Below are 57,372 nucleotides of genomic sequence, written 5' to 3' on the forward strand. Positions count from 1 at the left end.
TAGCCCTGGGTGAACTCCTCCAGCGCGTCGAGGTCCTCCACCAGCCAGGACCTGGCCCGCCGGGTGTCGCGTCCCGGCCGGTCACCGATCCGCCACCCGCTGGGCTCCACGCGCGCGTACAGCTCGACGAGGAGTCCGGCGGTGCGGCCGATCATGTCGGCGCCCGGGCCGCGGGCGGGCAGTTCGGCGAGGTGCGGGAAGTCCTCGAAGGACCCGGTGACGGTCTTGGCGGCCTCCCTGGCGTCGCCGCCGGGCAGGGAGCCGACGCCGGTGGCGGGCCCGAAGCGGAACTCAGTGTCGTTGCTCACCCCGGCAGCCTACGTAACCCGGCCCGGCCGGTCCCCCGGCCGGGTCCCCGGGGCGGCGGTCAGGCGCCCGGGCGGACCGTCAGGTCGTTGACCTCGGCGTCCCGGGGCAGGTCGAGCGCCATGAGGATCGTCGTGGCGACCGACTCCGGGTCGATCCACGCGGACGCGTCGTAGGGCTTGCCCTCCTGCTGGTGGACCTTGGCCTGCATCGGGCTGGCCGTGCGTCCGGGGTAGACGGAGGTGACCCGGACGCCGTGGCCGTGCTCCTCCTGGCGCAGGGAGTCCGCGAGGGCCTTCAGGCCGTGCTTGGAGGCCGCGTACGCCGCCCAGTCGGCGCTCGCGCGCAGGCCCGCCCCGGAGTTCACGAACAGCACGTGGCCGCGGCTCGCCCGCAGCTGGGGCAGGAAGTGGCGGGTGAGTTCGGCGGGCGCGATCAGGTTGACGTTGAGCTGGTGGCGCCAGGACTTCGGGGTGAGCTCGCCGACCGGGCCGAGGTCGACCACGCCCGCGACGTGCAGCAGCGAGTCGACCCGGTCGGGCAGCGTCTGGTGGGAGAACGCCCAGCTCAGCCGTTCGGGCTCGGCGAGGTCGCCGACCAGGGTGCGCGCGCCGGGGAACTGCGCGGCCAGCTCCTTGGCCCGTCCCGCGTCGCGCGCGTGCAGCACGAGCTCGTCCCCGCGCGCGTGCAGGCGGCGGGCGACGGCCGCGCCGATGCCGGAGCCGGCCCCGGTGATCACATGTGTAGCCATGCCCGCCATGCTCGCACCCTCCCGGACTCAGGCGATGCCCTGGCTCTCCTCCAGGTAGGCCAGCGCCCCCACCGGCTCCTCCGCGAAGAACACCAGCTCGGTCAGGGGCCGGGGCAGGAAGCCCTCCGCGTCCATGCGCCGGAACTGCTCCTTGAGCCCGTCGTAGAACCCGGCGGTGTTCAGCAGCACGACCGGCTTGTCGGTGTGCCCGTGCTTCTTCAGCTCCAGGATCTCGGTGGCCTCGTCGAGGGTGCCCGTGCCGCCCACCATGATCACCACGGCGTCCGCCTTCTCCAGCAGCAGCCGCTTGCGCTCGGCGAGATCCTTGGCGACCACCATGTCGTCGACGCCCGGACGGACCCGCGCGGACAGGAACTCCACCGAGACCCCGCACAGGCGTCCGCCCGCCTCCTGCACGCCGTCCGCGACCACCTTCATCAGCCCGACGTCGGACCCGCCCCAGACCAGCGTGTGGCCGCCCCGGCCGAGGAGTTCGGCGAACTCGCGCGCGGGACGGGTGTAGCGGTCGTCGAGGTCGGCGGCGGAGAGGAAGACACAGATACGCATGGCGTCCACGGTACGCGGGAAGATTCGCGGCCCCGCGGGCGCTGTCCGTACATGGCCACTGGACACACGATCACCATCGAGCAGGGCGACCTCCGCGTGCGCGTGGTGCGCGACGGACAGGTGCTGGCGGAGAGCGACCGGCCGCTGGTGCTGCGCGAGACGGGCTGTCCCGTCCGCTACTACCTCCCCGCCGAGGACGTCCGCACGGATCTGCTGACGCCGTCCGACACGCACACGTACTGCCCGTTCAAGGGCACCGCGTCGTACTGGTCGCTGCCGGACGCGCGCGACGGCGCGGACGGCACGGACGGCACGGACCGCGTGTGGGCGTACCCCGACCCCAAGCCGGACGTCGCCGCGATCAAGGACCACCTGTGCTTCTACGACACCGAGGTGGTCGCGGACGTGTCGTAGCGCGATGAGATCCGTGCCCTGCGGCAGTCTGCACGGGCATGGACGACAACCTCCTTTCCCGCGACGGGACCCGTATCGCCTACGAACGCGCCGGCCGGGGTCCCGCGGTGATCCTGGTCAGCGGCGCGCTGTCCACCGGGGGCACCCTCGCTCCGCTGGCCGCCCGGCTCGCGGAGCGCTTCGAGACGGTGGTCTACGACCGCCGGGGCCGCGGCGACAGCGGCGACACCGAGCCCTACGACGTGCTGCGCGAGGTCGAGGACCTGGCGGGGCTCGTGGAGACGGTGGGCGGTGAGGCGTCGCTGTTCGGCGTGTCCTCGGGGGGCGCGCTGGTGCTGCGGGCCCTGGCCGAAGGGCTGCCGGTGCGCCGCGCGGTGGTCTACGAGGTGCCCTACGGGGACTTCTCCCCCGCCGGCGCCGAGCAGCGGGCCGCGTACACCCGGGACCTCACCGCGGCGCTGGAGCAGGGCCGGCGCGGGGACGCGGTGGAGCTGTTCCTGCGGCTGACCGGCATGGCGGACGACATGATCCGCGGTGCCCGCCAGGCGCCCATGTGGGCGGCCCTGGAGTCGGTCGCCCCGAGCCTCGCCCACGACGACGCCGTCATGGACGGCGGGCTGGTGCCGCGCGAGCTGCTGGCGTCGGTCGGGGTGCCGGTGCTGGCCCTGGCGGGCGGCGCGAGTCCCGACTGGCTGCAGCGCGCCGCACACGCGGTGGCCGAGGCGCTGCCGCAGGGCTCCAGCCGGGTCCTGGAAGGCCAGACCCACGTGGTGGACCCGGACGCGGTGGCACCGGTGCTGACGGAGTTCCTGGCGTCCTAGAGGCCAGCGGTGGGGCTCAGGCGGCGCCCGCGGTCGCGCGCACCGTCGACGCGATCGTCGCCGAGCCCACCACGCGCGTGCCGTCGTACAGGACGATCGCCTGGCCGGGGGCCACGCCGCGGACCGGCTCGGTGAAGGTCACCCGCAGCTCGCCGTCGACGGGTTCGGCCCGCACCTCGGTCTCGCCGCCGTGGGCCCGGAGCTGGGCGGTGTAGACGGCGGGGCCGGTGGGGGCGGCGCCGCACCAGCGGGGCCTGATCGCGGTGAGCGCCGAGACGTCCAGGGCCTCGGCGGGGCCGACCGTGACGGTGTTGTCCACCGGGGAGATGTCCAGGACGTAGCGGGGCTTGCCGTCCGGGGCGGGGGTGCCGATCCTGAGCCCCTTGCGCTGGCCGATGGTGAAGCCGTACGCGCCCTCGTGCGTGCCGAGCCGGGTGCCGGACTCGTCGACGATGTCGCCCTCGGCGCGGCCGAGGCGCCGGGCGAGGAAGCCCTGGGTGTCGCCGTCGGCGATGAAGCAGATGTCGTGCGAGTCGGGCTTCTTGGCGACGGCGAGGCCGCGCCGCTCTGCCTCCGCCCGGATCTCGTCCTTGGTGGTGACCGTGTCGCCGAGCGGGAACAGCGCGTGCGCGAGCTGGCGCTCGTCGAGCACGCCGAGGACGTACGACTGGTCCTTGGCCAGGTCGGAGGCGCGGTGCAGCTCGCGGGAGCCGTCCTCGTGCACGACGACCTTGGCGTAGTGACCGGTGCAGACCGCGTCGAAGCCCAGGGCGAGCGCCTTGTCCAGCAGCGCCGCGAACTTGATCTTCTCGTTGCAGCGCAGGCAGGGGTTGGGGGTGCGGCCGGCCTCGTACTCGGCGACGAAGTCCTCGACCACGTCCTCGCGGAAGCGGTCGGCGAGGTCCCAGACGTAGAACGGGATGCCGATGACGTCGGCGGCGCGGCGGGCGTCGCGGGAGTCCTCGATGGTGCAACAGCCCCGCGCGCCCGTGCGGAACGACTGGGGGTTCGCGGAGAGCGCGAGGTGGACGCCGGTCACGTCGTGCCCGGCTTCGGCGGCGCGGGCGGCGGCGACGGCGGAGTCGACCCCGCCGGACATGGCGGCGAGGACGCGGAGGGGACGCTGCGAGGTCTCAGTCATAACCCTTCCAGGGTACGGGGCGGCGGGAACCGGGGTGCCCGGGTGCGCGTTCCTCTTCCACAGGGGGCGCGCCAGGCGGCACGGGACGGGACGGGCATGGGGGCGACGGAGAAGGGCACGACGACGGGCACGCAGAGGGACACGGGGACGGGCGCCGGGAGGTCCGGGGCCGGGAAGGACGCCGACCGGCGGATCGGGCGGCGGGCCCTGCTGATCGGCGGCGCGGCGGCCGTCGTGGGTTCGGCGGTGCTGGCCCGTGACGAACTGGGGCGGCTGTGGTGGCGGCTGCCGGGCGTGGAGAAGCCGCGTGTCGAGGGCGCGGTCGACTTCCGGGGCGCGCGCTGGGTGGCGGCCTCGCCGGCCAACTTCCGCTGGGCCGACCGGCCCGACGACTACGCGATCGACCGGGTGGTCGTCCACGTCACGCAGGGCAGCTTCGCCAGCGCGGTGAAGGTGTTCCAGGACCCGGGCCACCGGGCGGCGGCGCACTACATAGTCGGCCGGGACGGCCGCGTGACCCAGATGATCCGCGAGCTGGACGTGGCGTTCCACGCGGGGAACCGCGAGTACAACGAGCGGAGCGTCGGCATAGAGCACGAGGGCTTCGTGGACCGGGCGTCGTCCTTCACGGACGCGATGTACGCCTCCTCGGCCCGGCTGACGGCGGGGATCTGCGCGCGCTACGGCATCCCCGTGGACCGGGCGCACATCATCGGCCACGTCGAGGTGCCCGGCGCGGACCACACGGACCCCGGCCCGCACTGGGCCTGGGACCGCTACCTCCGCCTGGTGCGCGCGGCGCGCGGAGCCGGTACGCCCGTGTGAGCGCGCCGGGGCCGGATCCAAAGGGAGCGTGGGCCCCGTGCCCGGTGCCTACGTGAGCCCCGCCGCACGCGCCCGTTCCACCGCGGGGCCGATGGCCTTGGCGAGGGCCTCGACGTCGGCCTCGGTGGAGGTGTGGCCGAGGGAGAAGCGCAGGGTGCCGCGGGCCAGGTCGGGGTCGGTGCCGGTGGCCAGCAGCACGTGGCTGGGCTGGGCCACGCCCGCGGTGCAGGCCGACCCGGTGGAGCACTCGATGCCCTGGGCGTCCAGCAGGAGCAGCAGGGAGTCGCCCTCGCAGCCGGGGAAGGAGAAGTGGGCGTTGGCCGGGAGCCGGCCCTCCGGGGCGGGGTCACCGCCGAGGACCGCGTCGGGCACGGCCGTACGGACGACGTCGACGAGCTGGTCGCGCAGGGCGCCGATCTCCCGGGCGAACCAGTCGCGCTGCTCGGCCGCGAGCCGGCCGGCGACGGCGAACGAGGCGATGGCCGGGACGTCCAGGGTGCCGGAGCGGACGTGGCGCTCCTGGCCGCCGCCGTGCAGGACGGGCACGGGGGTGTACTCGCGGCCCAGCAGCAGGGCGCCGATGCCGTACGGCCCGCCGATCTTGTGGCCGGAGACGGTCATCGCGGCGAGGCCGGAGGCGGCGAAGTCGACGGGGACCTGACCGACGGCCTGCACCGCGTCGGCGTGCAACGGGACACCGAACTCCCGTGCCACTTCGGCCAGTTCGGCGACCGGCAGGACCGTGCCGATCTCGTTGTTGGCCCACATGACGGTGGCCAGGGCCACGTCGTCGGGGTTGCGGGCGATCGCCTCGCGCAGGACCTCGGGGTGGACGCGGCCGTGGTGGTCGACGGGGAGGTACTCGACAGTGGCGCCCTCGTGCTCGCCGAGCCAGTGGACGGCGTCCAGGACGGCGTGGTGCTCGACGGGGCTGGCCAGGACCCGGGTGCGGGCCGGGTCGGCGTCGCGGCGGGCCCAGTACAGGCCCTTCACGGCGAGGTTGTCGGCCTCGGTGCCGCCGGAGGTGAAGACGACCTCGCTCGGGCGGGCGCCGAGCGCGTCCGCGAGGACTTCGCGGGACTCCTCGACCGTGCGGCGCGCCCGGCGCCCGGATGCGTGCAGGGAGGACGCGTTGCCGGTGACGCTCAGCGCGGCGGTCAGCGCCTCCGCCGCCTCCGGGAGCATCGGGGTCGTCGCGGCGTGGTCGAGGTATGCCATGGTGACGCCGATTGTACGGCGCCCGTCGAACGAGCCCCGGGGCGCGGTCGGTCCGTGGACACGCGGGGCCCTCGCCGGTGACCGGGCCGCTCGCGGGACGGCCTCAGAAGCTCCAGGAGACCGTCGAGTCGACGTGCATGAAGGCGACGAGGACGACCAGGTCGAGGACGCCGAGGGCGAGGCCCAGGTAGGCGCGGCCCTTGCGCTGCGTGCCGCGGATCAGGGCCACGGAGGCCAGGATGATCGCGGTCGGCCCGAGGAAGACGTTGAGGACCAGGAAGCCGACGAGGCCGAGGATGAACGACGCCACGGCCATGCCGTCGGTGTCGCGCAGGCCGGTGCGACGGGTGGCGGGTGCGGTGAGGTGCATGACTGATCAGCTCCTTCAGCGGTGGCCGGCACTGCGGCGGCCGTGGCGCTCACGGACGGCGAAGATGACGAGCCAGCCCGCGATGACGGCGGCGGCGACGAGGGTGAAGCCGAACGGCGCGTGGGCCACGGTGCCCAGGACCACGCCGAGCAGCAGGAGTGCGGCGACGAGGAACAGCATGGGATCCAATCCCCCCTTCGAGACGGGGTCGGTGCCGTCTCCGTGACATTTCGGTGAACAGTTGTAGGTACAGTTGTTCACTGAGTTCCCAGTCTAGCGCGATCCACAACTTTCCAATTACAGAGAACAGTTGTTAACTGGATGACATGAGTCACACCGTGGGCATCCGGCAGGTCCAGAAGCAGAAGACCCGGCAGGCGCTCCTGGACGCGGCCCTGGCCCTGCTGGAGGAGCAGAGCCTGAGCAGCCTCGGCCTGCGCGAGGTCACCCGGGCCGTCGGGGTCGCCCCGACCGCCTTCTACCGGCACTTCCGCTCCACCGCCGACCTGGGCGTGGCCCTGGTCGAGGAAGCCCTCGGGAGCCTGCACCGGATGGTGCGGTCGACGGTGACCGCGGCCGACTCGAGCGACGAACGCATCCACCGCGCTGTGGAGTTGATCGCCCGTCACGTGGACGCGTACCCCGCTCACGTCCGCTTCATCGCCCGCGAGCGACATGGCGGGGTCCAGTCGGTGCGGGAGGCGATACGCGGCCAACTGGGCCGGTTCGCCGAGGAGGTGCGCGACGAGCTGGCGCAGGACCCCGAGGCGCGCGGCTGGAGCGAGGACGACCTGCTCATGCTCTCCCACCTCTACGTCGACCAGATGCTCGCCACCTCCTCGCTCTTCCTGGAGGCACTGGACGGCCCCGAGAGCGAGCGCGAGCGGATCACCCGGCTCGCCACCCGGCAGATGCGGCTGATCAGCATCGGCCGCCGGCACTGGCTCGATTGAGCCGGTGGTGGGGGTGAGTTCCGGCCGCGTCGCGCCCGTCGGCTCCAGTTCCGGCTCCGACTCCGGCTCCGGTTCCGGTTCCGGTTCCGGCCCGGGTTCTATCCGGACGCGCGGTCGGCGGTCCCGTACATCCGCGTGACGGAGGCGGCCGCCGCACGCAGTTCCTCGCGCGCCTCGGGCGGGTCGAGGACCTCCACCTGGTCGGAGAACGCGAGGAGCTGGCGGACGGCCACGAGGAGGGGGAAGGCCAGCCGGACGGTCACCCACGCGCTCCCGCCGTCGTCCTCGGCGGGCGGCCCGGTCAGGTGCGCGGCGTTCATCCGCAGGAACATGTCGAGCCGGGGACGCCGTACCCGCACGGTCACGGCGTAGGCGTCGGGCCGGTCCTCGACCTGGCGGCGCAGCACCTCCCAGGCGTCGGCGAGTTCGACGCCCGGCCGCCGGCGCACCGGGTCGTCCAGGACCGCCGCCGAGCGCACCCGGTCCGCGCGGAAGAGCTGCGGGGCGCCGCGCCGGTCGGCGACCAGGTACCAGACGCCCGCCTTGGAGACGAGGCCGTACGGGTCGACGGTGTAGGTGCGCGTTTCGCGGGCGCCGCTGTGGCGGTAGCGCAGGCGCAGTCGGCGGTCGGCGAAGACCGCGTCCTGGAGGGTGTCCAGGTCGGCGGCGGGCTGCGGGCCGCCCTTCCAGCGGGTGGCGTCGACCAGGATCCGCCGGCTGGTGACCTCGGCGGCCGGGCGGTACGGCGCGGGCAGCGCGGCCATGACCTTGCGCAGGGCGGAGCCCAGGGCCGCGTCCAGGCCGAGGGCGGCGTGCGCGCCCTGGGCCGCCAGGATGAACAGGGCCCGCGACTCGTCGGCGGTCAGTCCGGTGACGTCCGTGCGGAAGCCGGGGAGCAGGTGGATGCCGCCGTGCCGGCCGCGCTCGGCGTAGACCGGCACGCCCGACGCCGACAGGGCCTAGACGTCGCGGTAGACGGTGCGCACCGACACCTCCAGCCGTTCGGCGAGTTCGGGTGCGGGCACGCGGCCGCGGGTCTGCAGGAGCAGCAGGATCGCCAGCAGGCGGTCGGACTTCACGCGCCCAGCATCGCGCCGCCCGGAAGTCCGTCGCAAATCCTGACGGAAACTGTCAGGTTATGCGGTGAGCATCGCCTGCGTACCGAGTCACCGAACGGCAGGAGAGACCCCCATGACCACCCAGCTCACCGCAGACCGCCGGCCCGCCTGTGCCGTCGACCCGCGCCCCGTCTACGCCCGCGCCACCGAGCAGGCGGCCGCCGTGATCGCGGCGGTGCGGCCCGAGCAGCTCACCGGGCCCACGCCGTGCGCGGAGTTCGACGTACGGACGCTGCTCTCCCACGTCCTGGGCGGCACCCTGCGGATCGCGGTCGTCGGCGAGGGCGGCGACGGGCTCGCCGTCCACCCGTTCGTGGACGGGGTCGCCGACGACGCCTGGCCGCGGGCCTACGCCGAGGTCCGGGCGCGCGTGCTCGCGGCGTGGGAGCCCGACGAGCGGCTGACCGCCCTGGTGCGGGTGCCGTGGGGCGAGGTGCCCGGGCACGCGGGGCTCTCCGGATACGTGATGGAACTCGTCGCCCACACCTGGGACCTGAACGAGGCGCTGGGCCGGCCGGTCGAACTGGCCGACGACCTGGCCGGGTTCGCGCTGGCGGCCGCGCACCGGGCGCTGCCCGACCCGGAGCGCGACGCGGACACGCCGTTCGCCGCGGCCCAGGAGGTGGCCGAGGGCGCGGACGCCTACGCGCGGCTGGCGGCCTGGCTCGGGCGGGCGCCGCTGGCGCCGGCCACCGACGCCTGAGCGGCGCCCGCCGCGACCGCGGCCCCGCTCAGCCCCGCAGGACCCGGGCGAGCTGGCGGGACTGCGCGACCAGGCGGTCCCGGCTGTCCCAGACCTCGGCGTCCTCCTCCAGGAAGCCGCCCGCGAGGTTGCGCGTGGTGATCGCCACGCGCACGGGGCCGGGGGCCGGCCGGGCGCGGACGTGGACGGTCAGCTCGACGGTCGGCACCCAGCCGGAGACGCCGAGGTCGAAGGCGGTGGGCGGCAGCGCGTCCACGGCGAGGAGCAGCGAGAAGGGGTCGTGGTCGCGGCCGTCGGCCAGGCCGAACCAGGCGCGCATCTCGCCCTTGCCGGACGGCTGCCCGAGCGCCCAGCCGACCGTCGCCGGGTCCAGCTTCAGCATCAGCCGGTCGGCGATGGGCTGCTGGTCGCCCTGCGGGACGGGGTTGTCCTCGGGGCCGAAGCACTGGCTCGGCGGCGGGATCGCGGGCGGCTCCGCCGAGGTGCGGACGTCGTCGGGCAGGGCGTCGAGGTCGCCGTAGGAGGCCAGGACGCGGATCCGCTCGACCTCCCGGCCCTCCTCGTCGTACTGCAGGAGGGACGCCTGGCCGGTGGAGAGGGTGCGGCCGGTGCGCACGGTCTCGGTGCGCACGACGGCCGGGCCCGGCCGGGAGGCGCTGAGGTAGTGCGCGGTGAGGGTGAAGGGGTCGCCGTGCGGCAGGGTGTCCGCGAGGGCCCGGCCGAGCACGGCGAGCAGGTAGCCGCCGTTGACCGCGCCGAAGATGGTCCAGCCGTCAGAGAGGTCGATGCCGTAGAGGCCGGGTTCGCGCTCGGTGACCGCGGTGTCGCGGTCGAACTCGCTGTCGCCGACGGCGGCGGGAGCGGTGACTGCTTCTGACATGGGTGAACCGTACAACAGGATAATACTAAGCGGTAGCTTTTCTCGTGGGCCGCGGCGTCCCGGCGGCGGAGGACACCTGCCACCGGGTGAAGGTCCGGCAATATCTCGGTAAGTGTCCGTACTCGTCCGTAAACCCGTGAACGCCGCGTGCCCTCTCTTAGGACATGAGCCTCACCGGGACTCCGTTCCTCTACACCCTGATCGTGCTGTCCGTCGTCGCGGTCGCGCTGCCGCTGGCGCTGTGGTCGCGGCTGCGCGGCCCGCAAGTGCTGCGCGCCGCCGCCCGCGTGCTGATGCTGCTGTTCGCCCAGGGCACCGCGATCGCCCTGGTCTTCGTGCTGGTCAACAACGCCAACAACCTGTACGACACCTGGGACGACCTGCTCGGCACCGGCAGCCACGTGCGGCAGGCCGCCGACCTGGGCCGGGACGGCACCGGCGGCGTCGAGCTGAGCAACCTCCCGCGGGTCCGGCAGGAGTTCACGGCCGCCCAGGGCGCCGGCATGCACGCGGCCGGCGGGGTGCGGGTCACCCAGCTCGACGGCCGGGTCTCCGGGGTGAACGCCGAGGTCTACGTCTGGCTGCCCCCGCAGTACGACCGGCCCGCCTACCGCACCCACCGCTTCCCCGTGGTGGAGCTGCTCCCGGGCTACCCCGGCTCCGCGAAGTCGTGGTTCGGCTCGCTGAAGGTGCACGAGCAGCTCCTGCCGCTGATGCGCGAGGGCAAAGTCGCCCCCTTCATCCTGGTCGCCCCGCGCACCACGCTGCTGCCCGGCGTGGACACCGGATGCGCCAACATCCCGGGCACGGTCAACGCCGACTCCTGGCTGAGCCTGGACGTGCCGCGGATGGTCATGGACAACTTCAGGGCCCAGTCCGCGCCCCAGGGCTGGGCGGTCGCCGGCTACTCGGCCGGCGCCCACTGCGCCGCCAAGCTGGCGGTCGCCCACCCCGACCGCTACCGGGCCGCGGTGACCATGTCCGGCTACAACGACCCGATCGCCGAGCGCACCTCCCTGGCCGCGCAGAGCCGCTCGCTGCGCGCGCAGAACAACCCGTACGTACTGCTGCGCCGGGCCGCCACCCCGCCGCCCGTCGCGCTGTACGTCTCCGGCCAGCCGGGCGACGGCTACGAGGCCGGCGAGGCACTCCGCAAGGAGGCCAAGGCGCCGACCAGCGTGCACGTGGTCTACATCCCGAAGAGCGCGGGCGGTCACACCATGGCGCTGTGGCGGCCGCAGGTGGTGCCCGCCTTCACCTGGCTCACCGTCCAGCTCGGTCAGGGACACCCGGTGCGGGAGCCGAAGGGGGCGGCTGCTCCTCACGCACCGTCGAGCGGCGGTGCCAGGCACGCGGCGCTCGCCAGTGGTAGCGCATCGCGAGAAGGCGCAGCACGAAGGCGGTGACCGCGGCGAGTCCGCTGGCGAGCGGGGTCAGCACGCCGTAGCGCAGGCAGAGCGCCACCATGGTCGCGCCGACGATGGCCGGCACGGCGTACAGGTCGCGGTCCCAGCGCAGCAGCGAGGGCACCTCGTTGGCCAGGACGTCGCGCAGGACGCCCCCGCCGACGGCCGTGGCGAGGCCCAGCGCGGCCGAGGCGGTCAGACCCAGGCCGTGGTCGTACGCCTTCGTCGTCCCCGCGACGCAGAACAGGCCGAGGCCGGCCGCGTCGAAGACGTTCACCCCGGCCTGGATGCGCTCCACCTCCGGGTGCAGGAAGAACACCAGAAGGGCGGCGAGCAGCGGGGTGAGGAAGTAGCCCAGGTCGGTGAAGGCGGCCGGGGGCACGGCGCCGATCACCAGGTCCCGGAACAGCCCGCCGCCCAGCGCGGTGACCTCGGCGAGGACGGCGATGCCGAAGACGTCGAAATTCTTGCGGACCGCGAGCAGCGCACCCGAGATGGCGAACACGAAGATGCCGACCAGGTCGAGGGTGTGCTGGACGGACGGGCTGAAGAGTTGGTGGACCACCCTTCCATTCTCACCCAACCCGAAGCCCCCGCCTTACATTGCAAGGCGGGGGCTGGGTACTGCTGGGTTTTCGCTGCCTACTTCTCCTGGGCGGGAGCCTCCGGCGCGGCGGGGGCCTCCGCCTCGACCGCGGGGTCCGGCTCGGCGGCGGGCGCGGGCGCGGCGGCGGGGTCCGCCTTCGCGACCGGCTCGGCGTCGACGGCCGGCTCCGCCGTGGTGTCGGCGGCCGGCGCGGCCTCCGTCGCCACGGACGGCTTGTGCGGGGCGACCTCGGCCGCCACCGCGGCCGACGTCTCCGCCGACTCCGCCAGCACCTCGTCGGGCACCAGCTCGCTCGCCTCCTTCGCGGCGGTCAGCAGCACCGTGTCCTGCGGCTGCTGGTCCTCGAAGTTCTCCGGGTGGTGGCAGGCGACGCGCTGACCGGGGCGCAGCTCCAGCAGCGGCGGCTCGGTCGTGCGGCAGATCTCCGTGGCCTTCCAGCACCGGGTGTGGAAGCGGCAGCCGCTCGGCGGGGCGATCGGCGAGGGCACGTCGCCCTTGAGCAGGACGCGCTCGCTCTTCTCCGCCTTGCGCCGCGGGTCCGGGATCGGCACCGCGGACATCAGCGCCTTGGTGTACGGGTGCATCGGCGTCTTGTAGAGCAGGTCGCGGTCGGCCAGCTCCACGATCTTGCCGAGGTACATCACCGCGATGCGGTCCGAGACGTGCCGGACGACCGACAGGTCGTGGGCGATGATCACGTACGTCAGGCCCAGTTCCTGCTGGAGGTCGTCCAGCAGGTTGACGACCTGCGCCTGGATCGACACGTCGAGCGCGGAGACCGGCTCGTCGGCCACGACCAGCTTCGGGTTCAGCGCGAGCGCGCGGGCGATGCCGATGCGCTGGCGCTGACCGCCGGAGAACTCGTGCGGGTAGCGGTTGTAGTGCTCGGGGTTGAGGCCGACCACCGACAGCAGCCGCTGCACTTCCTTCTTGACGCCGCCCTCGGGCTCGACGCCCTGGAGCTTGAAGGGAGCGCCGACGATCGTGCCGATCGTGTGGCGCGGGTTCAGCGACGAGTACGGGTCCTGGAAGATCATCTGCACGTCGCGGCGCAGCGGACGCATGCCCGCCACCCCGAGGTGCGTGATGTCCTTGCCCTCGAACTCGATCTTCCCGGCGGTCGGTTCGAGCAGCCGGGTGATCAGCCGGCCCATCGTGGACTTGCCGCAGCCCGACTCGCCCACGACGCCCAGGGTCTCGCCCGCGCGCACCTCGAAGTCGATGCCGTCGACCGCGTGGACCGCGCCGACCTGCCGCTGGAGCAGGCCCTTCTTGATCGGGAAGTGCTTCTGCAGGCCGGTGACCTTCAGCAGCACGTCGCCGTCGGCGCGGCCGCCGTCCGTGCTCTGCGCGGGAATCGTCGCCGCTTCGTCGTCGCGTTTCACGTCACTCACAGCTTCGGCGCAATCTCTTCGGTCCAGATACGCTCCCGCTGCTCCGTGCTCAGGTGGCAGGCGGCCCAGTGCCGGCTGCCGACCTCGGCCAGCTCGGGGCGGACCGTGCGGGTGACGTCGTCCTTCGGAATGTCCGCGTACGGGCAGCGCGGGTTGAAGGCGCAGCCGGACGGGACGTTGATGAGGGAGGGCGGGGAGCCCTTGACCGGGATCAGGCGTTCCTGCTGCTCGCGGTCGAGCCGCGGCATCGAGCCGAGCAGGCCCCAGGTGTAGGGGTGGCGGGGCTCGTAGAACACCTTGTCCGCCGGTCCGCGCTCCACGCAGCGGCCGCCGTACATCACCAGGATGTCGTCGGCCAGTTCGGCGACGACGCCCAGGTCGTGGGTGATGACGATGACCGCGGAGCCGAACTCCTTCTGCAGGTCCCGGATCAGGTCGAGGATCTGCGCCTGGACGGTCACGTCCAGGGCGGTCGTCGGCTCGTCCGCGATCAGCAGCTCGGGGTTGTTGACCAGCGACATCGCGATCATCGCGCGCTGGCGCATGCCGCCGGAGAACTCGTGCGGGTAGTTGTCCACCCGCTTGTCCGGCTGCGGGATGCCCACCCGGTCGAGCATCTCGACCGCGCGCCGGCGCGCGGTCTTCTTGTCGACGTCGTGGTGGATCCGGTACGCCTCCACGATCTGCTGGCCGATCGTGTAGTACGGGTGCAGCGCCGACAGCGGGTCCTGGAAGATCATCGCCATCTCCCGGCCGCGCAGCTTGCGCACGTGGTCGGGGTCGGCGGTGAGCAGCTCGGTGCCGTTCAGCCAGATCTCGCCGGAGATCTGGGCCTTGCGCTTGCCGTACTGGCCGGCGGTGTGCAGGCCCATGATGCCGAGCGAGGTCACCGACTTGCCGGACCCGGACTCGCCCACGATGCCGAGGGTCTTGCCCTTCTCCAGCTGGAAGCTCAGCCCGTCGACGGACTTGACCAGTCCGTCGTCGGTCGGGAAGTGCACCTTCAGGTCGCGCACTTCCAGGAAGGCGGAGGGGGCGGCGCCGCTGACGGGCTCCCCCAGGGCCGCTCCGGTCTTGCTCAGGTCGGTCATGTGAGCCTCACTCGGGGGTCGATCACGGCGTAAAGGATGTCCACCACGAGGTTGGCGAAGAGCACCGCGAGGGAGGTGATCAGGGTGACGCCCACGATGACGGGCAGGTCCTGGTTCCTGATCGCGAGGAGCACCTCCCGGCCGAGACCGGGGAGGTTGAAGGTCGACTCGGTCAGGATCGCGCCGCCGATGAGGGCGCCGAGGTCCATGCCGAGCATGGTGAGGATGGGGGTCATCGTGGAGCGCATGGCGTGCTTGCGGATGACCACCGGCTCACGCAGGCCCTTGGCGCGCGCGGTCCGGATGTAGTCCTCGCCGAGGATCTCCATCATGGTGGCCCGGGTGATCCGGGCGTACATGGCGGCGTAGAGGAACGCCAGGGTGACCCAGGGGAGGATCATCCCGGTGAACCACTTGCCCGGGTTGTCCGTGAACGGCACGTAGGTCCCGGAGAACCAGTGGAGGCCGAACACGAAGATCGCCAGGCTGAGCATGCCCGTGAAGTAGATGGGCAGGGAGACACCCGCGAGGGCGACGACCATGGCGCCGCGGTCCCACAGGCTGCCGCGCTTGAGGGCGGAGAGCACACCCGCCGAGACACCGAGGATCAGCCACAGGACGGCCGCACCGAGCGCGAGACCCAGGGTCACCGGGAAGCGGTCGGTGAGCACCGGCCAGATGGCCTGCTCGCTGCGGAAGGAGTAGCCGAAGCAGGGAGCCGCACAGTGGATGGTGTCCCCGCCGCCGGCGTAGGTCCGGCCGACGAAGATGCCCTTGAAGAACTCCCAGACCTGGACGTAGATCGGATCGCCCAGACCCAGCTTCTGCCGCACCCCTTCGACGGCCGCGGGGTCGGCTTGCTTGCCCACGAAGCTCGAGGCGATGTCGACGCCCGCCCACTTCGGGACGAGGAAGAAGATGCAGAAGACCACCGTGATGATGACCACCAGCATCACTGCGGCGGCGAACAACCGCCTGATGAGGTAAGTGAGCACAGCTCTCGGCCCGCCGCGGGACCGCGGGCCACCGGAGGTCGTCCGGTGGCCCGCAGTTCACGCTGCGCCGGCCTTCACCTGCCTTTCGTGCCGTTCGGCGGGTGTGCCGGTTGTCAGGAGGCGGACTTCAGACCGAGGTTCACGAAGTCGTACATGCCGCTGTAGTTGTCGGTCGTGTACACGTTCGCCAGTCGGTCCGAGCGCCAGTTGATGAACTTCTCGAAGACGAAGGGCAGGTAGTAGCCGCCCTCCATGACCTTGTGGTTGATCTGCGTGGCGATCTTCTCCTTGCCCGCGTCGTCCAGGGTGGTGACGTACTGGGAGAAGAGGCCGTCGATCGCCTTGTCGTTGATCAGCGCGTAGTTGTTGTTGCCGCTCTGCAGGATGTACTTGCTGTCCCACAGCGGCAGACCGAAGCCCTGGACGGTCGGGAAGTCCGGACCCCAGCCCATGATGATGATGCCGTAGCCCTTCTTCTTCACGTTCGAAGGGCTGCCGATGATGCCGGCGGTCTGGGAGCCGTCGTACTGGTCGATCTGGGCGTTGATGCCGACCTTCTTCAGCGACGCCTGGAGCGACTGGGCCGTGGCGACCTCGACCGGCTTGTTGTTGCGGACCGCGATCGTGGTGCTGAAGCCGTTGGGCTGGCCGCAGGCCTTGAGCTCTTCCTTGGCCTTGGCGACGTTGCCGCTCTTGTTGGCGCCGGCGAGCTCGTACGGGTCGTACTTCTGGCCCTCGGCGCCCGGGACGGACGGCGGGAGCATGTTGGTGCCGATGTCACCACCGGCCACGGGGCCACCGCGGGCGGTCTGCAGCGAGACGTGGTCGGCGCCGTAGATCACGGCCTTGCGGCAGTGCTCGTTGTCGAACGGCTTCACGCTCTGCGGGAAGACGGCGTAACGGATGTAGCCGGAGACCGGGTTGTCCAGGTTGGCCTTGTGCTGCTTGAGGGCGGTGGTGCGGCCCTGCGGCGACATGCCGGTCTGGTTGATGTCCAGGTCCAGGTCACCGTTGAGCAGGCGCTGGTCCAGCTCGTTGGCGTTCGAGAAGAACGTGACGGTGATCTTGTCCGGGTAGGCCTTGCGGACCGGGTCCGAGGCCTGCTTCCAGCTGGTGTTGCGGGTCAGCGTCAGGCTCTTGCCCGGGCTGTACGACTCGAACTTGTACGGGCCGGAGGAGAACGGCTTCAGGCCGTACTTCGACTTGGTGTCCTTGTCCTGGCGGACCGGGGAGGCCGAGACCAGGGCCAGGATCTCCTCGAAGTCCGAGTTGGCCTGCGGCAGGTGGAAGACGATGGTCTTGTCGTCCGGGGTGTCGATCGCCTTCAGGCCGAGCTTGTCCGCGGAGGTGTCCTTGTACGGGCCCTTGTACTCACCCTTGGGGTCGAGCACCTCCTTGAGGTACGTCGGACCGCCGGACAGCACGTCCTGGGCCCACACGCGCTCGATGCCGTACTTGACGTCCTTCGACGTGATCGGCTTGCCGTCCTCCCACGTCACACCGTCGCGCAGGGTGTACGTGTAGGTCTTGCCGCCGTCGGTGACCTTGGCGAGGCCGGTGGCGAGGTCCGGAGTGAGCTGGGCGCCGCCCTTGCCCGGCTCCGTCTTGCCCGTGACGAGCTGACGGCTGTAGTAGCGGGCGAAGTTCCACATGAAGCCGTAGTAACCACGCGTGGTGTCCCACGAGTCGGCGTCCTGGGCGCCACCGAACTTCAGGGTCCCGCCCTTCTTGACCGCGGAGGCCTGGGCAACCTTGTTGTTCGCGGCGTCGAAGCCGGCGGCGCCGTTCTTCGAACCGCCGTTGTCGTCGCCACCGCCGCCGCACGCCGCCGTGGTCAGCAGCGCAGCGACCGCGGCCGCAGCGGCCAAGGCCTGCTTACGCCGCCCTGAGGTGCGTTGGGTAGTCACGATCTCGGATCCTCCGGATTTGATGAGAGACCCCGTGTCAGGTGCCACGGGACGTTGCAGGTCCGCCGGCTCAGCGGGAGCCCTTCGGGTCCAGCGCGTCCCGGACGCCGTCGCCGAAGAGGTTGAAGGCCAGAACAGTGATGAAGATCGCCACGCCGGGGACCACCATGTACATGGGGTCCGAGTCGTAGTAGTCCAGCGCGCTGGAGAGCATCTGGCCCCAGGACGCGGTGGGCGGCTTGACGCCCACGCCCAGGAAGCTCAGCGCCGCCTCGGTGAGGATGTTGGTCGGGATCATCATCGTCGTGTACACGATGATCGGGGCGACGAGGTTGGGCAGCAGTTCCTTGAACAGGATGTAGAGGCGGCCGGCGCCGAGCGACCGGGCGGCCTCGACGTACTCGCGCTCACGCATCGAGAGCGTCTGGCCGCGCACCACGCGGCCGATGTACGGCCAGCCGAAGAAGCCGATGACCAGGATCATCACGAAGACACGCACGCCCGTGCCGGTCAGGCCCAGCATCTCGTTCGGCATCACCGACACCAGGGCGATGATGAAGAGGAGCTGCGGGAAGGCCAGCAGACCGTCCATCACGCGGCTGATCAGGGAGTCGACCCAGCCGCCGAAGAAGCCGGCCAGGATGCCGAGGATCGTGCCGAGGACGACGGCGACGAGGGCGGACAGGAAGCCCACGAGCAGGGAGATCCGGGCGCCGTAGAGGATGCGGGCGAAGATGTCGCGGCCGTTGACCGGCTCCACACCGAGCAGGTGGTCACCGCTGACACCGCCCAGCGAACCGGTGGGCGTGCCGAACAGCGGGTCGATGAGGTCCTCGTGGTACGCGTTCGGGTCCTGGCCCAGCAGGCTCGTGATCACCGGGGCGAGCAGGGCCAGCGCGATGAGCAGGAGCACCACGGCACCGCCCGTCAGGGCCAGCTTGTCCCGCTTCAGGCGCTCCCAGGCGATCCGGCCCAAGGAGCGTCCCTGTACGGCCTTCGCGTCGGCGCTGGCGACCGCCGCTTCCTCGGCCGCGCTCGGGGCCGCTTCCGCGGTCGGCTCGTGCAATGGTGCCGTCATCTGGCAGGGACCCCTCTCAACCGGCGGTGGCCGGCCCGCACTTGCCGCTGTAGCGGCGTGATCAGTCCGTCGTACACAGGGGCGAACACCCCTGGAGCGGGAGTCTTCAACGCTTTGGCGATCTGTAGCCAGACTTGGCGGTGAAAGGATGCGTAAACGTGATACGCGCTGATGTATTCCGTTATCCGGACGGTGGGTAACGCCACCCGGACGCGTGCAAATTCGGACACTTGCCACGCAAACGGAAGCAACCGCCCCACTCTACGCGCGCAGACCCTCAATGGCTGGATGAAGGTCGGACAGGGGTAAGGTCATCCGGTGGCCGTCCGGTCAGTACCGTGCGGGCGGGGGGTAGCCGTAGCCCGCGGCGGGCGACTGGGCGGGCGCCGCGGGGACCGCCGGGGCGTGCGCCTCACGGTCGTAGAACGGCCGCGCCTGGGCCCGCATCCACAGCACGACCGGGTCGTGGTCGTCGGTCATCGTCACCGTGGAGACCGGAAGCCCGTCGGGCACGGCGCCGACGGAGCGCTGCATCATCGCGCGCACCGCGTCCACGGACGCCGGGGAGGCGTCGTACACGTCCAGGCCGATGGCGAGATACGGCGCACCGAGGGCCGGCTGCACCCACGCGCGGCGCAGGGTGCGTACGGCGGGGGTGCGGTGCGCGTGCTGCGCGAGCAGGGCGTAGAACTGCGGGATCTCCACGGCCGGTTCCGACAGCCGCAGCGGGCCCGCCGGCTGGCGCTCCAGCCCGGTGGCGATGCGCCGCAGGTCGAGCCAGGGGATGCCGACGCCGCCGCCCGGGGCGTGCGGATTGAGCCAGAGCCCGAGGTGGTCCGGGTACAGGGCGCGGGCCGCCTCCAGACCGTCGATCACCTCGTAGGACCGGTTCCAGCCGCTCGCCGACAGCTCCTGGGCCGAGGTCACGCACGGGGCGTACCCGTGGCCGTCGACCTCCATCGCGCCGTACTGCGCGTCCGGGGAGCCCGCCTGGCCGTGCCAGAGCAGCATCCAGACCTGGCCGGTGGAAGGGGTGGCGAGGGCGCGGAGCAGCGCCTCGTAGGCGTCGTAACGCCCGGGCGTGACCTGGCGCAGCATGTGCTCGACCTGGCCGGTCGCGGCCGTGCCGCTCGCGCTCACCTTTTACCGCCCCTTCGCTGAGGACTCGTATAGGGGAACAGCTTAAGTGGCGGCGCCCGCCACGGCCGCCTCCCGAGGGGCGACTTGTGCGGCACCGGGGGCCGCGGCGTCCCGCCCTCCCGGTCAGGCCCCGGCCGTGTAGAAGGGGCGCACCTGGCTCTTCATCCAGTCGCCCACCGGGTCCTGGGCGACGTCCAGCAGGATCAGGTTGACCGGCCACGGCACCGGGACGCGGCCCAGCGCGCGGCCGAGGGCGTCCTGGGGGACGGCGCGCAGGTCCCCCTCCCACTGGGCGAGTTCGACGCCGACGAACAGGACCGGGTCGGCGGTCTCGATGGCGGCGAGGCACCGGCGGGCCGTCAGCACGACGCCGCTCGCGCCGAACTCGGCCGACGCCGCGGACAGGAAGTCCACCGGGTCGTCCTGCCAGTCCGGTTCGAACAGCCGCACCCGCCCGCCGCTCGCCGGCCCGTCCAGCGGCGTGCGGCCCGCCCGGCACAGCTCGGCCACCGCCGGCGGGGGCAGCGGGACGCCCACCACGCCGTCCGGGTTGACCGCGATGCCCACCTGCGGGGGCAGGCCCCGCGCGAACTCCACGGCCGGGGCGATGGCGTACGGCATGTGCGCGCCGGCGACCTGGCGGAACTGCTCCTCGGAGCTGAACACCGGCACGTACGCCTGGCCGTCCAGCTCCAGCGTGGGCAGGTCCAGCGGGCCGCTGTGCGGGCCGCCGCCGTTGGGCAGCGGTACCCAGACGAAGCTGCGGCCCAGTACTTCCACGATGCGCCCGCCCGCGCCGGGCACGCCGAGCGAGGCGGAGAGCACCTCCTCCAGTTCGTTGCCGGGCCAGCCGCCGTGGGGCTGCGGGTGGGGCCGGGCCGGGAAGGGTGCGGGCACGTCCGCCGGGAAGTCCATCGTCTGCCTACCGCCTGCTGGGTCCGCTGTGCTGTGGCTGAAAAGGCTAGCGGGTGGCCGTCCCAGGGCCGGGACGCCCCGGACGGCGGGGGGACCCGGGACCCTCAGCCGGTGAAGCCGATCCGGGTCAGGGCGTCCGCCGCGGCGCGGTCCAGCAGGACCGCCGACGCGCAGCCGTCGGGCAGGGTGCCCCGCTCCACCGCGCGCAGCAGGCGGGCGGCCGCCCGGCGGTGGCGCGAGAAGGCGTAGCGCGAGACGCCCCGGCCGCGCTCGCGCTGGCCCTCCAGCGCCGTGCCGGGCGGGACGTCGAGGAGCAGCAGGTGGAGCGTGCCGCCCCGGCGGCGGGCGGCCCGGCCCAGCCAGGCGCGCACCCAGCTCTGCGTCCCGCAGTCGTGCACCACGAGGCCCTCGCCGGAGCGCAGGGCGCGCCGCAGCCCGGCGTAGTGGGCGAGGCGGACCAGCGGGCGGTAGGCGGCGTACGGCAGGACGCCGGCGAGGCGCGCGTCCCAGCGGTCGCGGGTGTCCTGGGAGTCGACGCCCCGGCCGGCGGCCGCGCGCCGCATCAGCGTGGACTTGCCGCTGCCGGGCAGCCCGGTGATCACGACCACGTCGCGCGGCCCGAACAGCAGGGCGCGCGGTCCGCGGCCGGCCCGGTCGCGCAGGTCGCGCACCACCGCGACGCGCTCACCGGCCCGGGTCGTGCGGGACGGGGCGGTGCCCTGCGCGGGCAGCGCGACCGCCGGGGTGCTCGCGTACGCCGTGGTCCTGTCCACCGTCATCGTCCTCCCCTGGGGCCGGGTGTCGGTCCCCTCCCCGTCGAGCGTAAAGAGAAGGTAATGCCCGGTGGCTCACGGCGGTATGCGCGTACCGCCACAAGCCGGTTACAGATCCGGCCTGCCGCCCGCCGCCCCGGCGTGCAATGATGAGCCCGCCAACTGCATACCGGCCGTTTGAATCCGCGCGGGAGAGTCCCCGGGTCCCCTCTGGACCGCCCGGGGCGCCGAAGGAGCAAGTCCCTCCCTTGAATCTCTCAGGCCCCGTTACCGCGCGGGCGAGGCACATCTGAAAAGCGGGCCGCCCCGACCGGCGGCCCCACCCAAGGTGCAAGCCGTGACCACTCCCTGCGGGGATCACGGCGAACCTCTCAGGTTCCGATGACAGATGGGGAGGACCGTTCCTCGCCCCCGTCCCGTATGCCCTGGGAGACGACCGACCGATGAGCAGTACCGAACCGCGCCGTACCGCGCTGGACGCCGTGCACCGCGCCCTCGGCGCGACGATGACCGACTTCGCCGGCTGGGACATGCCCCTGCGCTACGGCTCCGAGCGCGAGGAACACCTCGCCGTGCGGACCCGGGCTGGCCTGTTCGATCTGTCCCACATGGGCGAGATCGCGGTGACCGGCCCGCAGGCCGCGGCGCTGCTGGACTTCGCCCTGGTCGGCAACATCGCCTCCGTGGGCGTCGGCCGCGCCCGCTACACCATGATCTGCCAGGCCGACGGCGGCATCCTGGACGACCTGATCGTCTACCGGCTCGCCGAGACCGAGTACCTGGTCGTCGCCAACGCCTCCAACGCCCAGGTCGTGCTGGACGCGCTGACCGAGCGGGCGGCCGGCTTCGACGCCGAGGTGCGCGACGACCGCGACGCCTACGCGCTGCTCGCCGTCCAGGGCCCGCAGTCGCCCGGGATCCTCGCCGCGCTCACCGACGCCGACCTCGACGGCCTGAAGTACTACGCCGGCCTGCCCGGCACCGTCGCCGGCGTGCCCGCCCTGATCGCCCGCACCGGCTACACCGGCGAGGACGGCTTCGAGCTGTTCGTGAAGCCCGAGCACGCCGAGGAGCTGTGGCAGGCGCTCACCAAGGCGGGCGAGGGCGCCGGGCTGGTCCCGTGCGGCCTGTCCTGCCGGGACACCCTGCGCCTGGAGGCGGGCATGCCGCTGTACGGGCACGAGCTGACCGCGGAGCTGACCCCCTTCGACGCCGGGCTCGGCCGGGTGGTGAAGTTCGACAAGGAGGGCGACTTCGTGGGCCGCGAGGCGCTCACCGAGGCCGCCGCGCGCGCCGAGTCCAGCCCGCCGCGCGTCCTGGTCGGCCTGGTCGCCGAGGGCCGCCGCGTGCCGCGCGCCGGGTTCCCGGTGGTCGCGGACGGCGCGGTGATCGGCGAGGTCACCTCGGGCGCGCCCTCGCCCACGCTGGGCAAGCCGATCGCCATGGCCTACGTCGACGCGGCGCACGCCGCGCCGGGCACGGCGGGTGTCGGCGTCGACATCCGCGGCAGCCACGAACCGTACGAGGTCGTGGCGCTGCCGTTCTACAAGCGCCGGAAGTAGACACTGGGCGCGCGGCGCCCGCACCCCGGGGCCGTCCGTCCCGGTGCCGTCGGCGCCCGCGTCCCGGTGCCCGTGCCCCGGCGTCCGCACGTGACCTCGGACACATGTCCGCAGGTCACACGTGCCGTCGGCAGTCCCCTCTTCACCAGCACTCCCCCGCGTACAGGAGAATTCAGGCCATGAGCAACCCCCAGCAGCTTCGCTACAGCAAGGAGCACGAGTGGCTGTCGGCCGCCGAGGACGGCGTGTCGACGGTCGGTATCACCGAGCACGCGGCCAACGCGCTCGGCGATGTGGTCTTCGTCCAGCTCCCCGAGGTCGGCGACACCGTGACCGCGGGCGAGTCCTGCGGCGAACTGGAGTCCACCAAGTCGGTCAGCGAGCTGTACGCGCCCGTCTCCGGTGAGATCGCCGCGGTCAACCAGGACGTCGTGGACGACCCGTCGCTGGTCAACTCCGCTCCCTTCGAGGGCGGCTGGCTGTTCAAGGTACGTGTCACGGACGAGCCGGCCGACCTGCTCTCCGCCGACGAGTACACCGCCTACACCGCCGGCTGAGGATCCCGCATGTCTGTTCTGAACACGCCCCTGCACGAGCTCGACCCGGAGATCGCCGCCGCGGTCGACGCCGAGCTGCGCCGCCAGCAGGCCACGCTGGAGATGATCGCCTCGGAGAACTTCGCGCCGCTCGCGGTGATGGAGGCCCAGGGCTCGGTGCTCACCAACAAGTACGCCGAGGGCTACCCCGGCCGCCGCTACTACGGCGGCTGCGAGCACGTCGACGTGGCCGAGCAGATCGCCATCGACCGGGTCAAGGACCTGTTCGGCGCCGCCTACGCCAACGTCCAGCCCCACTCCGGCGCCTCCGCCAACCAGGCGGCCCTGTTCGCGCTGGCCCAGCCCGGGGACACCATCCTCGGCCTGGACCTCGCCCACGGCGGCCACCTCACCCACGGGATGCGGCTGAACTTCTCCGGCAAGCAGTTCGACGTGGTCGCCTACCACGTGGACGACGCCGGCCTGGTCGACATGGCCGAGGTCGAGCGGCTCGCCAAGGAGCACCGCCCGAAGGTGATCATCGCCGGCTGGTCGGCGTACCCCCGCGAGCTGGACTTCGCGGAGTTCCGCCGGATCGCCGACGAGGTCGACGCGTACCTGTGGGTGGACATGGCCCACTTCGCCGGCCTGGTCGCGGCGGGGCTGCACGCCAACCCCGTGCCGTACGCCGACGTGGTCACCTCCACCACCCACAAGACGCTCGGCGGCCCGCGCGGCGGGATCATCCTGGCCCGCGGCACGGACTTCGCCAAGAAGCTGAACTCCTCGGTCTTCCCCGGCTTCCAGGGCGGTCCGCTGGAGCACGTGATCGCGGCGAAGGCCGTCTCGTTCAAGGTGGCGGCCTCCGAGGAGTTCAAGGAGCGCCAGCGCCGCACGGTGGAGGGCGCCCGGATCCTCGCCGAGCGGCTGACCGCGGCGGACGCCCGGGAGGCCGGGGTGAACGTCCTGTCCGGCGGCACCGACGTGCACCTGCTCCTGGTCGACCTGCGGGAGTCGGAGCTCGACGGGCAGCAGGCCGAGGACCGCCTCCACGAGGTCGGCATCACGGTCAACCGCAACGCCGTCCCGAACGACCCGCGGCCCCCGATGGTCACCTCGGGCCTGCGCATCGGCACGCCCGCCCTCGCCACCCGCGGCTTCACCGCCGAGGACTTCGCCGAGGTCGCCGACGTCATCGCCGAGGCGCTCAAGCCGTCCTACGACGCCGAGGCCCTCAAGGCCCGGGTCGTCGCGCTGGCCGAGAAGCACCCGCTGTACCCCGCTCTGGGCCAGTAGTTCCCGTTTCCGCCGGGCGCCCCGCACACTCGTGAGAGGGCGGGGCACCCGGCAGGCATCTCGCACCACCCCCCGCATTGAGGAGTCACCCGTGGCCATCTCGGTCTTCGACCTGTTCTCGATCGGCATCGGCCCGTCCAGCTCCCACACGGTCGGCCCGATGCGCGCCGCGCGCATGTTCGCGCGCCGTCTGCGCAACGAGGCGCTGCTGCCCTCCGTCGCGTCCGTGCGCTGCGAGCTGTACGGCTCGCTGGGCGCGACCGGCCACGGCCACGGCACCCCGAAGGCGGTGCTGCTGGGCCTGGAGGGGGACTCCCCGCGCACGGTGGACGTGGAGACGGCCGACGAGCGGGTCGCCGCGATCCGGGAGAGCGGACGGCTGCGGCTGCTCGGCGAGCACGAGATCGCCTTCGCCTTCGACGACGACCTGGTCCTGCACCGCCGCAAGGCGCTGCCCTACCACGCCAACGGCATGACCGTGTGGGCGTACGGCGCCGACGGCACGGAGCTGCTGAGCAAGACGTACTACTCGGTGGGCGGCGGGTTCGTCGTCGACGAGGACGCGGTCGGCGAGGACCGGATCAAGCTGGACGACACGGTGCTGAAGTACCCCTTCCGCACCGGTGACGAGCTGCTGCGGCTGACGAAGGAGACCGGCCTGTCGATCTCCTCGCTGATGCTGGAGAACGAGCGCGCCTGGCGCACCGAGGACGAGATCCGCGCCGGTCTGCTGGAGATCTGGCGGGTCATGCGCGAGTGCGTGGCGCGCGGGATGAGCCGTGAGGGCATCCTGCCGGGCGGCCTGAAGGTCCGCCGCCGGGCCGCCGTGACCGCGCGGCAGCTGCGCGCCGAGGGCGAGCCGCTGGCCCACGCCATGGAGTGGATCACGCTCTACGCGATGGCGGTGAACGAGGAGAACGCGGCGGGCGGCCGCGTGGTGACCGCCCCGACCAACGGCGCGGCGGGCATCATCCCGGCGGTCCTGCACTACTACCTGAACTTCGTGCCCGGCGCCGACGAGGACGGCGTGGTCCGCTTCCTGCTCGCCGCGGGCGCGATCGGCATGCTGTTCAAGGAGAACGCGTCCATCTCCGGCGCCGAGGTCGGCTGCCAGGGCGAGGTCGGCTCGGCCTGCTCGATGGCGGCGGGCGCGCTCGCGGAGGTGCTGGGCGGCACCCCGGAGCAGGTGGAGAACGCGGCCGAGATCGGCATGGAGCACAACCTCGGCCTGACCTGCGACCCGGTCGGCGGCCTCGTCCAGATCCCCTGCATCGAGCGCAACGGCATGGCCGCGGTCAAGGCGGTCACGGCGGCCCGCATGGCGATGCGCGGCGACGGCTCGCACAAGGTGTCCCTGGACAAGGTCATCAAGACGATGAAGGACACGGGCGCGGACATGAGCGTCAAGTACAAGGAGACGGCCCGGGGCGGGCTGGCGGTGAACATCATCGAGTGCTGAGCCCGGCCCCCGGGCGTGGCGCGTGTCAGGGTGGGGCATCAACAACTCCCGTTGCCCCACTCACCCTTGAGGAGCTCTCCGCATGCTCCGTGGCATAGACGTCAGCGCGTACCAGTCCCCCTCCTACGACACCGACGGCCTCTCCTTCGTCTTCGTCAAGGCGACCGAGGGGCGCAGCTACACCAATCCCCGGCTCGCCGCGCAGGCCAAGCGGGGCCGCGACGCCGGGCTGGTGGTCGGGTTCTACCACTTCCTGTGGCCGGGGAACCTCACCGCGCAGGCGGAGTACTTCCTGTCCAAGGCCCCCGACCGGCCCGGCGACATCCTCGCGGTCGACTGGGAGACCACCGGCGAGGGCACCCACGCCTCCAACGCGGAGAAGGACCGCTTCCTGCGCCGGCTGAAGGAGCTGCGGCCGGACAACCGGGTGGTGCTCTACTGCAACCGCAGCTTCTGGCTGAACGTCGACACCACGTCGTACGCCGGTGACGGCCTCTGGATCGCCGACTACGTGACCGCGGGCAAGCCCCGGATCAAGGCCGCCTGGCGCTTCCACCAGTACACGGACGACCCGCGGGACAAGGACGTCGCGAACTTCGCGAGCAAGGCGGCGCTGCTGTCCTGGGCCAAGAGCGCTTGACCCGGCGCGCGGGGCCTGCGCACGGGTGCGGCCCGCCGGACACGGCGCGGGTGTCCGGCGGGCCGCTCGCACCCGGGGGCGGCTCAGCCGCGGAAGGCCGCCGGGCGCTCCGGGCTCGCCTCGGCCAGGGCCTTGCGGACCTCGGCCACGCCCGCGCGCAGGCCGTACACCGGGGTGTCGGGCTGCTGGCGCCAGGAGTCGTCGAGGCCGCCGGCGTCGACGGTGTCGAAGCCGAGCTCGTCGATCAGCGCCCGGACCTTCGCCTTGGCGGCCTCGTCGTCGCCGGCCACGGGCAGGGCCACGCGGTCGGGGGCCCCGGCCGGGCGGTGGCGGTCCAGGATGTCCTGCGCGTAGGTGCCGTTAAACGCCTTGATCACCGGGTGGCCGAGGTGCTGCTCGGTCCAGCGGCTCTCGGTGAGGCCCTCGTCCTCGATGCCGGCGATCCGGCCGTCGCGCTGCTGCGGGTAGTAGTTGCCGGTGTCGATGACGGCGACGTCCTCGGCCGCCGCGTCGAACAGCCCCTTGGGCAGGTCCGGCACCGCCTTCAGCGGGACCGTGACCACCACGACCTCCGCCCCGCGGGCCGCCTCCTCGACCCGGACGGGCGTCGCGCCGGTCTCCTCGGCCAGCTCCGTGAGCGTGTGCGGGCCACGGGAGTTGGCCACGGACACGTCGTGGCCGAGGGCGGTGAGCCGCCGGGTGAGGTTGCCGCCGATGTTGCCCGCACCGATGATGCCGATCTTCATGCCGGACCCTTCCAGGTTGCTTGCACGTGCATCTTCCTGGTGGGGCTCAACCCAGGGGGTGCGCGGGGTATTCCGCGGGCGTGGCGAACGGGTGAGGGCGGTCAGCCCCCTACCCGCGAGCCCCGCCGAACGGGTCCTCCAGCTCGGCCCGCAGGATCCGCGCCGCCTCCTCCGCATCCCCCCGCGCGACCGCCCGCAGCAGGGCCGCGTGGGCGTCGTGGCCCGTCGCGGGGTCCTCGGTGCGCAGGGCGGTCAGGGCCAGCAGGTCGGTCAGGCCCTCGCGCAGGACGGGGGTGAACTCGCCGAACAGGTCCGCCAGGACGGGGTTGTGCGCGGCGGCGACCACGGCCGCGTGGAAGGCGATGTCGGCGTCGACGAAGGCCGTGTCGTCCGCGCCGGCCGCGGCCAGCCGGCCGGCCAGCGCGCGTTCCATCGCCGTGATGTCGTCCGGGGTGCGGCGCTGCGCGGCGAGCCGGGCCGCGTGGACCTCGACGGCCATGCGGACCTCGTAGACGTCGCTGACGGCGGCCCGGCGCAGGCGCGCGGGCCAGTCCTCGGCCGGCTCGGTCGCGGTGACGAAGACGCCCGCGCCCTGCCGGGGCCGCACCAGCCCGGCGCCGGCCAGCGCGCGCAGCGCCTCGCGGACCGTGGAGCGGCCGACGCCGAGTTCCCTGGCGAGGGTGGTCTCGCCGGGCAGCCGGGTACCGACGGGCCACGCGCCGCTCGTGATCTGCTCGCGCAGGCGGGCGGCGGCCTGTTCGACCAGGGGGCTGGGACGGACGGGGCCCAGGGGCACGGCGCCACCACCCTTCGGGGAGGAGGGGGTCCGCCCTTCGGACCCCACTTGTCTGAGGAGCTGAGGTGTGCGTAGCGTACCGTCCATGACGCTCCGCGGTCTCCTTCTCGGCTGCCGCGGCGGGGCCTGACGCGACCGGCACCCCGCCGCGGGTCGCCGTGCTGCCGGTCACCGTCCGGCCCAGACGAAGGCAGCGACCGCAGATGACCACCCCGACCGGCCCCGCGACCTGCGCGGCGCCCGAGGCCCCGACGCCACCCCAGCCCGCCTGGAACCCCCAGCGCACCGGCGGCATGCCCCACCACCGCTACCGACCGTACGACGAGCGCGTCCACGTGCCCGTCACCGAGCGGGCCTGGACCTCCGCCCGGATCCGCTGGGCCCCGCTGTGGGTCCCCGTGGACCTGCGGGACGGCAACCAGGCGCTGGCCGAGCCGATGGACACCGGCCGCAAGCGCCGCTTCTTCGACCTGCTGGTCGCCACCGGGTTCAAGGAGATCGAGGTCGGCTACCCGTCCGCGAGCCGCGCCGACTTCGACTTCGTGCGGCACCTGGTGACCGACGGCGCCGTGCCGGACGACGTGACGCCGGTGGTGTTCACCCCGGCGCGCGAGGACCTCATCGACCGGACCTTCGAGGCGGTCGCCGGGCTCCCGCGGGCCGTGGTGCACCTGTACATCGCGACCTCGCCGGTGTGGCGGGACGTGGTCCTCGGCCGCGGCCGGGAGCAGGTGCGGCGGACGGTGCGCTCGGCCGCCGAGCGGATGGCGCGGCGGGCCGGGGACGACGCACGGGTCCGGTTCCAGTTCTCGCCGGAGACCTTCAACCTCACCGAGCCGGACTTCGTCCTCGAACTGTGCGACGGGCTGACCGCGTTGTGGGACGCGAGCCCGGACCGCCCGGTCACCCACAACCTCCCGGCGACCGTCGAGATCGCCACCCCGAACGTCTACGCCGACCAGATCGAGTACGTGCACCGCCACCTGGCCCGCCGGGACGCGGTCGTGCTGTCGGTGCACCCGCACAACGACCGCGGCACCGGCGTCGCCTGCGCCGAACTCGCCCTGCTGGCCGGGGCGCAGCGGGTGGAGGGCTGCCTGTTCGGCAACGGCGAGCGCACCGGGAACGTCGACCTGGTGACCCTCGCCCTCAACCTGTACACCCAGGGCGTCGACCCGCAGCTCGACCTGGCGGACATCGACCGGGTCCGGGCGACCGTGGAGCACTGCAACCGGCTCCCGGTGCACCCGCGCCACCCGTACGCCGGCGACCTCGTCCACACGGCGTTCTCCGGCACCCACCAGGACGCGATCAGCAAGGGCCTCGCCCACCACGCCCGCCGGGCCGCCGAGTCGGGGGTGCCGGCGGGCGAGGCGCCCTGGGAGGTGCCCTACCTGCCGATCGACCCGGCCGACCTCGGCCGGTCCTACGAGGCGGTGATCCGCGTCAACGCGCAGTCGGGCAAGGGCGGGGTGGCGTACCTGCTGCGCACGCACCACGGGGTGGACCTGCCGGAGCGGATGCGGCCGCAGTTCGCGCGGACCGTGCAGCGGACGACGGACGACAGCGGCCGGGAGGCGACCCCCGAGGAGCTGTACGCGCTGTTCCGGGCGGCCTGCTGCGCCGAGGGCCCGGTCCGGCTGCCCTCCTGGTCGTGCCACCCGGACGGCCGGGGCACCCACCGGTTCGTGTGCACCCTGGAGACGGACGGGCGCACGACCGGCGACCACGAGGGCACCGGCGGCGGCCCGCTGACCGCCTTCGCCGACGCGCTCGGGGGCACCGGCCACGCGGTCGACGTCCTGGAGGTGGTCGAGCGCGCGGGCCTGACCTTCGCCGAGTGCCGGGTGGACGGCGTCGTGGTCTGGGGCGCGGGCGAGGGCGCCACGGCGCTGGAGGCCGGGGTGCGGGCGGTGCTGTCGGCGGTGAACGGGGCGCTGCGGTGAGCGCGGCGCCCGAGGACGTCGTGCTGTGCGCGCGGGACGTGCACGTCGTGCGGGACGGGCGGCCGATCCTGCGGGAGGTGTCCCTGACCGTGCGGGCCGGCGAGCACTGGGCGCTGCTCGGCGCGAACGGCGCCGGGAAGTCGACCTTGCTCGGCCTGCTCGGCGCGCGCACCCATCCGTCCCGGGGCTCGGTCGACGTGCTGGGCCGGCGGCTCGGCCGGGTGGACGTACGGGAGTTGCGCACGTACGTCGGTCACGTCGACCCGCGCCACCCGCTGGGCGAGCCGCTGCGGCTGCGGGACGTGGTGCTGACCGGGGTGACCAACTCGGTGGTGCCGCTGCCCCGTTGGCGTCTGACGGCGCAACAGGAGCGGCGGGCGGACGACTTGATCGGGACGCTGGGGCTGGCCGCGCTGCGCGGGGCGCGCTGGCCGACGCTGTCGCAGGGGCAGCGCGGCCGGACGCTGATCGCCCGCGCGCTGATGCCCGAGCCCCGGCTGCTCCTGCTGGACGAGCCGGCGACGGGCCTGGACCTGCCGGGCCGGGAACAGTTGATCGAGGCGCTGGCGTCGCTGCGGGCGGCGCACCCCCGGCTGGCGACGGTGCTGGTCACCCACCACCTGGAGGAGCTGCCGCCGCACACCTCGCACGCGCTGCTGCTGCGCGACGGGCGGGCCCTGGCCCGGGGGCCGGCCGCCGAGGTGCTCACGGGCGACCGGGTCGGGAGGTGCTTCGGCCTGCCGCTGGAGCTGGAGCGGCACGGGGGCCGCTGGAGCGTGCGGATCGCCCGGCGAGCGTGAGGGACGGACGGCGGGCGGGGGCCTTGCGGACGTGTTCCGAAGGCCCCCGTGCGCCGCGTTACTTGTTCAGGTAGGTCCAGAACTCGTCGAAGGACAGGACCTTGTCCCCGTTGAGGTCACGGGTCTTGATGATGACCTCGGCCACCGACTCCGTGACGTTCCAGTCGCCGCCCTGCGCGAGGGCGGTCTTGAACTCCGCGGCGGTGATGAACCCGTCCCCGTCCGTGTCGATCCGCTGGAACTCCTTGCGCGCTGCTTCGATGTCCGCCACCGATCCGCCCCTTTTGTCGCTTCTGCTCGCGTGTGTCATGTCGTGCTGGCGTAGTGCCGCAGGTCAGATTAACGGCCCGCGGGACCCTCCCGTCCCCCGGAGCGGGTCTGGGAGGCTGGACGGGCGGCCGCGGCGGCCGCGCGGACGGACGTGAGGAGCACGTGGTGGGGCGCACCCTGCGGGACATCCTGGACGCGGCGGCCCGGGGCGTCTTCCCGCCGGCGGACGGCCGGACGACGGTGCTGCCGCAGCCCTGTGACCGGGACGCGGGGGTGCTGTCCTTCACCGCGCACTCCGTGGTGTTCACCGACGAGGACCCGCGCTGGGTGCGGGACACGCTCGCCGCCCTGGACTGCGACCGGCTGGCCGCGACGATGAACCCGCGCTTCCTGGCGGCCCTGATGGACCGCACCGGGCGCGGCTGCGAGACCGTCGACGCGGTGCTCGTCGGCTCCCCGCTGCCGGGCGAGCCGCCGCTCGCGCTGAAGGAGATCGAGGACCCCGACCACCCGCGGGCCGCGTACGCCCGGGCCCGGCGCGACGACGTGCGCGCGTGGACGGCGGACGGCGGGGTGGTGGTGACCGGGCGCGGGGTCGCGGGGCGCCTGGAGGTCTCGGTCGAGGTCGACGAGGACGTCCGGGAGCGCGGGCTCGGGCGGCTGCTGGTGACCGCCGCCCGGCACCTGGCCGACGAGCCGCTGTGGGCGCAGGTGACGCCGGGGAACGCCCGCAGCCTGCGGGCGTTCCAGTCGGCCGGCTACCGGCCCGTGGGGGCCGAACTGCTGCTGCGGCGCCCGGACGCGGCGACGACCGGGCACGCCGGAGGCTAACGGAAGACGCCGGTGTGGCCGAGGGAGTAACGGCCCGGCTGGGGGTAGACGGCCAGGCCGTGCGGGCCGCTGCCGACCTTGATGCGGGCGAGCTGGGCGCCGGTGCGGGTGTCGATGGCGTACACCTCGGCGTCGTACCGGCCGGACAGCCACAGGACCTTGCCGTCGGCGGAGACGCCGCCCATGTCGGGGCTGCCGCCGCCGGGCAGCCGCCACTTCTTGGTCAGCGCGTTGCGGGTGAAGTCGAAGACGGACACGGTGCCCTCGCCCCGGTTGGAGATGTACATCTCGCGTGAGTCGCGGCTGACGTAGAGCCCGTGGCAGCCCTTGCCGGTGGGCAGGAAGGAGGGCGTGGCGAACGTGTCGCCGTCGAGGACCCACACGCCGTTGGCGGTCATGTCGGCGATGTAGAAGCGCTTGCCGTCCGGGGACACCTTGACGTCCTGCGGCATGGCGCCCTTGAACGGCAGCTTCTGCTGGCCGACCACCTTCATCTTCGCGGTGTCGACCTTCAGCAGCTCGCCGCTGAACTCGCAGGAGACGATGAAGTACCGCCCGTCGGCCGAGAAGTCGGCGTGGTTGACGCCGTAGCAGGTCACCGGCTCGGTCCTGACCCGCTTCATGGTGTGCGCGTCGCGGAAGACCAGCTCGCGGTCGAGGGAGGCCATCACGACGGCGTACCTGCCGTCGGGCGTGAAGTACAGGTTGTACGGGTCGTGCACGTCGACCGGCTTGCCGGCCTTGCCGGTGCGGGGGTCGATGGGGGTGAGCGTGTTCCCGCGGTCGTTGTTGACCCACAGGGTCTTCAGGTCCCAGGACGGCACGACGTGCTGGGGCTGGCGGCCCACTGGGATCGTCTCGATGACCTTGTACGTCCTGGGGTCGATCACGGTGACCGTGTCGGACTCGGTGTTGGGGACGTAGACCCGGGAGGGGAAGTCCTTGACGACCGGGGAGAGCCGGCCGGGCCGGTCGGCCGCGTAGACGTCCCGGGGGTCGAGCAGCGGCGGCATGCCGGGCAGGCCCCTGGCGACGGCCGGGGTGGCGGCCGGTGTCCCGGCGGGGGCGGCGGCCTTGGTCGTGCCGCCGGCCGCGTGGCCGTGGTCCTCGCCCCGGGTGCCGCAGGCGGCGAGGGCGAGCAGGCAGCAGCCCGCGACCAGGGCGCGGCGCAGGGCGGGTACGGGTGTGGGGTGTGCGTGCATCAGCTCAGCAGCTCCGTGGTGGTGACCGCGTGCAGTCCGCGGCGGCCGAGTTCTTCGAGGACGACGGGGAGCGCGGCGAGCGTGTCCGGGTAGCCGAAGTGCAGGCTCACCACGGACCCGTTGCGGACCTCGCCGAGGACCTGCCGGGCGACGGCGGGGCCGCCGGGGGACGTGAAGTCGCGGGAGTCCACGTCGTACGACAGGACGTGCGGGTAGCCCGCGGCGCGGGCCAGCCGTTCGACGAGCGGGGTCGCGCGGGCCGCGCGGGAGGGCCGGAACCAGGTGCCGATCGACCCGGTGAGCCGGCGCAGCCGCTCGGCGCAGCGGGTGATCTCGTCCCGGGCCGCGGCCTCGGGCAGGGCGTTGACGTCGATGTGGCGGTGGGTGTGGTTGCCGAGGTCGTGGCCGCCGTCGAGGACGCGGCGGGCCAGCTCGGGGTGCTCGTCCAGCCAGGTGCCGACGGCGAGGACGGTGACCCGGGCGCCGTGCCGCTCGGCCTCGGTGAGCAGGGCGCGGGCGAGGGCGGGGTCGCCCTGGCCGTGGAAGGTGAGGGCGACGCGGGGCCGGTCGCGCGGGCCGTGGCCGATCTGGGCGGGCCGACCGGGGAAGGCACGGGGGGCGGGGGCGGCGCGGGTGGGGGCGCGGGCCGCGGTGGGCGTGGCCGGGGCGGGTGACGTGTGTGACGAGGACGCGGTACGGCCGGCGGTGTCGGGCGCGGCGCACGCCGGGGCGAACGCCCCGGCGGCGACCAGCCCGGCACCCGCCCGCAGCGCGGTACGACGGTCGGTGGGGGTCACCCGCACCATTTAAGGGGCAAAGGGTATGAAAACCGCTCATTCACCTCCGGATGCGGGACGAAAGCCCCCGTCGGCTCACCGCACCCGCAGCAGCAGCACCGACCGCGCCGGCACGGTGATCTCCGTCCCCGCACGGTGCGTGACGCCCGGCTCCCCCGTCTGGTCCTCCCGGGAGGTGTCGACGACCAGCTCGTACTCCTCCGCCCACGGCGGGCCCGGCAGCGCGAACGTCGCCGGGCGCTCCCCCGCGTGCAGCACCGCGAGGAAACTGTCGTCGACGACGGTCGCGCCGCGGTCGTCACGGCCCGGGATGTCCCGGCCGGAGAGGTACATGCCGAGGCCGGCGGCGGGGGCGTACCAGTCGTCCTCGGTCATCTCCGTGCCCCGCGCGGTGAACCACGCCAGGTCGCGCAGGCCGTCCGCGGAGTGCGGGCGGCCGGAGAAGAACGCCCGGCGGCGCAGCACCGGGTGGCGGTGGCGCAGCGCGATCAGCCGGGAGGTGAGGTCGAACAGCGCCTTCCAGCCGGGGTCCTCCAGCAGGCTCCAGTCGACCCAGCTGATCTCGTTGTCCTGGCAGTAGGCGTTGTTGTTGCCGCGCTGGGTGCGGCCCAGCTCGTCGCCCGCGACCAGCATGGGCACGCCCGTGGACAGCAGCAGGGTGGTCAGCAGGTTGCGGAGCTGGCGGCGGCGCAGCGCGCGGATGCGCTCGTCGTCGGTCTCGCCCTCGGTGCCGCAGTTCCAGGCGCGGTTGTCGTCCGTGCCGTCGCGGTTGCCCTCGCCGTTGGCCTCGTTGTGCTTGCGCTCGTAGGACACCAGGTCGCGCAGGGTGAACCCGTCGTGGGCGGTCACGAAGTTCACCGAGGCGTACGGGCGCCGGCCGCCCCAGGCGTACAGGTCGCTGGAGCCGGACAGGCGGTAGCCCATCTCGCGCACGTCGGGCAGCGCGTGGCGCCAGAAGTCGCGCACCGCGTTGCGGTAGCGGTCGTTCCACTCGGTCCACAGCGGCGGGAAGGCGCCCACCTGGTAGCCGCCCGAGCCGACGTCCCAGGGCTCGGCGATCAGCTTCACCCGGCGCAGCACCGGGTCCTGGGCGATGACCGCGAGGAACGGGGAGAGCATGTCGACGTCGTGCATGGAGCGGGCCAGCGCGGCCGCGAGGTCGAAGCGGAAGCCGTCGACGCCCATCTCCGTGACCCAGTACCGCAGGGAGTCGGTGATCAGCCGCAGCACGTGCGGCTGCACCACGTGCAGGGTGTTGCCGCAGCCGGTGTAGTCCGCGTAGCGGCGGGCGTCCTGCTGGAGGCGGTAGTAGCCGCGGTTGTCGATGCCCTTCAGGGACAGGGTCGGGCCCAGCTCGCCCGCCTCGGCGGTGTGGTTGTAGACCACGTCGAGGACGACCTCGATGCCGGCCGCGTGCAGGGCGCGCACCATCCGCTTGAACTCGCCGACCTGCTGGCCGGTGGTCCCGGAGGAGGCGTAGCCGGCGTGCGGGGCGAAGTAGCCGATGGAGTTGTAGCCCCAGTAGTTGCGCAGGCCGCGGCGCAGCAGGTGGTCCTCGTGGGCGAACTGGTGGACGGGCAGGAGCTCCACGGCGGTGACCCCGAGCTTCACCAGGTGCTCGATCGCCGCGGGGTGCGCGAGCCCGGCGTAGGTGCCGCGGAGCTCCTCGGGTATGTCGGGGTGCAGCCGGGTGAAGCCGCGCACGTGCAGCTCGTACAGGACCGTGTCGGCCCACGGGGTCTTGGGACGGCGGTCGTCGGCCCAGTCGTCGTCGTCATGGACGACCACGCCCTTGGGGACGTACGGCGCGGAGTCCCGCTCGTCGCGCACGGTGTCGGCGACCTGCTGCTGGGGCCAGTCGCGCACGTGCCCGTACACCTCCGGCGGCAGGCCGAACTCGCCGTCGACGGCGCGGGCGTACGGGTCGAGGAGCAGCTTGGCCGGGTTCCAGCGGGCGCCGGTCCACGGGTCCCAGCGGCCGTGCACCCGGTAGCCGTAGCGCTGCCCGGGCATCACGCCGGGCACGAAGCCGTGCCAGATCTCGTGGGTCAGCTCGGTCAGCCGGGCCCGGGTCTCGCGGCCCCGCTCGTCGAACAGGCACAGCTCGACGGCCTCGGCGCCGCCCGCCCACAGGGCGAAGTTGGTGCCGGCCACCCCGTCCGGGCCGGCCCGGAAGCGGGCGCCGAGCGGTGTGGACGCTCCCGGCCACACCGGCACCCCGGGGGTCCTGCGCCGGTCCCCGTTCACCACGGCGGCCGGCGTGGGACGCCCCTCCGCCACGGCCTCCTGCTCGGCTGCGCTGGACACCGTTCAGCCCCTTCGGTCGGCTCCTGGTACGGCGCGGCCACGGTAACCGGCGTCCCGGCCGGGCTCCCCGTCGCGTCGTCCTCCCCCTGTTCTGCCCAGAGGTTGCGTCGCACTCACGTTTCCCCGGGGCGCACCCCGTCGTTGGGTTCCTCGTGAGGGACGTAACTGGGCGCGCGCGGCGCGCGGGGGTCGTACTGGCCGCCGTGGTGACAGGGGCAGCACTCCTCGCCGGGGCCACCGGCTGCACGGGGGACGGCAGGAGCGGACTGGACCGGATGCTGGGCGGGCCGCCCCCGGCCGGGGACGTCATCCGCGTCACCCCGGACGACGGCGCCCGGGGGGTGCGCACCGGGCAGCGGCTGCGGGTGCGGGTGCCGGACGGGCGGCTGGAGTCGGTGCGGGTCGAGCGCGTGCAGGACGCCCACGAGAGCGAGGTGCCCGGCCGGGTGTCGCGGGACGGGCTGACCTGGGCGCCGGACGAGGACCGGCTGGCGCTCGCCGCCCGCTACACAGTGGACGCGGTGGCCGTGGACGGCGACGGCCGCCGCTCGGCGCGGCACACCTGGTTCACCACGCGCGTCCCCGACGAGCGCTTCGTCGCCTACGTCACCCCGGACGACCGCTCGACGGTGGGCACCGGCATGATCGTGTCGCTGCGCTTCAACCGGGAGATCGAGGACCGGGCCGCCGTGGAGCGGGCGGTGCGGGTCACCGCGTCGCCGGCCGTGCGGGTGCGCCCGCACTGGTTCGGCAGGGGCCGGCTGGACTTCCGCCCCGAGGACTACTGGCGGCCCGGCACCCGGGTCACCGTCGCGCTGCGTCTGCGCGACGTCGAGGGGGCGCCCGGGGTGTACGGGCTGCAGCAGCGCACGTTCTCCTTCACCGTCGGGCGCGACCAGGTGTCGCTGGTGGACGCGGCCCGGCACACCATGCAGGTGCGGCGCGACGGACGGCTCGTGGCGACGGTGCCGATCACGGCGGGCGCTCCCGACACCACCACGTACAACGGGCGGATGGTCGTGACGGAGATGTTCGAGGTGACCCGGATGAACGGCGCCACGGTCGGCTTCAAGAAGGCCGACGGCAAGGGCGAGTACGACATCCCGGACGTGCCGCACGCGATGCGGCTGACCGAGTCGGGGACCTTCCTGCACGGCAACTACTGGGCGCCGTACGCCTTCGGGAAGGTCAACGTCAGCCACGGGTGCGTGGGGCTGCGGGACGTCAAGGGCGGCAGCGCCCGCACGCCGGCCGGCTGGTTCTTCGACCGGAGCCTGATCGGCGACGTCGTGGAGGTCGTGCACAGCGAGGACCGGACGGTCGCGCCGGACAACGGGCTCGGCGGCTGGAACATGGGCTGGAAGGAGTGGGTCGCGGGCAGCGCGGTGAACTGACCCCGGACCAGGAGCCGACCCACCCCGGAACCGCTCCGGACGCCTCTCGTCCACAGCTTCGCCACACGGCCTCCGCCGGGTGATCGGAGTTGGGACGGAACGGTGACATTCCCGGCCCGTCCACGCCCCTGACCTTGTGGTTACGATGCGCCAGTGCGCGCGGGAGACGCGCCAGGGGCGCGGGCCCGGGGGGCCCGGCGAGGGGAGAGACACGTGTACGTGCGACCGATATCGGGGGCGTCGGCCCACGCGCGCCGCGGGGGGCGGCTGGCGCTGGCCGTCGGCGGCCTGCTGCTGGCGGTGACCGCCTGCGGCGGGGGCGGCGGGTCGGACGCCGGTTCCGGTTCCCAGGACGGCAAGGGCAAGCCGTCCGCACAGGCGGCGGGCGGCCAGTCGGAGGCCGTCGTCACCATCGCGCCGAAGGACGGCGCCACCTCCGTCGACACCAGCGGAGCGCTGAAGGTCGGCGCGGCCAAGGGCAAGCTCACCGAGGTCGTCGTCAAGGACGACAAGGGCACGGCGGTGGCCGGCACGATCACCGCCGACGGCAGCGGCTGGACGCCCGCCACGCACCTGGCCGCGGCCACCAAGTACCAGGTGCACGCGGTCGCCAAGGACTCCGCGGGCCGCACGGCCGCCGAGGACTCCTCCTTCACCACGCTGACGCCGGACAACACCTTCATCGGCACCTTCACGCCCGAGGACGGCTCCACCGTCGGGGTGGGCATGCCGTTCTCGGTCCGCTTCACCCGGGGCATCACCCACCCCGAGGACGTCGAGAAGGCCATCAAGGTCACCACCGTGCCGGCGGTCGACGTGCGGGGCCACTGGTTCGGCAACGACCGGCTGGACTTCCGGCCGGAGCAGTACTGGAAGGCCGGCACCAAGGTGACGGTGAAGCTGAACCTGGACGGCGTCGAGGGCCGCGAGGGCGTCTACGGCAAGCAGTCCAAGACCGTGTCCTTCACCGTCGGCCGCAACCAGGTGTCCGTGGTGGACGCCAAGAAGCACACGATGAAGGTCATGCAGGAGGGCAAGGTCGTCAAGACCCTCAAGGTGACCACCGGCAAGCCCGGCTACGCCACCTGGAACGGCCAGATGGTCATCAGCGAGAAGTTCACGGTGACCCGGATGAACGGCGACACCGTCGGCTACGACGGCGAGTACGACATCAAGGACGTGCCGCACGCCATGCGCCTGACCGGCTCGGGCACCTTCGTGCACGGCAACTACTGGGGCGGCGACGCCTTCGGCAACTACAACGCCAGCCACGGCTGCATCGGCCTGCGCGACGTGCGCGGCGGCTACGACAGCGGGGTGCCGGCCGCGTGGTTCTTCGACCACTCGATGGTCGGCGACGTGGTGGTCGTGAAGAACTCCACCGACCCGACGGTGGACCCGTCCAACGGGCTCAACGGCTGGAACCTGTCGTGGGCGGAGTGGACGAAGTAGCCGACGACGACCCCGCCGCCCGCGGGCCCGGTGCTGTGACCCACGGCACCGGGCCCGCGGGCGTTAGTGCCCGTTAACCTGCTGGCATGACCGTGAATCTGGAAGTCGCCGAGGGTGTCGGGACGCTGCGCCTGGACCGCCCGCCGATGAACGCGCTGGACGTGGCCACGCAGGACCGGCTGAAGGAGCTCGCCGAGGAGGCCACGCGCCGCGACGACGTGCGCGCGGTGGTCCTGTACGGCGGCGAGAAGGTGTTCGCGGCGGGCGCGGACATCAAGGAGATGCAGGCGATGGACCACACCGCGATGGTCCTGCGCGCCCGCGCGCTGCAGGACTCCTTCACGGCGGTCGCCCGCATCCCCAAGCCGGTGGTGGCGGCCGTGACGGGCTACGCCCTGGGCGGCGGCTGCGAGCTGGCGCTGTGCGCGGACTACCGGATCGCCGCCGAGGACGCCAAGCTGGGCCAGCCGGAGATCCTGCTGGGCCTGATCCCGGGCGCGGGCGGCACCCAGCGGCTGGCGCGGCTGGTCGGCCCGTCCAGGGCCAAGGACCTCATCTTCACCGGCCGGATGGTCAAGGCCGACGAGGCGCTGACGCTGGGCCTGGTGGACCGGGTGGTGTCGGCCGGCGAGGTGTACGCGCAGGCGCACGCCTGGGCGGCGAAGCTGGCGCAGGGCCCGGCGCTGGCGCTGCGGGCGGCCAAGGAGGCCGTCGACACCGGCCTGGAGACGGACATCGAGACGGGCCTCGCGGTGGAGCGCACCTGGTTCGCGGGGCTCTTCGCGACCGAGGACCGCGAGCGCGGCATGCGCAGCTTCGTGGAGGAGGGCCCGGGCAAGGCGAAGTTCCTCTGATCCCTGCGCGGCGGTCCGCCCGGTGTGAGGAATCTCCGGGAGCAAAGTGACCCGCACCCCTTGCAGTTGACGGGATGTCTGATCCGGGCCCGTCGGCGGGGCGGCTTATGGGAGTCTTAAGCTCACCTTAAGCCTGCCTTGCCGAGGGAGCCGGTGGATTGCCTGACGACGCGTCATTCCCGCAGGTGAAAGGGTCCTTGACCGACGTCGACATGCCGTTGGCATATGACGGGAGCGGGGCCCGGAACGGGTGCTTCCGGGGGGTGGATTCCCCCGGAACACCCACACGGCGGTCACCCGGCGGCCATGATGGGGGCATGGCGGGGCTGCAGGGTGGCGGACAACCGCGAGGGCACGGGCGTGTCGACGCGGCGCGCTGGTCGCCCGCGGTCGAGGACGAACGGGCGCTCGAGGCCATCGAGTTGTACGGCAACCCGACGGAGGGCGAGGTGCCGCTCGCCTCGCGCCCCGAGTCCGCCGCCACCGCCCGCCGGCTGGCCCAGGTCGTCGTCCTGCGCCAGTGGGGCCTGTCCCCCCGGACCGCCGAGGACGTCGTCCTCCTCGTCTCCGAGTTGGTCGGCAACGCCGTACGGCACACCGGGGCCCGCGCCTTCGGGCTGCGCATGCGGCGTCCGCGCGGCCGCATCCGCGTCGAGGTCCGTGACCCCTCCCGGGCCCTGCCCTGCCTCCTGCCCGTGCAGGAGACCGACCTCAGCGGCCGCGGCCTCTTCCTCGTCGACAAGCTGTCCGACCGCTGGGGGGTCGACCTGCTGCCGCGGGGCAAGACCACGTGGTTCGAGATGCGGGTCGCGGACCGTTGACCCGCCGCGCCGCACGGGTGGCGCCCCCCGGTGGCCGGCGGGGCCGAACACGCAGGTCGTAGGACCGGCGGAGGAGCCCGATCCGGGCCGAAACTCGCTGGGCGATGTCAGCGGTGAACCGTAGGCTCGCTCCTGATGTCGACGACGCGCGCAACCACCGAAGAGGCCCCCGCCGAGGACCGGTCCGCCGTACGGACGCTGCTGCGGCTGTGGCCGTACGTACGGCCGGTGCGGGCACGGCTGTTCACCGCCGCGTTCATCGCGGTCGTCGCCTCCTGCGTGGGACTCGTCATCCCGCTGGTGCTCAAGTGGATGGTGGACGGGCCGGTCGCCGACCGGGACCCGGGCGGGGTGTGGCTCGGCGCGCTGTACCTGCTGCTGCTGGGGCTCGCCGAGGCGCTGCTGTTCGGGCTGCGGCGGTGGCTCGTAGCGCGCCCGCTGTCGCACGTCGAGGCGGAGATGCGCGCCGACCTCTACCGGCACCTGCAGCGGCTGCCGATCGCCTTCCACGACCGGTGGGCGTCGGGGCAGTTGCTGTCCCGGGGCACCACCGACCTGATGCTGCTGCGCATGTTCCTGGCGTTCCCGCTGACGTTCCTGCTGGTCAACGGCGTGACGATCCTGGTGGGCGTGGTCATCATGCTGCTGCAGGACTGGACGCTCGGCCTGGTGATCCTCGGCCCCGCCGTGCCCGTGGTGATCACCTGCGTGGTCTTCGAGAAGCGGTACGCCGACGTCGCGCGGCTCGCCCAGGACCAGGTGGGCGACCTGACCACCGTCGTCGAGGAGAGCGTGCTCGGCATCCGGATCATCAAGGGGTTCGGGCGGCACCGCAGTCAGGCGCGCGCCTTCCGGGAGCTGTCCGGGACGCTGCGCGGGACGGAACTGCGCAAGGCCCGGCTGCTGGCGCTGATCTGGGCGGTCATCGTGACCCTGCCGGAGGTGGCGATCGCGGCCGCGCTGGTGGTGGGCGCGGTGCAGGTGGCCGACGGGGACCTGTCGGCGGGGACGCTGGTGGCGTTCCTGTCCACGGCGCTCGCGCTGCGCTGGCCCGTGGAGTCGATCGGTTTCCTGCTCGCCATGAGCCAGGAGGCGGCGACGGCCACCGAGCGGTACTTCGAGGTGATGGACGAGGAGCCGGAGTCCGGGGGAGCCGTCGTGCGGCGGGAGCCCGGGGCGGCCGGCGCCGGTCTGCGCTTCGAGCGCGTCACCTTCCGCTACCCCGACGCCCCGCCCGGCTCCCCTCCCGTGCTCGACCGGATCGACCTGCACATCCGGCCCGGCGAGTCCATGGCGCTGGTGGGGGCCACCGGGAGCGGGAAGACCACGCTCACCGCGCTGGTGCCCCGGCTGCACGAGGTCACCTCCGGGCGGATCACGCTCGACGGGCGCGACATCGCCGGCCTGCCGAGGGACGAGCTGCGCTCCCTGGTGGCCGTCGCCTTCGAGGAGCCCACCCTGTTCTCGGCGACCGTCGGGGAGAACGTCCTCATGGGCGCGGGCGGCGACGCCGGACCCCAGGAGCTGGAGCGGGCGCTCGCCGTGGCGCAGGCCGCGTTCGTGCACGGGCTGCCGAACGGCGCCGACACCCAGGTCGGCGAGCAGGGCCTGAGCCTGTCCGGCGGCCAGCGCCAGCGCCTCGCGCTCGCCCGGGCCGTCGTGGGGCGGCCGCGCTTCCTGGTGCTGGACGACCCGCTGTCCGCGCTCGACGTGCACACCGAGGCCGCCGTGGAGGCCGCGCTGCGGCAGGTCCTCGCCGACACCACCGCGCTGATCGTCGCCCACCGCCCCTCGACCGTGCTGCTCGCCGACCGGGTCGCCCTGCTCTCCGGCGGCCGGATCGTCGCCGTGGGCACCCACCAGGAACTGCTGCGCGGCAACGCCGAGTACGCCCATCTGATGTCCGGGGAGTCCGGGCAGCCCGGGGAACAGGAGGCCGACCGCCGATGACCGCCCCCAGCACCCCCGCCGAACCGCTCACCGGCGCGGAGGACGACGCCGGCGCCGCACCCCGCCGCCGGGGCGCGGGCGACCCGTTCGACCGTGACGTCCTGCCCACTCCCCCGGGCGCCACCGCCGCGCTGCTGCGTTCGCTGCTCGCCCCGATGCGGGCCCGCGTCACGGTGACGACCCTGTTGCTGCTGTTCCAGCAGGCGGCCGTGCAGGCGGGCCCGCTGCTGGTGGCGTACGCGATCGACCGGGCCGTACCGGCGTTCCGGGACCACGACGACACCGGGCCGCTCGTCGCGGTGGGGGCCGGCTACCTGCTGTGCGCGCTGCTCTCGGGCGCGCTGCAGTACGCCTTCATCGCGCTGTCCGCCCGGGTCAACCAGGACGTGCTGCTGGACCTGCGCGGGCGGATCTTCCGGCACGCGCAGGCGCTGAGCATCGACTTCCACGAGCGGTACACCTCCGGCCGGCTGATCTCCCGCTCCACCACGGACGTGGAGTCGCTGCGCGAGCTGCTGAACGAGGGCCTGCAGGAACTGGTCACCGTGGTGCTGTCGTTCCTGTACATCTCGGCGATGCTGCTCTGGCTGGACCTGGGCCTCGGGGCGGTCGCGGTGGCGTCGTTCGTGCCGCTGTACCTGCTGGTGCGGCTCTACCGGCGGCGCGCGGGCCGGGTGTACCAGGAGCGGTCCACGCGCATCGCCGCGGTGATCGTGAAGTTCGTGGAGACGATGAACGGCATCCGGCCGGTGCGCGCGTTCCGCCGGGAGGCCGTGAACGACGCCGAGTTCGCGGAGCTGAACCGGCGGCACGAGCGCACCAACGGGGACGCGCTGCTGGAGATGGCCCGCTACGTCGTCGGCTCGCGGCTGGTCGCCAACACGGCGGTCGCGGGGATCGTCCTGTGGGGCGCCCACCGGGTGGCGGGCGGCTCGCTGGAACTGGGCGTGCTGGCGGCGGCGGTGCTGTACCTGCGGCGGCTGTACGACCCGATCGACCGGCTCGGGATGTTCCTGAACTCCTACCAGTCGGCGGCCGCCTCGCTGGAGAAGATCGCGGGCCTGCTGGCGCAGACCCCGACGGTGCCCGAGCCGTCGGTGCCCCGTGAGCTTCCGCCGCGCGCGGGCGGGCACCCGGGCCGCGAGGTGGTCTTCGACCAGGTGAGCTTCGGCTACCGCACCGGCGGCGAGGTGCTGCCCCGCTTCGCCCTGACCCTGCCGGCCGGGCAGACCGTCGCGGTGGTCGGCTCGACCGGCGCCGGCAAGTCGACGCTGGCCAAGCTGCTCGCCCGCTTCTACGACCCCTCCGCGGGCCGGGTCCTGCTCGACGGGGTCGACCTGCGCGAGCTGTCGGTGCGGGAGCTGCGGCGCGGGGTGGTCATGGTGACGCAGGAGGCGTTCCTGTTCTCCGGCACGGTCGCGGAGAACATCGCCATCGGCCGGCCCGAGGCGTCCCGGGAGGAGATCGAGCGGGCGGCCAAGGCCATCGGCGCCCACGAGTTCATCAGCTCCCTGCCCGACGGCTACGACACCGACGTCCGCAAGCGCGGCGGCCGCATCTCCGCCGGGCAGCGCCAACTGGTCGCGTTCGCGCGGGCGTTGCTCGCCGACCCGGCGGTGCTGATCCTGGACGAGGCGACCAGTTCGCTGGACGTGCCGGGCGAACGGGCGGTGCAGCGGGCCATGTCGACGGTCCTGGAGGGCCGTACGGCGGTGGTGATCGCGCACCGGCTGTCGACCGTGGAGATCGCCGACCGGGTTCTGGTGATGGAGCACGGCCGGATCGTCGAGGACGGCACGCCGGCCGAACTGATCGCGGGCACGGGCCGGTTCGCGGACCTGCACCGGGCCTGGCGGGACAGCCTGGCCTGACGCCGGCCGGCCCTCAGGGACACGACGACACGGGGGTGCGCTGTGATCGACGCCTACGAGGATCCCGGGACGCCCGACCCGCGCGGCGGCGCCCGCTACCTGTGGTGGCTGGTGCGCTGCCAGCCGGGGCGGTCGGTGGCCGGGGCGGTGCTGGCCAGCGTGTGGATGGCGCTGCTGGCCGCCGCGCCGTACCTGCTGGCGCGGGCGGTCGACGACGGGCTGGAGCCGGGGGACACGACGGCGCTGGCCGGCTGGACCGGGGTGCTGGTCGTGGTGGGCGCGGTCAACGCCTGGGTGGGCGTCCTGCGGCACCGGACGATGACCCGGGTGCGGATGGACGCCCTGTTCCGCACGGTGAAGGTGGTCGTCGGGCACGCGGTGCGGCTCGGGGCCGCGCTGCCGCGGCGGACCGGGGCCGGGGAGGTCGTCACCATCGGCGTGGGTGACGTGCACACCGTCAGCAACGCACTGACGGTGATCGGCCCGGGCGTCGGCTCGGTCATGGTGTACGGCGTGGTCGCCGGGCTGCTGCTGGCCGTCTCACCGGTGCTGGCCGGGGTCGTGCTGCTCGGGATGCCGGTGGTGGCCCTGCTGGTGGGGCCGCTGATGGCGCGGCTCCAGCGTGCGGAGGGCGGGTACCGGGAGCGGCAGGGCGTGCTCACCGCCCGGATGGGCGACCTCGCGGGCGGGCTGCGCGTGCTCAACGGGCTGGGCGGCAAAGGGCTGTTCGCGGACGCCTTCCGGCGGGACTCGGCGGTGCTGCGCGAGCAGGGCTACCGGGTGGGGGCGGTGGCCAGTTGGCTGCAGGCGCTCGGGGTGGGCCTGCCCACGGTGTTCCTCGCGGCGGTGACCTGGTGCGCGGCGCGGCTCGCCGCCCGGGGCGAGATCAGCGTGGGCGAGCTGATCGCCGTGTACGGCTACGTCGCCGTGCTGGTCGGCCCGGTGGCGTTCCTGGTGGACATGGGCTACCAGCTCAGCCGGGGCGTGGTCGCCGCCGACCGGGTAGCCCGGCTGCTGCGGCTGCAGCCGGAGCCGGAGCACGGCAGCGCCGACCCGCCGGCCGAGCCCGCGGTGCTGTACGACCCGGAGTCGGGGGTGCGGATCGTGCCGGGCCGGCTGACGGTGCTGGCCGGGGCGCACCCCGCGGACGGCGCCGCCGTGGCCGACCGGCTCGGGCGGTACGCGCCCTCGGACGTCACCTGGGGCGGCGTACGACTGGACGAGGTGGCGTTGCCCCAGGTCAGGGCGCGGATCCTGGTCGCCGGGCCGGAGGACGACCTGTTCGCCGGGACGCTGCGCGAGGTGGTGTCGGGGCGGCACGAGCGCGATCCGGACGCCCTGGCGCGGGCGGTGCGGGCGGCGGCCGCCGAGGACGTCGTGCAGGGGCTGCCCCGGGGGCTGGACGCACCGGTGTCCGCGCAGGGGCGCAGTCTGTCGGGCGGGCAGCGCCAGCGGGTGCGGCTGGTGCGGGCGCTGCTCGCCGACCCGGAGGTGCTGCTGGCGGTGGAGCCGACGTCCGCGCTGGACGCCCACACCGAGGCGACGGTGGCCGCGCGGCTGCGGGAGGCCCGGCGGGGCCGCACGACCGTGCTGACCAGCACCTCCCCGCTGGTGCTCGACCACGCCGACACGGTGGTCCACCTGGTCGGGGGCAAGGTCGCGGCGGCGGGCCGGCACCGGGAGCTGCTGGAGCGGGAGCCGGCCTACCGGGCGCTGGTGGCCCGGGACGCCGAACAGGACACCGATCAGGACGCCGGCCAGGACGCCGAGGGGGCGGTGCGGTGACGGGGCGCGGGGGCGCGGACGCCCGCGGGGCGGACCGGGCGCCGGGCGGACGGCTGCCGGTCGCCGGACCCGCGGAGGTGCGCCGGGCCGCGGGGCGCCTGGTGCGGGCCGACCGGCGGGCGTTCGGCTGGGTGATCGTGCTGAACGCGCTGGCCGCCGGCGCGGGTGTGGCCGGGCCGTGGCTGCTCGGTCGGATCGTCGACGTGGTGCGCGACGGGGGCCGCACGGGCGCGGTGGACCGGCTGGCGCTCGGCATCCTGGCCTGCTCGCTGGCGCAGTTGCTGCTGGCCCGCTGGGCGCGCTACGTGGGCCACCGCTTCGGCGAGCGGACGCTGGCCCGGGTGCGCGAGGAGTTCGTGGACCGCGCGCTGGCGCTGCCCGCGTCGGTGGTGGAGCGGGCCGGCACGGGCGACCTGACCACGCGCGGCACCGCGGACGTGGCCGCGGTCGGCACCACCCTGCGCGACGCGGGGCCGGAGCTGCTGGTGTGCTCGGCGCAGGCGCTGTTCCTGCTGGTCGCGGTGTTCGCGATCGACCCGCTGCTGGGCGCGGTCGGGGTGCTGGCGCTGACGCCCCTCGGGTGGGCGCTGCGCTGGTACCTGCGCCGGGCCCGGGCCGGCTACCTGGCGCAGGGCGCGGCCGACTCGGAGGTGGCCGAGGTGCTGGCCTCCACGGCGGCCGGGGCGCGGACGGTGGAGGCGTTCCGGCTGCGCGAGCGGCGGACCGCGGCGAGCCGGGACGCGCTGGAGACCTCGCGCCGGGCCCGGTTCCACACGCTGTACCTGCGGTCGGTGTTCTTCCCGGCGGTGGAGGTGTCGTACACGCTGCCGGTGGCGGGGGTGCTGCTGGTGGGCGGGGTGCTGCACGGGCGCGGCGCGGTGAGCCTGGGCGCGGTGGTGGCGGCCGCGCTGTACCTGCGGCAGTTCACCGAGCCGCTGGACATGATCCTGATGCGGGTGGAGCAATTGCAGAGCAGCGGCGCCTCGTTCGCCCGGGTGGAGGGCCTCGCGCGCTCGCCGCGCGCCGGGGCGGACGGGGGCGCGGTGCCCGTGGACGACCGGATCGACGTGGCGGGCGTGCGCTACGCCTACGAGGGCGGCGGCGAGGTGCTGCGCGGGGTGGACCTGACCGTGCGGCCCGGGGAGCGGCTGGCCGTCGTGGGCCCGTCGGGCGCGGGCAAGTCCACGCTGAGCCGGCTGCTGGCCGGGGTGGACGCGCCGACCGCGGGCACGGTCACGGTGGGCGGGGTGCCCGTGGCGGGGCTGTCGCCGGAGCGGCTGCGCCGCCAGGTCGTGCTGGTCACGCAGGAGCACCACGTCTTCCTGGGCACGGTCCGGGAGAACCTGCTGATCGCCGAACCGGCCGCCTCCGACGAGCAGGTGTGGGCCGCGCTCGGCGCGGTGGGGGCGGCGGAGTGGGTGCGGGGGCTGCCGCTGGGCCTGGACACCCGGCTCGGACAGGGCGGTTGCCGCGCGGACGGCTCGCGGGCGCAGCAACTCGCGCTGGCCCGGGTGGTGCTGGCCGACCCGCACACGCTGATCCTGGACGAGGCGACCGCCCTGCTGGACCCGGCGACCGCGCGCCACACCGAGCGCGCGCTGGCCGCGGTGCTCCGGGGCCGTACGGTCATCGCCATCGCGCACCGGCTGCACACCGCGCACGACGCGGACCGGGTGGCGGTGATGGAGGACGGCCGGCTGACCGAACTCGGCACCCACGACGAGCTGGTGGCGGCGGGCGGCGCGTACGCGGCCCTGTGGCGGACCTGGCACGGCGACCGGGCGGACGAACAGCGCGCTGCTGAACCGCCGTTCAGCGGGTGAACCGTTCGCATAGCGGACCCGAACTCCCGGCCAACGGACCGTTTCCGGTCAACTTTCTGACGCGCTCCTGACAGGAAGCGTCGTCTGCTGCCACTCTTCCCACGGCCGCTCCCACAGGAACCCCACAGCACCCACACAGGAACGGCCGTTCTCCGAGCACTGTGTACGTCCTGTTCTGCCCGGACGGCCCACCCGCCGCCCGGTCTCCCCCGGCCGTGCGACCCACGGCCCGCAGAAGGAGTCAGTGTTGAGCAGCAGGTCCTCACGCAGACGCACCTCCCCCACCCCGTACCGCAGGACCGCGGCCGTCGCCCTCGTCGGCGTCGCGGCCCTGGTCGCGGCCGCCGTGCAGTCGGGCGCCGCGTCCGCCGCCCCCTCCTCGGCGTCCGCGGCCGCCCGGCCCGGCGCCGAGTCCGTGCGGCTCACCCCCGCCCAGCGCGCCGAGCTGATACGCCACGCCGACGCGGCGAAGGCCACCACCGCCCGGGAGCTGGGCCTCGGCGCCCAGGAGGCGCTGGTCGTCCGCGACGTCGTCAAGGACGCCGACGGCACGGTCCACACCCGCTACGAGCGCACCTACGCCGGCCTGCCGGTCCTCGGCGGCGACCTGGTCGTCGACACCGCGAAGTCGGGCGACACCCGGAGCGTGGTCAAGGCGACCCGCGCCACCGTCGAGGTCGCCTCGCTCACCCCGGCCGTCCCCGCCGACCAGGCCCGCAAGCAGGCGCTGCGCCTGGCCGCCGACGCCGGCGCGGACACCGCGGACGCCGGCCGGGCCCCGCGCAAGGTGATCTGGGCCGCGAACGGCACCCCGGTCCTCGCGTACGAGACGGTGGTGGGCGGCCTCCAGGAGGACGGCACCCCGAACGAGCTGCACGTCGTCACGGACGCCACCACCGGCAAGAAGCTCTACGCGTACCAGGGCATCGAGACCGGCACGGGCAACACCATGTACAGCGGCACGGTGACGCTGGGCACCAGCCAGTCGGGGTCGACGTACACCCTGACCGACACCGCGCGCGGCAACCACAAGACGTACAACCTCAACCGGGGCACCTCCGGCACCGGCACGCTGTTCTCCGGCCCCGACGACGTCTGGGGCAACGGCAGCGCCTCCAACGCGGAGACCGCGGGCGCCGACGCGCACTACGGCGCGGCCCTCACCTGGGACTACTACAAGAACGTGCACGGGCGCAGCGGCATCCGGGGCGACGGCGTGGGCGCGTACTCGCGGGTCCACTACGGCAACAACTACGTCAACGCCTTCTGGTCGGACAGCTGCTTCTGCATGACGTACGGCGACGGTTCGGGCAACACCCGCCCGCTGACCGCCATCGACGTGGCCGGGCACGAGATGACGCACGGCGTCACCTCCAACACCGCCGGGCTCAACTACAGCGGCGAGTCCGGCGGCCTGAACGAGGCGACCAGCGACATCTTCGGCACCTCGGTCGAGTTCTACGCCAACAACTCCTCCGACGTCGGTGACTACCTCATCGGCGAGAAGATCGACATCAACGGCAACGGCACCCCGCTGCGCTACATGGACAAGCCCAGCAAGGACGGGGCGTCCAAGGACAGCTGGTACTCGGGCATCGGCTCGGTGGACGTGCACTACTCCTCCGGCCCGGCCAACCACTTCTTCTACCTGCTCAGCGAGGGCAGCGGCGCCAAGGTCATCAACGGCGTCAGCTACAACTCGCCGACCGCGGACGGGCTGCCGGTCACCGGCATCGGCCGGGCCAAGGCGGAGAAGATCTGGTTCCGCGCGCTCAGCACCAAGTTCACCTCGACCACCAACTACGCGGGCGCCCGCACCGGCACCCTGGCGGCGGCCGGCGAGCTGTACGGCACCTCCTCCGCCGAGTACAAGGCGGTCCAGGACGCCTGGGCGGCGGTCGCGGTCGGGGCGCGCTCGGGCGGCGGCGGGGGTGGCGGCACCACCTTCGAGAACACGGCCGACGTATCGATTCCGGACAACGGCGCGGCGGTCACCTCGTCGATCACCGTTTCCGGCCGGACCGGCAACGCGCCGTCCAACCTGCAGGTCGCGGTGGACATCGTGCACACCTGGCGCGGCGACCTGGTGGTCGACCTGGTGGCCCCGGACGGCACGGCGTACCGCCTGAAGAGCTTCAGCTCCTCCGACTCCGCGGACAACGTCCAGGCCACGTACACGGTCGACGCGTCCTCCGAAGTCGCCAACGGAACCTGGGCGTTGCGGGTCCAGGACCAGGCGGCGCAGGACACCGGCTACATCAACGGCTGGAGCCTGACCTTCCCGTAGGCGGCACGGCCTCACCAGCCCGGACAGGGGCACCGCCCCGGGGGCCCGACCCCCGGGGCGGCGTCCGTATTTTGCCAGGGCCTTACCGACGGCCTGTTGGCGTTTTACCGAGGTGACGGGCGTTCACATTCCCGCAACGTTCATCGGACAGTCACTTTTCGGCCAACATCACGAGGGGGTCATGACATGTACGCGACCTGCTGTCAGGCTTCCTCTCACCCGCCGCACAACTTCACTCAGATCCCGGTCGGCCGCCCCACGCCTGAGCCGGACTCCCCCACGAAGGAGCTTGTGTGTCTCCCCTCTCGATGCGTCACAAGCGCAGCACGCTGGCCATCGCCACCGCCGTCGCGGCCGGTGCGCTGCTGGCCACCGGAGTGACCACCGGCACGGCCGCCGCCCAGGCGGACGCCACGGCCGCGGCGACCCCGCTCGCCGCCCCGGTGCAGCTGTCCGCGTCCGCCCGCACCTCGCTGCTGCAGGAGCGGCAGGCGGAAGCGGCCACCACGGCCCAGCAGATAGGCCTCGGCGCCCAGGAGAGACTGGTCGTCAAGGACGTGGTGAAGGACGCCGACGGCACGGTCCACACCCGCTACGAGCGCACCTACGCCGGCCTGCCGGTCCTCGGCGGCGACCTCATCGTGCACACCTCGAAGGCGGGCAAGGCCGAGGGCGTCACCAAGGCCACCAAGGCGGCCATCAAGGTCTCCTCGCTCACGCCGAAGATCGCCGCCGGCGCGGCCGAGAAGCAGGCGCTGGGCGCCGCCAAGACCCTGGGCTCCGACAAGGCCGCGGCCGACGGCGCCCGCAAGGTGATCTGGGCCGGCTCCGGCACCCCCGTCCTCGCCTACGAGACGGTCGTCGGCGGCTTCCAGGACGACGGCACCCCGAACCAGCTCCACGTCATCACCGACGCCGCCACCGGCAAGAAGCTCTACGAGTACCAGGGCATCGAGAACGCCACCGGCACCGGCAAGACCCTGTACTCCGGCACGGTCAGCCTGACCACCAACCTGTCGGGCTCGACGTACCAGCTCTACGACACCACGCGCGGCGGCCACAAGACGTACAACCTGGCCCGCGGCACCTCCGGCACCGGCACCCTGTTCACCGACGCCGACAACGTCTGGGGCACCGGCACCGCCTCCAGCTCCTCCTCGGACCAGACGGCCGCCGCGGACGCCGCCTACGGCGCGCAGGAGACCTGGGACTTCTACAAGTCGACGTTCGGCCGCAACGGCATCAAGAACAACGGCGTCGGCGCCTACTCCCGCGTCCACTACAGCAGCGGCTACGTCAACGCGTTCTGGGACGACGGCTGCTTCTGCATGACGTACGGCGACGGCAGCAGCAACACCCACCCGCTGACCTCGCTGGACGTGGCCGGCCACGAAATGAGCCACGGCGTCACCTCGAACACGGCGGGCCTGAACTACTCGGGCGAGTCCGGCGGCCTGAACGAGGCCACCTCGGACATCTTCGGCACGGGCGTGGAGTTCTTCGCGGGCAACTCCTCCGACGTCGGTGACTACCTCATCGGCGAGAAGATCAACATCAACGGCAACGGCACCCCGCTGCGCTACATGGACAAGCCCAGCAAGGACGGCGGCTCCGCCGACTACTGGTCCTCGACCGTGGGCAGCAAGGACGTGCACTACTCGTCCGGCGTCGCGAACCACTTCTTCTACCTGCTGTCCGAGGGCAGCGGCGCGAAGACCATCAACGGCGTGAGCTACAACTCGCCGACCTACAACGGCTCGACGGTCACCGGCATCGGCCGCGCCAAGGCGCTGCAGATCTGGTACAAGGCGCTGACCACGTACATGACCTCGACCACCAAGTACGCGGGCGCCCGCACGGCGACGCTGAACGCGGCGTCGGCCCTGTACGGGTCCACCAGCGCCGAGTACAAGGCGGTGGCCGCGGCCTGGTCGGCGGTCAACGTCAACTAGCCGACCGGTAGTCGAACGACGGCGGCACCCAGGAAGCCCGGCTTCCGGGTGCCGCCGTACGCTTGGGCACCATGTCCTCGACGTCCCCGGCCTTCACCTACGACGCCGTCGGCGCGACCCGTCAGGGTCTGGCCGACTGCCCGCCCGGCTTCCGCCCGATGCAGGTGCGCACCCGCATCGGCGAGGGCGAGGCGCTGTTCCGCCGCGCCGCCGAGGCGGTCCTCACCTGGGAGATGCACCGCGAGCTGGGCGTCGGCATCGACGCCACGGCCGAGCGGGCCGACACGGGCGTCGACGTCACCGTCACCCTGGCCGGCATGATCAAGGCCCCCTGCCGCGTGGTGTGGACCGTGGCCGAGCCCCGCCGCGCGGGCTGGGCGTACGGCACGCTCACCGGTCACCCCGAGTGCGGCGAGGAGTCCTTCGTCGTCGACCGCACCGGTGACGGCACGGTCTGGCTGACGGTCACCGCCTTCAGCCGCCCGGCCAAGTGGTACGCCAAGGCGGGCGGCCCGGCGACCCGCGGCCTGCAGCAGGCGTACGCCCGGCGCTGCGGGAAGGTCCTGCGGCGCCTGTGCGCGCCGCAGGACGCGGCCTGACCGCCCCCTCGGGTCACCCCCCGGGTCACCGCATCAGCACGCCCGCCGCCTCGACCAGCTCCTGCGACGGGACCGCGACCAGGCCCAGCTCCGCGGCGGAGGCCAGCAGCCGGTGCGCGGGCAGGACGCGGACCGTGTAGCCGAACGGGCCCGTGCGGTCCAGGGTGAGGGGCCCCTCGTAGACCCAGCGGCCCTCCTGGTCGGCGCCGCCCGCCGGCTTCAGCGCGACCGTCACCGCCTCCGTGATGCGGTCCTCGCTGTCCACGCGGCCCGACAGGGCCTGCACCTCCACGTCGTCGGGGCCCAGGCTCCCGAGGCGCACGTGGACGCGCAGCGCGAGGGTGCTGCCCAGTTCCGCGGTCGCGGTGGCCGCCGAGGTCTCGACGTGCTCGACGGCCACCTGGTGCCAGGAGGCGCGCACCCGCTCCTTCCAGTCGGCGAGGTCGCGCGCGGTGTCGGCGTCCAGCGCGCGGTGCGCCACGGCGGCCGGGGCGTAGAGCCGCTCGACGTAGTCACGGACCATGCGCCCGGCCAGCACCTTCGGGCCGAGCCGCATCAGGGTCTGGCGGACCATCTCGATCCAGCGGTCGGGCAGCCCCTGCCGGCCCCGCTCGTAGAAGCGCGGGGCGACCCGCTGCTCCAGCAGGTCGTACAGGGCCGCCGCCTCCACGTCGTCCCGGTGGTCCGGGTCGGTGCCGGCGCCGTCCGCGGTGGGGATCGCCCAGCCGAAGTCGGGCTGGAACCACTCGTCCCACCAGCCGTCCAGCACCGAGAGGTTGAGACAGCCGTTCAGCGCGGCCTTCATGCCGGAGGTGCCGCACGCCTCCAGCGGCCGCAGCGGGTTGTTCAGCCAGATGTCACAGCCGGGGTAGAGCTTCTGCGCCATCGCCATGTCGTAGTTGGGCAGGAACACGATCCGCCCGCGCACCCGCGGGTCGTCCGCGAACCGCACCAGCTCCTGCACCAGCCGCTTGCCGCCGTCGTCCGCCGGGTGCGCCTTGCCGGCCACCACGATCTGCACCGGCCGCTCCGGGTGCAGCAGCAGCTCCATCAGCCGGTCCCGGTCGCGCAGCATCAGCGTCAGCCGCTTGTACGACGGCACGCGGCGGGCGAAGCCGATGGTCAGCACGTCCGGGTCGAGCACCGAGTCGATCCAGCCCAGCTCGGCGGTGCCGGCGCCGCGCTGCCGCCAGGAGGCCCGCAGCCGGGAGCGCACCTCCTGCACGAGCTGCTCGCGCAGGTCGCGCCGCAGGTCCCAGACCTCCTGGTCCGGGATGTCGGCCACGGCGTCCCAGCGCTCGGAGCCGCCGACGCTCAGCACGTCCTCGGCGCGCTGGGCACCGACCTGCCGGGCGCCGAGCCGGAACACCTCCGGGGCCACCCAGGTCGGGGCGTGCACCCCGTTGGTGACCGAGGTGATCGGCACCTCCTCGGGGTCGAACCCGGGCCACAGTCCCGAGAACATCTCCCGGCTGACCTGCCCGTGCAGCAGCGAGACGCCGTTGGCGCGCTGGGCGAGCCGCAGGCCCATCACCGCCATGTTGAACAGGTTGGGCTCGCCGCCCGGGTAGGTCTCCATGCCGAGCCGCAGGACGCGCTCGACGTCGATGCCGGGCAGCTCGGCGTCGGCCCCGAAGTGGTGGGCGACCAGCTCGCGGTCGAAGCGGTCGATGCCGGCCGGGACCGGGGTGTGGGTGGTGAACACGGTGCCGGCCCGCACCGCCTCCAGGGCGGAGTCGAAGTCGAGCCGCTGCTCGTCGCACAGCTCGGCGATCCGCTCCAGGCCGAGGAAACCGGCGTGTCCCTCGTTCGTGTGGAACACCTCGGGCGCCGGGTGACCGGTGAGCCGGCAGTAGGTGCGCACGGCCCGCACCCCGCCGATGCCGAGCAGCATCTCCTGCAGCAGCCGGTGCTCGCTGCCCCCGCCGTACAACCGGTCGGTCACCCCGCGCTCGCCGGGGTCGTTGTCCTCGACGTCGGAGTCGAGCATCAGCAGCGGGACGCGGCCGACCTGGGCGAGCCAGATCCGGGCGCGCAGCCGGCGCCCGCCGGGCAGGGCCAGGGCGACGTACGCCGGGCTGCCGTCCTCCTCCTTCAGCAGGCTCACCGGCAGCTCGTTGGGGTCGAGCACCGGGTAGTGCTCCTGCTGCCAGCCGTCCCGGGACAGGCTCTGGCGGAAGTAGCCGTGCCGGTAGAGCAGGCCCACGCCGATGAGCGGCACCCCGAGGTCGCTGGCGGCCTTCAGGTGGTCGCCGGCCAGGATGCCGAGGCCGCCGGAGTACTGCGGCAGGGCGGCGGTGATGCCGAACTCGGGCGAGAAGTAGGCGATCGCGGCGGGCAGGCCGCCGGGCTGCGCCTGGTACCAGCGCTCGCCGGTCAGGTAGTCGTTCAGGTCGTCGCAGACCGCGGTGAGCCGGCGCAGGAAGCGGCGGTCCTCGGCCAGCTCGGCCAGGCGCGCGGGGCGCACACTGCCGAGCAGGCGTACGGGATCACCGTCCGAGGCGGCCCAGCGCTCTGGATCCACGGACTGGAACAGGTCACGGGTCTCCGGGTGCCAGGACCAGCGCAGGTTGCGCGCCAGGTCGCTCAGGGGCCTCAGGGGTTCCGGGAGAACGGGTCGGACGGTGAATCGACGGATCGCCTTCACATTCCACCTCGTCGCGCGTGCGGAGGGACACACGGCGCTGTGCGTCCTCGTCGTCATCTCCGACCGTAGTGGTTACTTCGGGGTTGGTGGGGGCGTCTCGGGGGTGACGGGGTGGCGCACCCGGGGGCGCACACGGCCGATCCGGCCGGTTTCCTCCCCCGGGGCCGTCTTGTGACCCTTCGTCCGCGCACGAGAGGCTTCCCCCGGACGCACCGGCGCAGGGCGGTGTGCGTCGCGTCGAGGGAGGGAACGCGCAGCATGGCTCGGACGCGGAACGGGCGACCGCGCCGGGCAGGGGGGCTGATCGCAGCGGTCGCGGCCGCTGCGCTGTCGGTCGTCCCCCTGCCCGCGCACGCCGTACCGGAGGGGACCGTCGTGGGCGCCGGGGCGCCGGGGTCCGTCGCCGGCAGCTACCTCGTGTCGCTGCGGGAGGGGGTGCGCGCCGACTCCGCGGAGACCCGGCGGACCGTCGAGGGGTACGGGGCGAGAATCGGCCATGTCTACGACACGGTGCTGCAGGGCTACGCCGTCACGGCCGGCGCGCGGCAGGCCCGCCGGCTCGCCGCGGACCCGCACGTCGCCTCGGTGGCCCAGGACACGCGGGTGGCCGTGGACGGGGCGCCCGCGCCGCCGGCCCGGCGCACCGGGCCGGCGCTGAGGACGCAGCGCAGACCGCCGTCCTGGGGGCTGGACCGGCTGGACCAGCCGCGGCTCCCGCTGGACGGCCGCTACTCCGCCCCGGCCTCGGGTGGCGCCGGGGTCACGGTCTACGTCCTGGACACCGGGATGCGCGTCACCCACCGGGAGTTCGGCGGGCGCGCCCGGTACGGCTGGGACTTCGTCGACGGTGACCGCACCGCCTCGGACGCCGACGGGCACGGCACGCACGTCGCGGCCACGGTCGCGGGGGCGACGTACGGCGTGGCGAAGCGGGCGCGGATCGTCTCGGTACGGGTGCTGGACGACCGGGGGGCCGGCACCACGGGCCGGGTGATCGCCGGGATCGACTGGGTCACCCGGCACGCCCGCCGGCCGGCCGTCGCCGACCTGAGCCTCGGCGGGCCGTACGACGCCCGGCTCGACGCGGCCGTGCGGGCCTCGGTCCGGGCCGGGATCACCTACGTGGTCGCCGCCGGCAACGACGGCGGGGCCGCCGCCCTGCACTCCCCCGCCGGCGTGCGCGAGGCCCTCACCGTCGGCGCGACCGGCCCGGGGGACGCCCGGGCCGCGACCTCGAACCTCGGCTCCGCGGTCGACCTGTTCGCCCCGGGCGTGTCGATCACCTCCGCGTCCCACCGCAGCGACACGGGCCGCGCGGTGTGGTCGGGTACGTCGATGGCGGCGCCGCACGCGGCGGGCGCGGCCGCGCTGTACCT

The 57,372-nt window shown here is 73.4% G+C and carries 49 protein-coding genes, 2 pseudogenes and 2 riboswitches (2 of these 53 only partly in view); of the genes and pseudogenes, 26 read left to right on the forward strand and 25 right to left on the reverse strand.

Annotation, left to right across the window (positions count from 1 at the left end; genetic code table 11):
- The 3 genes in view from E4U92_RS31840 to E4U92_RS31850 are tightly spaced (at most 59 nt apart) and all read right to left on the reverse strand, a layout consistent with a single transcriptional unit that may run on beyond the window.
- Window positions 1-308, reverse strand: partial view of a methionine synthase gene (locus E4U92_RS31840; RefSeq protein WP_137303895.1) — the start only. The gene continues 700 nt to the left of window position 1, outside the view; the window shows 308 of its 1,008 coding nt (coding positions 1-308); its start codon is at window positions 306-308; its stop codon lies beyond the left edge, outside the window.
- 59 nt (window positions 309-367) lie between these two features.
- Window positions 368-1,066, reverse strand: a complete 699-nt coding sequence (locus tag E4U92_RS31845; protein WP_137303896.1) for an SDR family oxidoreductase — start codon at window positions 1,064-1,066, stop codon at window positions 368-370.
- Between the two features lie 18 nt (window positions 1,067-1,084).
- Window positions 1,085-1,624 (reverse strand): LOG family protein, encoded by a 540-nt coding sequence (locus tag E4U92_RS31850; RefSeq protein WP_168372088.1) that lies wholly within the window; start codon window positions 1,622-1,624, stop codon window positions 1,085-1,087.
- Between the two features lie 51 nt (window positions 1,625-1,675).
- Between E4U92_RS31850 and E4U92_RS31855 the strand changes: the two genes are divergently transcribed.
- Window positions 1,676-2,038: a DUF427 domain-containing protein gene (locus E4U92_RS31855; RefSeq protein WP_137303898.1), complete on the forward strand. Its 363-nt coding sequence runs from the start codon at window positions 1,676-1,678 to the stop codon at window positions 2,036-2,038.
- Between the two features lie 38 nt (window positions 2,039-2,076).
- Complete coding sequence (locus E4U92_RS31860) at window positions 2,077-2,859, forward strand: alpha/beta fold hydrolase (protein WP_137303899.1); 783 nt, start codon at window positions 2,077-2,079, stop codon at window positions 2,857-2,859.
- A 16-nt stretch (window positions 2,860-2,875) separates the two neighbouring features.
- On the opposite strand, the gene mnmA is transcribed toward E4U92_RS31860, so the two are convergent.
- Window positions 2,876-4,000, reverse strand: a complete 1,125-nt coding sequence (mnmA, locus tag E4U92_RS31865; RefSeq protein WP_137303900.1) for a tRNA 2-thiouridine(34) synthase MnmA — start codon at window positions 3,998-4,000, stop codon at window positions 2,876-2,878.
- A gap of 96 nt (window positions 4,001-4,096) precedes the next feature.
- Between mnmA and E4U92_RS31870 the strand changes: the two genes are divergently transcribed.
- The gene (locus tag E4U92_RS31870; RefSeq protein WP_137303901.1) at window positions 4,097-4,825 is read left to right on the forward strand and encodes an N-acetylmuramoyl-L-alanine amidase; all 729 of its coding nucleotides are present in this window, start codon (window positions 4,097-4,099) and stop codon (window positions 4,823-4,825) included.
- A gap of 48 nt (window positions 4,826-4,873) precedes the next feature.
- On the opposite strand, the gene E4U92_RS31875 is transcribed toward E4U92_RS31870, so the two are convergent.
- From E4U92_RS31875 to E4U92_RS36080, 3 genes are all read right to left on the reverse strand, one after another.
- Complete coding sequence (locus E4U92_RS31875; protein ID WP_137303902.1) at window positions 4,874-6,043, reverse strand: cysteine desulfurase family protein; 1,170 nt, start codon at window positions 6,041-6,043, stop codon at window positions 4,874-4,876.
- Window positions 6,044-6,146: 103 nt separating this feature from the next.
- A complete protein-coding gene (locus tag E4U92_RS31880; RefSeq protein ID WP_137303903.1) occupies window positions 6,147-6,413 on the reverse strand; it encodes a DUF4190 domain-containing protein in 267 nt (88 codons plus the stop codon).
- A gap of 15 nt (window positions 6,414-6,428) precedes the next feature.
- Window positions 6,429-6,593, reverse strand: coding sequence for a hypothetical protein (locus E4U92_RS36080; RefSeq protein ID WP_168372082.1), 165 nt, complete (start codon window positions 6,591-6,593; stop codon window positions 6,429-6,431).
- A 146-nt stretch (window positions 6,594-6,739) separates the two neighbouring features.
- On the opposite strand from E4U92_RS36080, the gene E4U92_RS31885 reads away from it, so the two are divergent.
- Window positions 6,740-7,366 (forward strand): TetR family transcriptional regulator, encoded by a 627-nt coding sequence (locus E4U92_RS31885; protein WP_137303904.1) that lies wholly within the window; start codon window positions 6,740-6,742, stop codon window positions 7,364-7,366.
- Between the two features lie 98 nt (window positions 7,367-7,464).
- On the opposite strand, the pseudogene E4U92_RS31890 reads toward E4U92_RS31885, so the two are convergent.
- Window positions 7,465-8,445, reverse strand: a pseudogene (locus tag E4U92_RS31890) (helix-turn-helix transcriptional regulator).
- Between the two features lie 112 nt (window positions 8,446-8,557).
- Here E4U92_RS31890 and E4U92_RS31895 point away from each other — a divergent pair.
- Complete coding sequence (locus E4U92_RS31895) at window positions 8,558-9,187, forward strand: TIGR03086 family metal-binding protein (protein ID WP_137303905.1); 630 nt, start codon at window positions 8,558-8,560, stop codon at window positions 9,185-9,187.
- 28 nt (window positions 9,188-9,215) lie between these two features.
- Here E4U92_RS31895 and E4U92_RS31900 read toward each other — a convergent pair whose 3' ends face one another.
- A complete protein-coding gene (locus tag E4U92_RS31900; RefSeq protein WP_137303906.1) occupies window positions 9,216-10,067 on the reverse strand; it encodes a thioesterase family protein in 852 nt (283 codons plus the stop codon).
- Window positions 10,068-10,570: 503 nt separating this feature from the next.
- Here E4U92_RS31900 and E4U92_RS36885 point away from each other — a divergent pair.
- Window positions 10,571-11,263 (forward strand): annotated as a pseudogene (locus tag E4U92_RS36885) (alpha/beta hydrolase); the annotation flags it as partial.
- A gap of 67 nt (window positions 11,264-11,330) precedes the next feature.
- Here E4U92_RS36885 and E4U92_RS31910 read toward each other — a convergent pair.
- The 9 genes from E4U92_RS31910 to E4U92_RS31950 form a co-directional block, all read right to left on the reverse strand.
- On the reverse strand, window positions 11,331-12,038 hold the full coding sequence (locus tag E4U92_RS31910) for a trimeric intracellular cation channel family protein (protein WP_137303908.1): 708 nt from the start codon (window positions 12,036-12,038) through the stop codon (window positions 11,331-11,333).
- A gap of 77 nt (window positions 12,039-12,115) precedes the next feature.
- Window positions 12,116-13,465, reverse strand: coding sequence for an ABC transporter ATP-binding protein (locus tag E4U92_RS31915; protein ID WP_373311634.1), 1,350 nt, complete (start codon window positions 13,463-13,465; stop codon window positions 12,116-12,118).
- 5 nt (window positions 13,466-13,470) lie between these two features.
- On the reverse strand, window positions 13,471-14,565 hold the full coding sequence (locus E4U92_RS31920; RefSeq protein WP_067238795.1) for an ABC transporter ATP-binding protein: 1,095 nt from the start codon (window positions 14,563-14,565) through the stop codon (window positions 13,471-13,473).
- Complete coding sequence (locus E4U92_RS31925) at window positions 14,562-15,560, reverse strand: ABC transporter permease (RefSeq protein WP_137303910.1); 999 nt, start codon at window positions 15,558-15,560, stop codon at window positions 14,562-14,564. The genes E4U92_RS31920 and E4U92_RS31925 overlap by 4 nt, the downstream gene beginning before the upstream one ends.
- A gap of 113 nt (window positions 15,561-15,673) precedes the next feature.
- A complete protein-coding gene (locus tag E4U92_RS31930) occupies window positions 15,674-17,467 on the reverse strand; it encodes an ABC transporter substrate-binding protein (RefSeq protein WP_137303911.1) in 1,794 nt (597 codons plus the stop codon).
- Between the two features lie 70 nt (window positions 17,468-17,537).
- Window positions 17,538-18,545 carry an ABC transporter permease gene (locus tag E4U92_RS31935; protein ID WP_137303912.1) on the reverse strand — a complete coding sequence of 336 codons (1,008 nt, stop codon included), beginning with the start codon at window positions 18,543-18,545 and terminating at the stop codon, window positions 17,538-17,540.
- A 330-nt stretch (window positions 18,546-18,875) separates the two neighbouring features.
- Window positions 18,876-19,685 carry an enhanced serine sensitivity protein SseB C-terminal domain-containing protein gene (locus E4U92_RS31940; RefSeq protein ID WP_137303913.1) on the reverse strand — a complete coding sequence of 270 codons (810 nt, stop codon included), beginning with the start codon at window positions 19,683-19,685 and terminating at the stop codon, window positions 18,876-18,878.
- Window positions 19,686-19,808: 123 nt separating this feature from the next.
- Entirely contained in the window at window positions 19,809-20,600 is a 792-nt protein-coding gene (locus E4U92_RS31945; protein WP_137303914.1) for an enhanced serine sensitivity protein SseB, read from the reverse strand.
- Between the two features lie 104 nt (window positions 20,601-20,704).
- Window positions 20,705-21,379 carry an AAA family ATPase gene (locus tag E4U92_RS31950; protein ID WP_137303915.1) on the reverse strand — a complete coding sequence of 225 codons (675 nt, stop codon included), beginning with the start codon at window positions 21,377-21,379 and terminating at the stop codon, window positions 20,705-20,707.
- A 172-nt stretch (window positions 21,380-21,551) separates the two neighbouring features.
- Window positions 21,552-21,656, forward strand: a riboswitch (glycine riboswitch).
- Window positions 21,657-21,771, forward strand: a riboswitch (glycine riboswitch).
- Between the two features lie 45 nt (window positions 21,772-21,816).
- On the opposite strand from E4U92_RS31950, the gene gcvT reads away from it, so the two are divergent.
- The 5 genes from gcvT to E4U92_RS31975 all read left to right on the forward strand — a co-directional run bounded on the left by gcvT (window position 21,817) and on the right by E4U92_RS31975 (window position 26,866).
- Complete coding sequence (gene gcvT, locus E4U92_RS31955) at window positions 21,817-22,935, forward strand: glycine cleavage system aminomethyltransferase GcvT (RefSeq protein WP_137303916.1); 1,119 nt, start codon at window positions 21,817-21,819, stop codon at window positions 22,933-22,935.
- 179 nt (window positions 22,936-23,114) lie between these two features.
- Window positions 23,115-23,492, forward strand: coding sequence for a glycine cleavage system protein GcvH (gene gcvH, locus E4U92_RS31960; RefSeq protein WP_137303917.1), 378 nt, complete (start codon window positions 23,115-23,117; stop codon window positions 23,490-23,492).
- Between the two features lie 9 nt (window positions 23,493-23,501).
- Window positions 23,502-24,767, forward strand: coding sequence for a serine hydroxymethyltransferase (glyA, locus tag E4U92_RS31965; protein ID WP_137303918.1), 1,266 nt, complete (start codon window positions 23,502-23,504; stop codon window positions 24,765-24,767).
- A gap of 91 nt (window positions 24,768-24,858) precedes the next feature.
- A complete protein-coding gene (locus E4U92_RS31970; protein ID WP_137303919.1) occupies window positions 24,859-26,226 on the forward strand; it encodes an L-serine ammonia-lyase in 1,368 nt (455 codons plus the stop codon).
- Window positions 26,227-26,308: 82 nt separating this feature from the next.
- On the forward strand, window positions 26,309-26,866 hold the full coding sequence (locus E4U92_RS31975; protein ID WP_137303920.1) for a glycoside hydrolase family 25 protein: 558 nt from the start codon (window positions 26,309-26,311) through the stop codon (window positions 26,864-26,866).
- Between the two features lie 83 nt (window positions 26,867-26,949).
- On the opposite strand, the gene E4U92_RS31980 is transcribed toward E4U92_RS31975, so the two are convergent.
- Window positions 26,950-27,789, reverse strand: a complete 840-nt coding sequence (locus E4U92_RS31980) for an NADPH-dependent F420 reductase (RefSeq protein WP_268253537.1) — start codon at window positions 27,787-27,789, stop codon at window positions 26,950-26,952.
- Window positions 27,722-28,408, reverse strand: a complete 687-nt coding sequence (locus E4U92_RS31985) for a FadR/GntR family transcriptional regulator (RefSeq protein ID WP_137303922.1) — start codon at window positions 28,406-28,408, stop codon at window positions 27,722-27,724. The genes E4U92_RS31980 and E4U92_RS31985 overlap by 68 nt, the downstream gene beginning before the upstream one ends.
- 203 nt (window positions 28,409-28,611) lie before the next feature.
- On the opposite strand from E4U92_RS31985, the gene E4U92_RS31990 reads away from it, so the two are divergent.
- Both E4U92_RS31990 and E4U92_RS31995 read left to right on the forward strand, forming a co-directional pair.
- Complete coding sequence (locus tag E4U92_RS31990; RefSeq protein WP_137303923.1) at window positions 28,612-30,354, forward strand: 2-isopropylmalate synthase; 1,743 nt, start codon at window positions 28,612-28,614, stop codon at window positions 30,352-30,354.
- Window positions 30,351-31,154 (forward strand): ABC transporter ATP-binding protein, encoded by an 804-nt coding sequence (locus E4U92_RS31995; RefSeq protein WP_137303924.1) that lies wholly within the window; start codon window positions 30,351-30,353, stop codon window positions 31,152-31,154. Before E4U92_RS31990 ends, E4U92_RS31995 begins: the two co-directional genes overlap by 4 nt.
- Window positions 31,155-31,212: 58 nt before the next feature.
- Here the strand turns inward: E4U92_RS31995 and E4U92_RS32000 are convergent, their stop codons facing one another.
- Complete coding sequence (locus tag E4U92_RS32000; protein ID WP_137303925.1) at window positions 31,213-31,425, reverse strand: EF-hand domain-containing protein; 213 nt, start codon at window positions 31,423-31,425, stop codon at window positions 31,213-31,215.
- Window positions 31,426-31,589: 164 nt separating this feature from the next.
- On the opposite strand from E4U92_RS32000, the gene E4U92_RS32005 reads away from it, so the two are divergent.
- A complete protein-coding gene (locus tag E4U92_RS32005) occupies window positions 31,590-32,255 on the forward strand; it encodes a GNAT family N-acetyltransferase (RefSeq protein ID WP_137303926.1) in 666 nt (221 codons plus the stop codon).
- Here the strand turns inward: E4U92_RS32005 and E4U92_RS32010 are convergent.
- The 3 genes from E4U92_RS32010 to glgX form a co-directional block, all read right to left on the reverse strand.
- Window positions 32,252-33,457, reverse strand: coding sequence for a YncE family protein (locus E4U92_RS32010; RefSeq protein WP_137303927.1), 1,206 nt, complete (start codon window positions 33,455-33,457; stop codon window positions 32,252-32,254). The two genes, E4U92_RS32005 and E4U92_RS32010, sit on opposite strands and share 4 nt — an antisense overlap.
- A complete protein-coding gene (locus E4U92_RS32015) occupies window positions 33,457-34,254 on the reverse strand; it encodes a polysaccharide deacetylase family protein (protein WP_229863024.1) in 798 nt (265 codons plus the stop codon). Before E4U92_RS32015 ends, E4U92_RS32010 begins: the two co-directional genes overlap by 1 nt.
- A gap of 75 nt (window positions 34,255-34,329) precedes the next feature.
- The gene (gene glgX, locus E4U92_RS32020) at window positions 34,330-36,561 is read right to left on the reverse strand and encodes a glycogen debranching protein GlgX (RefSeq protein ID WP_137303929.1); all 2,232 of its coding nucleotides are present in this window, start codon (window positions 36,559-36,561) and stop codon (window positions 34,330-34,332) included.
- Window positions 36,562-36,713: 152 nt separating this feature from the next.
- Here glgX and E4U92_RS32025 point away from each other — a divergent pair, with 152 nt between their 5' ends.
- The 11 genes from E4U92_RS32025 (at window position 36,714) to E4U92_RS32075 (ending at window position 53,349) form a co-directional block, all read left to right on the forward strand.
- A complete protein-coding gene (locus E4U92_RS32025; protein WP_137303930.1) occupies window positions 36,714-37,955 on the forward strand; it encodes a L,D-transpeptidase in 1,242 nt (413 codons plus the stop codon).
- Between the two features lie 213 nt (window positions 37,956-38,168).
- Complete coding sequence (locus E4U92_RS32030; RefSeq protein ID WP_137303931.1) at window positions 38,169-39,407, forward strand: L,D-transpeptidase; 1,239 nt, start codon at window positions 38,169-38,171, stop codon at window positions 39,405-39,407.
- Window positions 39,408-39,493: 86 nt separating this feature from the next.
- The gene (locus E4U92_RS32035; protein ID WP_137303932.1) at window positions 39,494-40,261 is read left to right on the forward strand and encodes an enoyl-CoA hydratase/isomerase family protein; all 768 of its coding nucleotides are present in this window, start codon (window positions 39,494-39,496) and stop codon (window positions 40,259-40,261) included.
- Between the two features lie 317 nt (window positions 40,262-40,578).
- Entirely contained in the window at window positions 40,579-41,082 is a 504-nt protein-coding gene (locus E4U92_RS32040) for an ATP-binding protein (RefSeq protein ID WP_168373145.1), read from the forward strand.
- Between the two features lie 135 nt (window positions 41,083-41,217).
- Window positions 41,218-43,032: an ABC transporter ATP-binding protein gene (locus tag E4U92_RS32045; protein WP_137303933.1), complete on the forward strand. Its 1,815-nt coding sequence runs from the start codon at window positions 41,218-41,220 to the stop codon at window positions 43,030-43,032.
- Window positions 43,029-44,903, forward strand: coding sequence for an ABC transporter ATP-binding protein (locus E4U92_RS32050; RefSeq protein ID WP_137303934.1), 1,875 nt, complete (start codon window positions 43,029-43,031; stop codon window positions 44,901-44,903). Before E4U92_RS32045 ends, E4U92_RS32050 begins: the two co-directional genes overlap by 4 nt.
- A 42-nt stretch (window positions 44,904-44,945) precedes the next feature.
- Window positions 44,946-46,688: an ABC transporter transmembrane domain-containing protein gene (locus E4U92_RS32055; protein WP_137303935.1), complete on the forward strand. Its 1,743-nt coding sequence runs from the start codon at window positions 44,946-44,948 to the stop codon at window positions 46,686-46,688.
- A complete protein-coding gene (locus tag E4U92_RS32060; protein ID WP_174864100.1) occupies window positions 46,685-48,511 on the forward strand; it encodes an ABC transporter ATP-binding protein in 1,827 nt (608 codons plus the stop codon). Before E4U92_RS32055 ends, E4U92_RS32060 begins: the two co-directional genes overlap by 4 nt.
- A gap of 247 nt (window positions 48,512-48,758) precedes the next feature.
- Window positions 48,759-50,798 carry a M4 family metallopeptidase gene (locus E4U92_RS32065; protein ID WP_137303936.1) on the forward strand — a complete coding sequence of 680 codons (2,040 nt, stop codon included), beginning with the start codon at window positions 48,759-48,761 and terminating at the stop codon, window positions 50,796-50,798.
- 293 nt (window positions 50,799-51,091) lie between these two features.
- Window positions 51,092-52,750 carry a M4 family metallopeptidase gene (locus E4U92_RS32070; protein WP_174864102.1) on the forward strand — a complete coding sequence of 553 codons (1,659 nt, stop codon included), beginning with the start codon at window positions 51,092-51,094 and terminating at the stop codon, window positions 52,748-52,750.
- A 71-nt stretch (window positions 52,751-52,821) separates the two neighbouring features.
- Complete coding sequence (locus E4U92_RS32075; protein WP_137303937.1) at window positions 52,822-53,349, forward strand: DUF1990 family protein; 528 nt, start codon at window positions 52,822-52,824, stop codon at window positions 53,347-53,349.
- 25 nt (window positions 53,350-53,374) lie between these two features.
- Here the strand turns inward: E4U92_RS32075 and E4U92_RS32080 are convergent, their stop codons facing one another.
- The gene (locus E4U92_RS32080) at window positions 53,375-55,996 is read right to left on the reverse strand and encodes a glycosyltransferase family 1 protein (protein ID WP_137303938.1); all 2,622 of its coding nucleotides are present in this window, start codon (window positions 55,994-55,996) and stop codon (window positions 53,375-53,377) included.
- A gap of 258 nt (window positions 55,997-56,254) precedes the next feature.
- Here E4U92_RS32080 and E4U92_RS32085 point away from each other — a divergent pair, with 258 nt between their 5' ends.
- Window positions 56,255-57,372: the 5' portion of a S8 family peptidase gene (locus tag E4U92_RS32085; protein ID WP_137303939.1), read on the forward strand. The gene runs 130 nt beyond the window's last position; the window shows 1,118 of its 1,248 coding nt (coding positions 1-1,118); its start codon is at window positions 56,255-56,257; the stop codon falls past the right edge of the window.

This window comes from Streptomyces galbus (assembly GCF_005280195.1).
In the GTDB taxonomy this organism is placed as follows: domain Bacteria; phylum Actinomycetota; class Actinomycetes; order Streptomycetales; family Streptomycetaceae; genus Streptomyces; species Streptomyces galbus.

Bases quoted from the DNA above. Each gene is read 5' to 3' on its own strand.
- E4U92_RS31845 (WP_137303896.1), bottom strand. From the start codon at position 1,066: ATGGCGGGCATGGCTACACATGTGATCACCGGGGCCGGCTCCGGCATC.
- E4U92_RS31850 (WP_168372088.1), bottom strand. From the start codon at position 1,624: ATGCGTATCTGTGTCTTCCTCTCCGCCGCCGACCTCGACGACCGCTAC.
- E4U92_RS31855 (WP_137303898.1), top strand. From the start codon at position 1,676: ATGGCCACTGGACACACGATCACCATCGAGCAGGGCGACCTCCGCGTG.
- E4U92_RS31860 (WP_137303899.1), top strand. From the start codon at position 2,077: ATGGACGACAACCTCCTTTCCCGCGACGGGACCCGTATCGCCTACGAA.
- mnmA (WP_137303900.1), bottom strand. From the start codon at position 4,000: ATGACTGAGACCTCGCAGCGTCCCCTCCGCGTCCTCGCCGCCATGTCC.
- E4U92_RS31870 (WP_137303901.1), top strand. From the start codon at position 4,097: ATGGGGGCGACGGAGAAGGGCACGACGACGGGCACGCAGAGGGACACG.
- E4U92_RS31875 (WP_137303902.1), bottom strand. From the start codon at position 6,043: ATGGCATACCTCGACCACGCCGCGACGACCCCGATGCTCCCGGAGGCG.
- E4U92_RS31880 (WP_137303903.1), bottom strand. From the start codon at position 6,413: ATGCACCTCACCGCACCCGCCACCCGTCGCACCGGCCTGCGCGACACC.
- E4U92_RS36080 (WP_168372082.1), bottom strand. From the start codon at position 6,593: ATGCTGTTCCTCGTCGCCGCACTCCTGCTGCTCGGCGTGGTCCTGGGC.
- E4U92_RS31885 (WP_137303904.1), top strand. From the start codon at position 6,740: ATGAGTCACACCGTGGGCATCCGGCAGGTCCAGAAGCAGAAGACCCGG.
- E4U92_RS31895 (WP_137303905.1), top strand. From the start codon at position 8,558: ATGACCACCCAGCTCACCGCAGACCGCCGGCCCGCCTGTGCCGTCGAC.
- E4U92_RS31900 (WP_137303906.1), bottom strand. From the start codon at position 10,067: ATGTCAGAAGCAGTCACCGCTCCCGCCGCCGTCGGCGACAGCGAGTTC.
- E4U92_RS31920 (WP_067238795.1), bottom strand. From the start codon at position 14,565: ATGACCGACCTGAGCAAGACCGGAGCGGCCCTGGGGGAGCCCGTCAGC.
- E4U92_RS31935 (WP_137303912.1), bottom strand. From the start codon at position 18,545: ATGACGGCACCATTGCACGAGCCGACCGCGGAAGCGGCCCCGAGCGCG.
- E4U92_RS31945 (WP_137303914.1), bottom strand. From the start codon at position 20,600: ATGGACTTCCCGGCGGACGTGCCCGCACCCTTCCCGGCCCGGCCCCAC.
- E4U92_RS31950 (WP_137303915.1), bottom strand. From the start codon at position 21,379: ATGACGGTGGACAGGACCACGGCGTACGCGAGCACCCCGGCGGTCGCG.
- gcvT (WP_137303916.1), top strand. From the start codon at position 21,817: ATGAGCAGTACCGAACCGCGCCGTACCGCGCTGGACGCCGTGCACCGC.
- gcvH (WP_137303917.1), top strand. From the start codon at position 23,115: ATGAGCAACCCCCAGCAGCTTCGCTACAGCAAGGAGCACGAGTGGCTG.
- glyA (WP_137303918.1), top strand. From the start codon at position 23,502: ATGTCTGTTCTGAACACGCCCCTGCACGAGCTCGACCCGGAGATCGCC.
- E4U92_RS31975 (WP_137303920.1), top strand. From the start codon at position 26,309: ATGCTCCGTGGCATAGACGTCAGCGCGTACCAGTCCCCCTCCTACGAC.
- E4U92_RS31980 (WP_268253537.1), bottom strand. From the start codon at position 27,789: ATGCGGAGGAGGCGGCGCGGATCCTGCGGGCCGAGCTGGAGGACCCGT.
- E4U92_RS31990 (WP_137303923.1), top strand. From the start codon at position 28,612: ATGACCACCCCGACCGGCCCCGCGACCTGCGCGGCGCCCGAGGCCCCG.
- E4U92_RS32010 (WP_137303927.1), bottom strand. From the start codon at position 33,457: ATGCACGCACACCCCACACCCGTACCCGCCCTGCGCCGCGCCCTGGTC.
- E4U92_RS32035 (WP_137303932.1), top strand. From the start codon at position 39,494: ATGACCGTGAATCTGGAAGTCGCCGAGGGTGTCGGGACGCTGCGCCTG.
- E4U92_RS32040 (WP_168373145.1), top strand. From the start codon at position 40,579: ATGGCGGGGCTGCAGGGTGGCGGACAACCGCGAGGGCACGGGCGTGTC.
- E4U92_RS32045 (WP_137303933.1), top strand. From the start codon at position 41,218: ATGTCGACGACGCGCGCAACCACCGAAGAGGCCCCCGCCGAGGACCGG.
- E4U92_RS32050 (WP_137303934.1), top strand. From the start codon at position 43,029: ATGACCGCCCCCAGCACCCCCGCCGAACCGCTCACCGGCGCGGAGGAC.
- E4U92_RS32075 (WP_137303937.1), top strand. From the start codon at position 52,822: ATGTCCTCGACGTCCCCGGCCTTCACCTACGACGCCGTCGGCGCGACC.